This is a genomic window from Paraburkholderia lacunae, from assembly GCF_003353175.1.
In the GTDB taxonomy this organism is placed as follows: domain Bacteria; phylum Pseudomonadota; class Gammaproteobacteria; order Burkholderiales; family Burkholderiaceae; genus Paraburkholderia; species Paraburkholderia lacunae.
In genome coordinates this window covers 1-57,671 of record NZ_QHKS01000006.1, presented here as the reverse complement: position 1 = coordinate 57,671, position 57,671 = coordinate 1, and the positions used below count along the sequence as shown (strand labels likewise).

Sequence of the window (57,671 nt, the reverse complement as noted above, 5' to 3'; positions counted from 1 at the left end):
AAACGCGAAGCGTATCCGCGACTGCTCGCCGGCGTTGCTCCGCTGCTTGAGCTGAGTCGAGGTCATCTGGACGTATCGATCGACTACCGGGTTCAGTTCGCCAACAAGCCTGACGGGGCGGCGCCGTTGTATCTGAATGGTTTGTGCGAGTCGTCGCACGGTATGGGCGATTCCGGTTCATTCAGTCTGCTCGCGCTGCGTTCGGCGGCCATTGCTCAATCGCTCGCCGCGCAGCTCGCGCCCTCTCCCGCTTCTCGTGATCGGACTCAGGATGCCGACAGTGACCTCGTTAGCGACGCTGTTCGCTGAGCGGCCCTGCTGGGCACGCGGCGTGCCGGCTGAAGCGGACGCGAGTGCCTCGCCGGCGATCGAAGGCGAAGTGTACGACGTCGTGATCGTCGGTGCCGGCATCACCGGGCTGACTGCTGCGTTTCACGCAACGCGGCGCGGCTTGCGCGTCGCGGTGCTGGAAGCGGGCGAACCCGGCGCGGGGGCATCCGGCCGCAACTCGGGCTTCGTGATTCCGACACTCAGCCGCGTCGGCCCCGAGGACGTGGCGCGCGCTTGGGGCGCCGCGCGCGCGGCCCGTTTCAATGCCCAGTTGAGCAACGCGGCCAACGCGTTGTTCGAGTTCATCCATCTCGAAAGGATTGACTGCGATGCCCAGCAAAATGGCTGGCTTCAGCCAGACCAGTTCGAGGCCGGCGCCGCAGTCTGGCAGAACCGCCTGCGCAGCTTGCGCGAGTCGGGCGCCAAAGCGCGCCTCGTCGGGCCCGACGAATTTAAGGCGCTGACCGGCAGTGCGCGCTATCCGGCGGCGCTCTGTCTGATGGAAGGCGGACAGATCGACCCGCTCGCTTTCACGCGCGGGCTGGCGGCCGCCTTCGTGCGACTCGGTGGCACGCTGGTAAACGGGTGTCGTCTGCTCGTACCAGCCCGGCCGCAAACCCATCAACTGGTGCGGCTCGAGACTCCGTACGGCACGGTGTTCGCGCGCCGCGCCATCGTCGCGACCAACGCAAACGGCCACGACGGTGCGAAGAACCTCACTGCTGCAACCCTGCCGTTCGCGCTGTTGCTGGCCGCATACGATCTTCCGCCTGACGGCGCCGACCATGTGCTGTGCGGCAACCAGCCCTTCTCGGACGTCGGCCGCGATATGTGGTTCTTTCGCCGCCTGCAGGGCAACCGTCTCGTGACCGGCATCTTTCCGACGAGCACGTGGCTAACGCGTGAAGGGATCAATGCCGAACTGACTCAGCGCATCGAACGCGTGTTCGATGTCACGCCGGCGCGACTCACCGACTTGTGGGCTGGCCGCGTCGGTGTGACGCCGCGTGGTCTGCCGCAACTGCTGCAACTCGCGCCGAACGTGTTCGGCTGGACCGGCTGTAACGGGCGCGGTATCGCGCTGTCGTTCGTAATGGGTCAGTGGCTCGCGGAGCTGGCCGCGGACGCGCCCGTCGAGTCCGTGCCGATGCCGCTGCAGCCGCTCAAACCGGCCGGCGCCCCGCGCGTCGGTGTCTGGGTTGCACGCCGGCTCATCGCCGCCGAACGCCGCCGACGCACCCAACGTGACCGCTGCGCCGGACATCCGGCACGCGGCGAGGCCACTACGCCTGCCGACTAATTTCACACCACGACTGCCCGACAAAGCCATGATGCTGACCGAAGCCGAAGTCCCCGCCGTTGCGCCTGTGCCGTTTCACTACGATGCTTTTCGCTTCAATGATCCGGAACGTATCGACGCGCTCGTTGACAGCTTTCCGCTGGCGCTCGTCGTTAGTATCGACGGCCCGCAACCGCACGCAAATCACGTACCGCTGTTTCGCGTGGCCGGTTCCCGCGACCTGTTCGGCCACGTGGATGCAGCGAATCCGCAGTTCGCCGGCCTGCGCCGCATTCACGCGCGAATCGTGTTCATGGGACCGGACAGCTATATACCGCCCGAAGCTTATGTGACACGTCAGTTACCGACATGGAACTACGTGTCGGTGCACATGAGCGGCATCGTGGAAATCGTCAACGATCCGGCGCACAAGCTCGACGTACTGCGCGAAACGGCGCTCCGCTTGCAACCGGACGACGCGCCCTATCAGTTCGACCCGCACGACGAGCGCGTGAAGCGCTTTGCGCCGCATATTCTCGCGTTGAGGGTGCGGGTGGAACACGAGGAAGCGCGCATCAAGCTCTCGCAGGACAAGAGTCTCGCCGACCAGCACGCCGCGCTCGATCATCTGCTTGCGAGCCGCACGCGCAGTCCGCGGCCGTTGCTCGAAACGTTCTTGCCGCCTGCGGAGTTGCCGCGCCATGATTGACGAAGCTCAGGTCGTGTGCGCACTCGCGGCCCGCGCGATCGTGCCGGACACCAGCCAGCGCCGCGCGATCGCCGCGCTGGTCACCCTGCTCGGCGCACGCACGCGGCGCAACTGGTTCGGTCATGCGCAGACGGCGCGCGGCGTTCAGAGTGTCTATTGCTATGGCTTACCAGGGCGCGGCAAGAGCCTCGTCGTCGATACCGTGTTCGAACTCGCCGGCTGCGCGAAGCGGCGCATCCATTTCCACGAGTTCTTGCGCGAGATGAACCGGCGGCTCGTCGACGAAGCACGCGGCGACGACCGGCTCGGCTCAGTGTCGCGGCAGTGGCTCGCCGGTGTTGAGTTGCTGTGCTTCGACGAATTCCATGTGCACGATATCGCCGACGCGTTCCTGATCGGCCGCTTTCTCGACATTGCGCTCAAACTCGGCACGCGCGTCGTGCTGACCTCGAACTATGCCCCCCGGAGTTTGCTGCCAAATCCGGAATTCCATGAGCGTTTTCAGCCGACTATCGAGCGGATCGAGCAGCGCTTCACCGTGATTCATTTCGACGGCTCGCGCGACTATCGTTTCGGCGGCGAGCAGACAGAACGCCCACGTTTCTTTGCGCCGCTCGATAAGGCAAGCGGCGATGCGTTGCGGCGCATCTTCCTGCGGTACGAAGGCGAAGACACGTTGCGCCCGCGCACGCTCTGCGCATCGGGCCGGCCATTGAAGGCGCGAGCGGCCGGCAAGGCGCTAGCGTGGATAGATTTCGACGAACTCTGCATCGCGAGCCGCTCGCATCTCGACTATCTGGATCTGGCCGAACGCTGGCAAGGATTGATCGTCGATCGATTGATCACGCATTGGCTCGCGAGACCCCAGACGTTGCAGCGCTTCGCGTGGCTGGTCGATATTCTCTACGACCGCAAGCGGGCGCTGTTCATCGCATCCGACCAACCGATTGCTGCCGCCCTCGACGGTCTGGAGGGCGCGCACGACCTGTCGCGCACGCAGAGCCGGCTGGCCGAAATGCAAGCGCGCGCCTATCCGAATCCATTAGACAGCGCAGCGCTTTCTCCCGAGGTGACGACATGCCCATTGTGAAAATAGAAGAACGCGGTCCACGCAGCGCGGCGGACAAAACCCAACTCATCGGCGTGGTGTTCGAAGCATTGAAGGCGACGCTCGGCGTGAACGACGCCGAATTGCAGGCGCGTCACACCGGCCTCGACGCAGAGGACTTCGTTGCGCCGCTGGGCGCCACCGATTATCTGTCGATTGAAATCACACTCTTCGCCGGGCGCTCGCTCGACGCGAAACGCCGCCTGTATCGCCGTATTGCCCGCGACGTGGCGCAGTTGCGCGGAATCGACCCGTTGCACGTTCTGGTGTTGCTGCGCGAGGAGCCGTTCGACAACTGGGGCATGCGCGGTGGTCAAGCAGCCACCGACTTGCAGTTCGACTATGCGATCTCGATATGACGACCGTGACGCCAGCGCTCGAATGCGAGACGGAGGCGATGCAGTCGGCGATCGTGACCGGTATCGCGAGCATCGGCGGCGGGAGTCATTACCGCGAGCGCGGCGATGAAAGGCAGGTCGGCCGCAATGCCGCAACCCGCGATCCTGACCATCCGGTGGCGGCCCTGCACGACGCGCTGCCAGCTGCGGGCGTCGCGTTTTGGGCCAACGGCGAAGGCTACGTGATCGCGGCCGCCGACCCGGCACAACTCAGTTCGCCGACACTGTGGCGGCGGCTCGAAGCTGTCAAGCACGGTGACGGCGGCATGGGGCCGCCGCGCGTCTAGCTTTCGTTGCCTCGAGCGCGGTTGGGCTCGCTGCCCCCCGTGTTGCGCGGACGAACTCTCAGCTTGCTACGCTTATGAACATCATTGAAACAGACGACCTGATCCGACGTATCGGACACGCAATGCATGAACTTTGCGCATCGAACGGCTTCGCGCGCATCGGCGGCTGCAGCGTGTTCGCCACGCTCGGCATGGACGTGCAATGGGGCGGCGGCACGCTCGCACGGATCATCGAAGCCGGTGTGTTGCGGCAAACCGGCGAAGTACCGATTGAGATTTACTACAACGTCGTCCAGGGCAGCGGCATCGACTTGCGCATCGCGCTAACCGATGGCGATGCACCCGGCCGCGCGTTGCTGAAAATGCTCAACCCTTCGGACTCGATTGTCGATTGGGCGGTGCAAGCGGCCTCTACGTGGCATCGCGGCCAAGGCGTCGAGAGCGTGCTGGGTCTGGGCATCGGCGGCAATCCAGAACTCGCGATGCGTATGGCGCGCATGGCTTTGTTCGAGCCACACGACATCGCGCAAGTGATGGAGCGCGGCGCCCATGGCTGGCTCGAGCAATTGCGCGTCGAGCTGATGGCGGCATGCGCCGTGGCCGGCTATCCCGTGAAGGATGTGCTGATCGACGCCGCGCCGACGCATGCGGGCACCAAGCCGGTCGCACTGATGTGCGGCGACCTGGCCGCGAGCCGCTTTGCGCATGTGGTGCTGACCGGCAACCCGGTGCGCAGCGGAGCTGACGGTGCCCAACGTGTCACGGACCCATTTCCAGGCTGTGTCCGTGAGGACGGGTAATGTCGCGCAGCACCGAGTGGATCAGCCGCACTCGCTCAGTGCCGAAATCGCGCGGCTAGCCGCGCAGTGTTGCGATTTCAGCGCGAACCTGCTCGATCCGGGTCAACACTGGGCGACAGCGAGGGTCGCAAAACAGGCGAGCGATCAGTCGTCCGTGTCAGCGGCAAGCTCCTGACTGCGGGGCCGCGCCATTGAGAAACGCGGGCGTCACGTACTAGCCGGTCGTCAGCGGCATCCTTCCGTTGTGTTCCGTGGATTCCCTGTCGTTTTCCGAATCGGCGTTCGCCTGTGCGGCAAGCAGTACTGCCGACGCGACGACGCACAACTTGAATACGCGGTCGAGCGAATGATTCTTCATGATTGTTCCTCGAAGAAGACCGACTGTATTTTGCGGGCGCGAGACGATGAGGTGGTCGATGGCCGCAGCACGGGGTATTGGGGTGGCTCCTGGTTATTCGTCACCAGAAGTTACAAGGCCTACCGGAAGATAACGGCTGAGCGTGACGATGACGGGGCAAGAATGTGTCCCGGTTGTGGCGATTAGATGAATCTGATGAATACCGTCGCACGACTAACGTATCCATACTCGCCCACCGGGCGACAGGTAATGGTTTCGACGTTAGAACGACTGTCACCCAGGTGTCATACCCGCTGCCTACGCTGAGTCCTACCCTGCTCCGAGCGCCTCATCCCGATAGCCTCGACAAGGTGTTTTCCTGAAACATTCCACCGTGGTTACCAATATATGAAGGAGTCCGTACATGGAAACGATGAAGCCTTATTGGATTACGCCTGCCAGGATATTGGCGGCCATGCTAAGCGCTGGGCTTTTAGTCTCGACACCGGCCCGTTCGGACGGTGAATTTCCCACCAAGACCCCAATCAAACACATTGTTGTGATCTTTCAGGAGAACGTCTCGTTCGATCACTACTTCGGCACCTATCCGCACGCACAACCCAATAAGGACGGCTCGCGCTTCTTCAATAAACCGGCGGACGATACCCCCAGAGCCAACACGCTGTTGAGCGCGGGTTTGCTTAACCACAACCCCAACGGAGCAAATCCGTTTCGCATTGATCGCAGCGTGCCTGTGACATGCGATCAGGATCACGGTTACTCGGACGAACAGTTCGCGTTTCACGACGGACTCATGGACCGCTTCCTCGCGCACAGTTGCAAAGACACAAACATCGGACCGAACAGCACGCTCGGCTACTACGATGGCAACACCGTGACCGCGCTGTGGAATTACGCCCAGCACTATGCGATGAGTGACAACTCGTTCGGAACGAGCTTCGGTCCATCGACGCCCGGTCTTCTGAACCTTGTCGCCGGCACGACCTACATGGGAACGATCACCAACGGCCTATCGGCGACCGGCGATATTGCCAACGGAGCCAACAGTGGCGCGGTAATCGGCGATCCGGACCCGGCGGGCGACGTGTGCTCCAATCCCAAGCGCACCCAGATCACCATGTCAGGTGAAAACATCGGCGACCGCCTGAACGCCTCAGGCATCACCTGGGGCGCATTCATGGGGGGCTTTGACGACTGCAAGCTGGCCCATAACAATGTGTCGGGCAGTAGCGCGGGCGCCGACTACATACCGCACCACGCGTTCTTTCAGTACTGGAAGAGCACGCAGAATGCGCACCACCTGCCGCCGGGTTCGGATGCGGCGATCGGCAAAACCGACCAGGCCAACCATCAGTACGACTTGGGCCGCTTCCACACCGCGCTCGCCAATCACAATCTGCCGGCGGTGAGCTTCCTGAAAGCGCGAGCGTTTCAGGATGGACACGCCGGATATTCCGATCCGCTGGACGAGCAGACGTTTGTCGTGGGCGTGATCAACGATGTCATGCGCTCACCGGAGTGGCGTGAGACTGCGATCGTGATTGCCTACGATGATTCCGACGGATGGTACGACCATGTGATGGGACCGATCGTCTACCAGTCCAACACGGTCGATGATCAGCTGCTGGCCGCGGGGAGCTGCGGCCAACCCGGGTCGAACGATCCGGCAGGCGGCGCGCAAAACGGGCGCTGCGGCTACGGCCCGCGACTGCCGCTGCTGGTGATATCGCCTTGGGCGAAGAAAAACTATATCGACCACCAGGTGACCGATCAGTCCTCGATCATTCGCTTTATCGAAGACAACTGGGGGGTGAAGCGCATTGGCAACGGTTCAGCCGATGCGGTCGCCGGGTCGCTGAACGGACTCTTCGATTTTGATGGTGGTGCGCGCGCAGGCCGTCTGCTGCTCGATGAACGCTCGGGGGTCGTTGCAGCCTCCGATAATTGATCCGGGGCCGTGTGCACGGGTCACGTCCCGGCCTTGGCACACGGCTTTTTCCACCCGGGCCGGCGAACCATTCCCGCTGGCCCTCGTCTTGCACGCGTATGTCGGCGTCTATTCGCCGCGCCGTTGATCACAATGGGTCTGGACCGACGTAGCGGACCATGCCGCCTGCACTTCTGCAATCAGTGCTGCCGAGCGTCCTTCGTAACGCGGCGAAAAGTGGAACGGCACAACCGCCCGGGCGCCGATCCGGCGCGCGATCAGACCGGCCTGGCCGGCCGTCAGGTGATTCTTGCGCAGGCCATGCGCCTTGTCCTCGTCAAGAAATACACTCTCGATAAAAAGCAGATCCACGTCGTGCATCAACTCCGCCAGGGTCTCTACGTTCGATTCCGTATAGCGCAAGTCCGTCACGTAACCAATGCGCTGGCCAGGAACGATGTCGACGATCAGGTGACGCAGTTCGCCGACCTGGCGAGTCATGGCGTGCTCGCCATGCCGATCGCGCCACCGTACCTCAATTGGCGACTCGTCAGGGGCGCCGGTCAGCACCGCATGTTTCAGTTCGCGCAGCCACGCACCCGTCGACACCCCCAGCGCCGCGAGCCGGTCCTTCGCGACGTTGACGCGGGCCTTCTCCTCGAGCACGTACGCCACGCACGGGATGTCATGATCGACAAACCGGCCGCGCACGCGAAAGGTTGCTTCGTTATGCACCACGTCGTCAGATCGTTCGAAGGGTGGACCGGCTTCGCGGGCGAACCGTCTCCGACTTGAAAAGAGTGCGCGCTGGCCGCTACCGTCCACTCCGATTTCGCGCGCGTCGATCACCAGCTCGACCTCGTAGCGATGGACCACGTTCCAGGTATAGGCGCTCAGCTTGTGTTCGACTTGTTCGAGAAAGTTTGGACCGCCAAACATCACAATGCCAGCCTTGCGTCCGAGCATCACGCGCAGGAGATGATCGAAGCCGGAAAAATGGTCCATATGCGTATGGGTAACAAACACATGCGACAAACGCATCAGTTGGCCGGGCAGCAGCCTGGAGATATCGCCAAGATCGAAAAGGAGGGCACGCCGTTCGTCGCAAAAGTCCACGTAGAGGCCCGGGTCGCCAAACGCGTCATTGACAAGCCATGGTTTGAAGAGGGCGTGCATGATTCTGTCAGGGCTGCGGACGTATGGCTGTTGGCGTACCGGACCGGAGCGCCGGGAAGATCGAGGCACGGGCATCCGCCTCGATTTACCGACGTATGTGCGGCAGCGTCTATTAGAATAATTCCAAGTCTATCTGCATGTTCAGGCGAGTGTTCAGTAGATTTCGAGGAGCAGCGCCGCGTCGTTTATGTAGCTACTCCGCTACGGAGCCTGTTACTCGCCAGTCACGCGACAACTGCTCCCACACGGCCGATCCTTCAGGTACCAGCGGTACCTCACCCGGCGCATATCGCACCGTCTGCAACTCCGCATGCTGCGCTCCCAGGTGGGGCCCGTCACGACCCGAGCAGCTGACATAGAGGGCGCCCGACATGTGCGCCGCCGTGCCGCTTTCCAGTTCCACGCGGATTTCCGTCGCAACGCGTACCGGATCGTCCCGAGCGGCCTCAGGGTTGCGCGTGCAAAAGCCACCTGCATGGTGAGCTCGACCAGAAATGGCGGCCCTCATGTATCTCACCGGTGAATGCAACTGTGTTGGTAAGAGCAAAGGCACTGTACATGTCAAATGAAGCGCTTCGTCTTCAGAATGATGAATAGATGTATCGAACCCGAGCCGCATGATGACGCACGACGGAGTCGCCGCCAGCAGGTTATGGCGCGCCTGTCGTAGCGGCCTATCGGCTACCCGACAAACCTCGTCGCCCACTTTACCGAGGCAAAAACTCTCATGGCTCGCCCGCCGGCAGTTCCAACGCAGCAGGTATCGAATGAACGCGTGATCGTCACCGAGTGGCGATTTGCACCCGGTGCTGAGACCGGCTGGCATGTTCACGGGCATGACTATGTCGTGGTGCCGCAAACGGACGGCCAGCTTCTCCTCGAGACAGCGCAAGGCAATCGGGAGTCGCAACTGCGCGCCGGGCACAGTTACGCGGGGTTGAAGGGGGTGGAACACAACGTCGTCAACGCGACCGACCGTGAAGTGGTCTTTATCGAGGTGGAGATTCGCTGAGGCCGCTGTTGAGGAGGAGCACAGCCGAATGGCCACTCCACAAGAAATTCGAATGCTCCTTGCCGACCGAAGCGACTTTTAGATTTCTCGAAAGCAGTCGTTTGCTATTTAACGGGAAAGTCTCACATACCCGGCACCCAAGCGCGGCGTTTTTTGCACAGCCGCGCTAAAGACATATGAAAACTTGGTGCCGGTTCATGCTGAAGCGACGAGATAACAGCAATGAATATTGATGCGCTCGAGGCCTTTGCTGCGAGCGTATCATCGTCGTCCAGTCCAGCGCCGCGGGTGAATTATGCAATGTGAATTGCGATGAAAGTAATTCGTTAGAAAAGACATATGAAAACTTGGTGCCGGTTCATGCTGAAGCGACGAGATAACAGCAATGAACAATGATGCGCTCGCGGCCTTTGCTGCGAGCGTATCATCGTCGTCCAGTCCAGCGCCGCGGGTGAATTATGCAATGTGAATTGCGGTGAAAGTAATTCGTTAGAAAATTCACACGCCATCGACTTTTTTTTGTCCCGGCATTGTCATTGCCTCCCTATAATTTCTTCCCGTCGTAACGCTTTGTAAGAGAGGCAGCGTCTCCACGAAAGGAGCTGCCCGTTGTTTCCACACGCCACATTACCGCTTGCTCGTCCGAGTAACGTCATGGAGGCGTTCGTGAAAAAAATTGTCAATGTAATTAACACACCAACATTTAGAGGCGGCTTGCTTTGCGGCGCCGTTTCCGTCGCGCTTGCCGCGGCTATCTGCCCGGCTGTCGCGCAAAGCGAGCAGCAGGCCGCGCTAGCGGCTGCGGCAGTGAACACCGCGTCGCCGATCAAGCATGTCATCGTCGTGGTCGGCGAGAACCGCACGTTCGATCACGTATTCGGCGCTTACACACCGCGCCGGGGGCAGACGGTGGCGAACCTGCTGTCGAAGGGCATCATCACAGCCGACGGCAAACCGGGCCCGAACTTCGCGCTGGCCGCGCAATACACGGCCAGTGCCACGGACCCGAAGCGCTTCGACATGGCGCCTGGCGGCAAGCAGCCCTATACGGTGCTGCCGGCACCCAATACCGGCAATACGGCAAGCGCGCCGAGCGATACCAGTCCGCCGCCGTTCGCCACGCTCGCCGCGGCGCAGTCCGCTGAGGGCGCAATGATAGAGCCGTGGGACGTCGTGCACCTGACCACCGGTGCGACCGGTTTGCCCACTCATAGCGTCGATACGCGCTTCGGCTCGAACACGTATAACCTGCCGAACGGACCGTATCAGATCTCGCGCGTCGGTCCCGATTATGACCAGTACATCAACAGCCCGGTGCACCGCTTCTACCAGAATTGGCAACAGGCCGATTGCAACCTCGATCACGCCACGCTCGATAATCCGAGCGGTTGCCAGATGGATCTGTTCGCGTGGGTGGAGACGTCGGTGGGCGCCGGTTCGAACGGCAAGCCGCGGCCCGCGAACTTCAACGACGAGACGACCGGTGAAGGAGCGACCGCGCTCGGCTATTACAACGTGAATACCGGCGACATGCCGTACTTCACGCATCTTGCGCGCCAATTCACGATCAGCGACAACTATCACCAACCGGTGATGGGCGGCACAGGCGCGAACAGCATCATGATCGGCACCGCCGATGCGCTCTACTACACGGACGGCAACGGCAATGCCACGAAGCCGCCGGCGGATCAGATCGAGAATCCGCTGCCGCAGGCGAACACCAACAACTGGTACACGCAGGACGGCTATTCGGGCGGCACGTATACCAACTGCTCGGACAGTCATCAGCCCGGCGCCGGCACGCTGCGCCACTACCTGGACCGCCTGCCGTACAAGCCGGACGCGAAGTGCGCGCCGAACACGTATTACCTGCTGAACAACTACAACCCCGGCTACAACGGGGACGGCACGGTCAATACGAGTACGTTCACGATCCCGCCGTCGCCGGTGCGCACGATCGCCGATACGCTGATCGAGAAGAACATCTCGTGGAAGTACTACGGCGAAGGCTGGAATACGTTTGTGAAGACGCCGGACACGAGTGTCTACTGCAATATCTGCAACCCGTTCCTGTATGAAACCGCGATCATGACGAACCCCGCGCTCGTCAATGCGCACCTGAAGGACACAACCGATCTGTACGCGGACATTGCGAACGGCACGCTGCCGGCGGTTTCGTTCGTGAAGCCAGGCGGTCTGCTCGACGGGCACCCGGAGTCGTCGAAGTTCGGGCTCTTTGAATCGTTCGTGCATAAGCTGGTCGACAAGGTGCAGCGCGACCCGAACCTGTGGGCTTCGACTGCGATCCTGGTCACGACCGACGAAGGCGGCGGCTACTACGACTCAGGCTACATCCAGCCGCTCGATTTCTTCGGCGACGGGCCGCGCATTCCGATGATCGTCGTATCGCCATACTCGCGCGGTGGCCGTGTCGTGCACCAGTATGCGGATCACGCGTCGATCGTGAAGTTCATCGACCGCAACTGGCATCTGAAGCCGATCACGAACAGAAGCCGCGACAATCTGCCGAATCCGATCCAGTTGCAGACGCATCCGTATGTGCCGGTCAATGCGCCCGCCATCGACGATCTGTTCGACGCGTTCGAGTTTCCGCGCAAGCCGTAGCGGTGTGGCATGAAGGGCAGAGCCGAACCGGCTCTGCCGGTCTGGAGGATTGAACCGCGCGGCCGGCCTGGCGCGCGGTTTTTTTACGTCACCGGTATTTATACTTCGGCCGCTCGCCTGCCATCTGCCCGGTAACGCCCCGGGCTCTGTCCGGTCCATCGCTTGAACGCGATGCTGAAAGCTGTATCGGACAGGTACCCGATACGCGCGGCGATGTCGACCAACCGTTCTTCCGAGTGTCGCAATGCCGTGCGCGCAATTGTCATGCGCCATTGATTCAGATATTCGAGCGGCGCACGGCCGACTGAGCGGCGAAACCCAGTTGCAAGTGCGAGAAGAGGAATTCATTTCCCCAGGCCGGCGTTGAAGTCGCTGTGATCGGCGGATTCATTCTGCTTGCCGGCGACGACAAGGTGCTCGCCCCGGTGCGACATGTACAAGCGACGTTGACGGTCGACTCGTTGGAATCCGCCAACGCCTGGCTAGAAAGGCATGGTGCCGCGATTCTTGGCGCGCCACGCGACACGCCGGCGGGACCCAACCTGATCGCGAGCAATCCCGACGGTTTGATCGTGGAGTATTTCGAAACGGCGAAGAACAGAACCGGCGCAGCCGGTTGACGTACGCCGGGGCGACAGCAACGAGACCAGGGAGCGCCGCGTAGCGCTTGATTAACGCGGTGGCTAACACCACAATCAATCATTACGTCAGGTCGGGAACAAGCGCACAGAGTGACCCACTGACTTTGTCTTGATACGAGGGGGACCGAAAGCGACTCACTCTCCCGCAAATTTCGTCACGCAGAAGCGAATTGGCACTCCGACTGACGAAAGAACGTCTTGCCGCCCACACGGATCTGTCCCACAGGATTTGAGGCGAACCATGGTTACCATTCGGGGCAATTCCAGGTTTCGCCTCGTCCTGTACACCGGAATTGTTGCATTGGCGTATTACGCAGGTGCAAAGGCGGGACTTGCCTATGCGGTAGTGGGCGGCGCAGTCTCTCTAGTGTGGCCTTCCAGCGGCATCGCCCTTGTTGCGCTGCTTGCTCTGGGCTTCGCAGTTGCCCCGGGAATTGCCATTGGCTCCTTCCTGGCAAACGTATCAGGGGGCGTGCCCGTAGCCGTGGCCGCGGTGATTAGCACCGGCGCCATGGTTGCAGCCTTGACGGCAGCCCTATTGCTGAACCGCGCGGCCCGCTTCCAGTTCACCCTCGACCGCGTCAATGACGTGTTGGCCTTCATCGGCCTGGCTGCGGTGGTGAGCACGGCGGTCAGTGCGCTGATTGGCGCGACCGCCCTGCTTGGAGGGGGACTGGTGCCGGTCACCGAGTACGGCGAAGCCTTTCTGAAATGGTGGCTCGGCGACATGATGGGGGTCCTGGTCGTGGCCCCGCCGCTGTTCAGCTTCCTCACTTATTCGAATCCTGTCCGCTCCGCGGAGCAGACTGTCGAGGCGTGCGGACTCGCCGTTGCGACCTTCTGGGTGAGCCATCTCATCTTCGGCGCCCCGCAACTTGCCGGGCACGGCTACTATCCTGCCGCCTTGGCGATCTTTCCGTTTGTGATCTGGGCGGCTCTGCGCTTCAATCACCTGGGCACCAGCGTCGCGACCTTGGTGGTCTCAGCCGTGGCCATCTGGGGTACCACCCACGGCACGGGCCCCTTCGCCGCCGAAACTCCGGTGGACAGCCTCGTGAGGTGGTGCACCTTCGCGAACGTCGTGGCGATAACCGGACTGCTGCTGGTGGCGGCACGTGCTCAGGAGAAGCACGCGTATAGCCTGCTGCAGATATCGCACATCGAATTGGAACAGCGCGTCCGGGAGCGAACCGAAGACCTGGAGAAGACCAACAACGAACTCAAGGAGGAGATGGCGCAACGCCGTCTGCTGGAAGGAGAGCTGATCCAGATCGGCGATCAGCAGCAGAGACTCATCGGCCAGGAACTGCATGACGGACTTGGGCAGCACCTGACCAGCCTGGGTCTGTACTGCGCCGCCATGAATCAGAAACTGCAGGCGCAGGATCACCCGGCCTCCGCCGACGCCACTACCATCGTCGAATTGGTGAAGCAGGCGTCCTTGATGACCCGCAGGATTGCCCACGGCCTGGACCCGGTCGCGATGGAATACGGTGGCCTTGCAGCCGCACTGCATGGGCTGGCGGAGACGGCTCGCACACTCAATGGCGTGGATTGCGTGCTGCGGATCGCGCCGGATGTGGACTTGCTGGACCCGCTGATGCAGATCAACCTCTACCGTGCGGCACAGGAAGCAGTCAACAACGCGCTGAAATATAGCCACGGCCGGCGCATCTGGATCGACCTGGAGCAGGTCGACGGTATGCAGACGCTTTCAATCAGCGACGACGGGGTGGGCGTCGGCCAGGAAGAAATGGAGCGCGCCGCGGGACTGGGACTTCACAGCCTGCGTCACCGGGCAAGCCTTCTGGGCGGCGCCTGCACGGTGGCCCGCAATGCTTTCGGGGGCACCACGGTCGCCCTCAGCTATCCGCTACCGGAGGGACCGGGCCGTGCACGGAAAATCGTCTAACCCAGACCGGGCGACTCAAATCCTGATCGTGGACGACCACCCCATCATCCGGGACGGGATGACGCACTTGCTGAATCTGCAAGGGAATCTGCACGTCTGTGGTGCGGCCGGCAGCGCCGAAGAAGCGCTGGCGGCGATGGCGGCGATGGCCAGCCAGCCTGACATGGCCATTGTGGACATTAGTCTGAAATCGGATTCCGGCCTCGATCTCGTCAAGACGCTCCGCCACCGCTACCCGGATCTGGCAATCCTCGTCCTCAGCATGCATGACGAAAGCCTGTTCGCCGAACGCGCACTACGGTCCGGGGCCAACGGGTATCTAATGAAACTCGAGGCCACCGAGCATGTCGTGAACGCCATCCGCGAAGTGCTGGCAGGCAATATTTATTTGAGCGCCGCCATGCACGAAAAGCTGGCGCGGGGCCTTGCAGCCCCCCGAAAAAAACCGGAGGGCCCAATCGCGAGCCTTTCGGAACGGGAATTCGAGGTCCTGCACCTGATCGGACTCGGCTTCAGCACTCGCGAAATCGCCGAGAAACTGAATCGAAGCGTGAAGACCATCGAGGCGCATCAGGCCAACATCAAAGACAAGCTGCATATCCGTAGCGGCAAGGAGCTGATGCGCTTCGCCATCCAGTGGATCGAGAGCCAATAGGGCGGAGCCCGAACGCTGAATAGGGCAATCCCCTAGCCTCTTTTCCCAACGACGCCTTATTCATGCGCATTTGGTCAGCGCCTACAGTGCAGTCGTACCTGCCGGCGTGCCGCAGCCATTTGGCGGGGTGGGCAGGCGCAACCCAACAGCTCCGTGGGGGTCGCCGCCATGCACACCAAATTCCAGCGAACCGTTGTCGTTGTGTTCTCCGCACTCATTCCCGGAACGGCCCGCGACCTGTGGCCGGCGTTTCGGTGGATTGCGGTTACGTGCCTCGTCGCGTGCCATGCGGTGACAGCGCAGGCGGCAGGAGGTATCACGGGGGCCGGCTCGAGCTTCTTCGATCCCCTGGTGCAGAAGTGGGCCGCGACCTATTACGACAAAACCGGCCAGCAGGTGATTTTTCATGCCATTGGCTCCGGGAATGGCATTGATCAGTTGAAAGCGGCTACGGTGAGCTTTAGTGCCTCGGACATGCCGCTGAAATCAGACGAATTGCGCGCATCGGGACTCATCCAGTTTCCGGTGGCGGCCGGTGGCCTCGTGCCGGTGGTCCACCTCGAAGGCATTGCGCCGGGACAGCTTCGCTTGACGGGTGCGCTGCTGGCGGACATCTACCTGGGCAAGATCACCGAATGGAACGACCCGGCCATCAAGGCGGTCAATCCCGGGCTCGCGCTTCCTGATCTGAAAATCGTCGTGGTTCATCGCGGTGACCGGTCCGGGTCGACCTTCAACTGGACGAACTACCTGTGCGCCGTGAGTGCGCAATGGCGCGAGCAGGTGGGCAGCGGCCTGACGGTCAAATGGCCCGTGGGGCTCAACGCCACGGGTAGCCAGCTCGTCGCCACCTACGTCAAGCGGATCGCGGGCGCGATCGGCTATGTCGAACTGGCCTACACGGGCCCGGCGCCCGTCGCCTATGCGACCGTTCAGAATAAAACTGGCGCATTTGTCGAGCCATCGGCCGCGAGTTTCAAGGCTGCGGTGGAAACAGTGGCTTCGGACCGTGCGGATGATTTCTACCAGGTCGTCACCAATCCTCCGGGCGACCGGGCCTGGCCGATTCCCGGCGTCGTATTCATCTTGCTGAAAGCCGACAACAAGGCTGACTCGACCGCTGCGCTAGCGTTCTTCCAGTGGGCTCTCCATGAGGGCCGGGAAGAGGCAGCCGCTGAAAATTACGGCACCCCGCCGCCGGATCTGGTCGGGAAGATAGAAGCGTATTGGGTGCAGAACCTGCCCAACGGGCAAGTCAGCCAGGTCGCCACGGGCGGCTCGCCGAAGAGCGTGACAAGCATGGTCCGCGTAACCCGATCGCCGCCGCCGGGCTTTTGAGAGCCCTTCACGATTCGAGTAGACAGATGTGCTGTCGCTTTCAGATGTATGCTTCACGGATGGGGAATCGCATCGTTCGTGTTTTTCTATTCATGCCGCGATTACGCGAAGTGGCTTACGTTTGTGGATGCGCTGGTGGAACGTGTCTGCAGGTCGCACGGCGAGCCGGTCAAGGAGGAATGACGCAATTCTGACGGCGCCCCAGCGCCGCGCGCTTTGTCGCCGGTGCGTTTGCCGAAATCGTGCGACGGGAGCAACAGATGGGGACCCGTCGCGAACACGCGGGAGGAGCGACCATGCGCGCACTCGACATTATGACTACGTCCGTCATCACCGCCACACCGGACATGACGATACACGAGGCGGCACGACTGTTTGTCGACAACCGTATCAGCGGCATGCCGGTCGTCGATGCGAACGGACAGGTCGTTGGCATTGTCGGCGAGGGCGATCTGCTGCATCGCGTGGAGAACGGCACTGTCCATGGGAAGCGCCGGTGGTGGCTTGAATTTCTGCTGTCGTCGCCTCGCGAGCAAGCCGCGATGTATGTGAAGGAGCATGGGCAGGTCGTCGGCGACGTGATGTGCGACCAGGTGATTTCCATTTCCGAGGACATGCGGCTCGATCAGATCGCAGACCTCATGGAGCGCCGGCATCTCAAAAGCGTGCCGGTATTGAAGGACAGCAAGCTAGTCGGAATCGTCAGCCGTTCGAATCTGATCCGCGCACTCGCGAGCGTCGCTCCGGCCGTGGATTCGGTTTCGCACGATGATGCGAGCCTGCGCGACGCGATAGTCCTGAACATGCACGGGCAGCGCTGGGGGTTGCCGAAACAGGGCGTGCTCGTCAAGGACGGTGTCGCGCATCTGTGGGGCGTGATCGAATCCGAAGAGGAAAAGCGCGCCATCCACATTGCGGCCGAGGGCGTGCCGGGTGTCAAGCGCGTGGAGTCCCATCTTGAGCTTCCGAGCGTGATTCCGGCGCTGTAGTCCACGCATGGTCGCAAGACGCGGGCAAATGTGTCCGGGGTGAACGATGACTGCGATCGTGACGGTCACGTTCAACCCGGTGGTCGAGGGATCGACGGGGGTCGATCTGATCCGACGCCGTGCCGCTTCAGTCCACACTTCAACCGTCCGCCACCGCTACCCAAATTTCGCAATCCTTGTCGAACCGCCGTGTGCTGGCCCGTACGCGGGTTGACCACGGTGTTGCATATCCGAGATCCCGATATCCCGATGGCACGATTGCGCAGTAGCTAAGCCCTACGCGCTGGCTTCGGGGACACATCGGAGCAGACGCGCGACGATGGCCTACACTAGAAAAGCGTCTTTCGCGTGCTCGGGTGCTGCTTTGACGCAATGCAACGTCGCTGGCAGCCGATTGAAGCAGGCGAATGGCCATGGCACGGGCAACACGCCGTTACCTGCTGCCCGAATTCATCTGGAACTGATGTTCAAGAAAGGGGGCATCATGTTGCAAGCCAGCGAAATCCAAAAGCGCTTTACTCATCTGCAGCAAACCGTCAGCGAGGCATCACGGACCTGCCATGCCGTCGCGACGATTCCAAAGGACTTGATGAAGTGGGTGGACGAGCTCGATAACGAATGCAAATCGGCAAAGAAGGTCATGTCGTCCAGGGATGAGGGTCGAATCCGGCAATGGGTCGATGATCTCGAACGGATCGGTGATCGTGCAGAGCGCGCTTGCCAACAGGCCGGCGGTCTCGATGCCAGGATCACGAATGCAGTCAGTTCGATGCATTCGGAACTTTCTGACCTGAAGCGACAACTGCACTGACCTACCTGACGGCCCCGGTCCAACCCGCCGGGGCTATTTGCACTTCGGCGCCACCAAGACGCGCAGCAACACATCCGCTTGACACGCGGCCGTTTGCTTCGGCGTGACTGCCGTGCCCGCTTGCGGAGCAATTTTTTGCACGGAGGTATGTCATGGCTACGTACGTCATCCTCAGTCGTCTCGCTCCTGACGCGTTCAAGGATCCCGAGGACCTGAAGCAACTCGCCGCCACAGTGGCCGAGAAGATCAGGGCCGCATGCCCTGCCGTCACCTGGAAGGACAGCTATCTGACACTCGGGCGCTTCGACGTCGTGGACGTTGTTGAATCGAACGATCTGAAACAGCTCGAACTGGCGGCATTGATCATCCGAGGCTACGGACACGCCGCCACCGAGACCCTCCAAGCGACGCCGTGGAACGAGTTCATCGCGGCACTGTAGCGGAGATTGATGGATCGGGCTCGAGGCGATGAAATTCACCGGGTTGATGCTGCGTCTCACCGTCGCGTGTCTGACCGTGTTCGCAGGAGTCGCCATCTTGCAGGATCGTTTTATCTACTTCCCTGAGAAGGCCGCAATCGAGGACCTCGCGTCCGACGGACTTCGCGCCTGGCCGACACCTGAGGCGTTTCGGGGCCTCGTGGCCGAGCCGGCCGGATCTGCGCGCGCCACGGTCATTGTCTTTCATGGCAATGCGGGGCATGCCGGGCACCGTTCGTTCTACGCCGCAGCGCTCACCCGGCTCGGGCTGCGCGTGATCCTCGCCGAATATCCAGGCTACGGGCCGCGCGACGGCACACCGGGCGAAGAGAGTCTGGTCGCTGATGCCCAACAGACCATCGCTCTGGCGCATCGCCTCTATGGCGCGCCGCTGCTGCTCATCGGTGAATCGCTCGGGTCCGGCGTGGTGGCCTCGGCCGGCTCGCGTGAACGCGACAAGACCGCGGGCTTGCTGCTCATCACGCCATGGGATCGACTCGAGCACGTCGCCGCTTACTACTATCCGTGGCTGCCCGTGAAGTGGCTGCTGCGCGACCGATACGACAGCGTGAGCCACCTGGCGTCGTTCGGCCGCCCTGTTCTCGTCGTGATTGCGGAACGCGACAGCATAGTCCCCCCGCAGTTCGGCGAAGCGCTCTACAACTCGCTGGCCGCACCGAGACAACTGATGGTGGTGAAGGCGGCTGAACATAACGACTGGATTGGCCGCGTCGACGAAACCTGGTGGCAAGAGGCGATCGGCTTCCTGCTCGCGCCTTCCCATTGAAATATGAAATCCCGCACTGTCCCGCCTAGGCGGGAACAATTCTACGTCCTCGATGAGAAGAACAGGCCTGTCGAGGTGTTCGACAGCAGCGAGTGGTCGCGCTGGATGTCCGAGAACGAACTGATCTTCCGCCGCACATTGCTGGAAGAATTCGGTGTGACGGTCACGACCCGCTTCCGCGGCGTTTCCAAAACGAGTACCGGGGAGGCCCTGTTGTTCGTGACGCGCATCGCCGGAATGCAAGCGCGAGACAACAAGAGCTATGGAGCAGGTACGCTCGATGAGGCGCTTGAGCAGCATGAGCGTATCGTACAGAAAATCCTCCGGATGCTGACCGGGCGGTGATCGCCACAGCGCGACGATTCTCCCCGGCCGTCGCCACGCCTCGCGGATTTCAGCCTCGCCTTGTCCAGGAGTTGAAGTTCGTCCAGACGTCAGCCGATAATCGTGCTGATCTCATCGCCAACCTCACACAACTGACCTCTAACGAACCGCCATGCTCTACGACAGCAACAACCCGTTTGCAATAATGCTGCGCGGTCCCCGGTTCAAAGCCATGGGAGACGCAAATGCCAACTGCTATCGTCACGCCGATCAATGACGGCCCATACCGCATCCAGGGTGAATTTAGGATCACCACTCAGGGCGGTAAGCCTATCGAGGTGAGCAAGGATGAAGTCTGGCTATGCCGATGCGGTCACGCAAACAACAAACCGTTCTGCGACGGGTCGCACAAGAAGGCCGGGGTCGCGAGCAACCTTGACGAGAAACCTCAGGAAGGCTGACCGGCAGGAAGCCGACGGTCGCGAACGGTGTTGCGTGACGCGGTCAGCATGCGGAAGGGTTATAGAAACGGCTCGATTTCAGGTACATCGACGCGAAGGTCTTCCATCAGCACGGTTTCGATCAGTTCGCCGCGCCCGTCTGCGCTGATCACCTTGATCGGCAGACCAGTCATCACGTCGAGCCACAGCTGATAGCAGCCATCGCCGGCCGCGTCGTGCTCCGGCGCGCCCGAGATGACCAGATGTACGGCGTGGCGCGAGCCAACCGCCTCTTGGCCCGCGATTTGCGTCTCGCCATGGCGCTGAAGTTCACGGACATGCCCCAGCAGGGCGCCGATATCGGAGCGATCGATACGGTGAGCGTTCGGGCCTTGGATCAATGGATTGTCGGGTGCGAGCGCAAGCCGTGGGAACGTATGAAAGCCGAATGGCCAGAGCGTCACCTTGTCCGTCTCCGGATTGTAGGCGAGGACGGCGCCGGCATGCGGGCGGATGAAGTCCATCCGGATGAATCCCGGCTTGCGGTAGCAATAGCGAACTTCGACCGGAACGCCTGCGGACGGTGTCGACCGGACCGTCACCTCGTAATTCGTCAGCGCGTCGAATCGGGCTTGGGCATCCGCGATGAGATCGGGCGCCGCAAAGAGGCAATCTGTCATGGTGCGCGTCAATGAGTTGCCGACACGACCTGCCCGGTGATGTCTTCTTCCACGCACTTGCGAAACGCATGTGCGACGACCGACGCGCGCACGCCGTCATTCGGATTGCGCCCCATTGCCTCAAGCGTTTCGGCCACCCAGCCCGGACTCACGACATTCACGCGCAGCCTGTCTTTCAGTTCGAGCGCCGCAGCGTGGGCGAACGCTTCCACACCGGCATTGACGATGCTCACCACTGCGCTGCCCGCGATCGGGTGATGCGCGAGCACACCGCTCGTCAACGTGATCGAGCCGCCCTGTTTGATGCTCGATATGCCGCAGCGAACCAGATTCACCTGGCCCATCAGCTTGTTCGCGAGGCTGAACGCGAAGTCATCGTCTGCGAGCGTGTCGAGCGGCGCAAATCTTGCAGTGCCGGCGACGCACACCACCGCATCCAGCGGCTGCGCCTGCATGTACATCGCGACCACCGATTCCTTGCGCGAGATGTCGACGGCGATGGCCGACCCTTTGCGGCTCGCGCCGATCACGTCGTGATCGGACGACAGCAAACCGACGATTTCTTTACCGAGGAGCCCTGTCGCCCCGACCACCAGGATGCGCATACATCCTCCTGTATTCACAGGTGGAGAACGTCCATTCTGACGCTTCGCATGCGCGGATGCAACGCGGTTCTACCGCTGCAGTTCCTGAGTGACGAACGACCGATCAGTAGCCGATAACCGACACACCAGCCTGGATACTTGAATGACGGCTCCGGCCGACAGGCAACACCTCAACATTGCGAATCGAATGGCCGTTCCCTGAGTGGGACCGACGCCTGAATGTCTGGGCGACGGTGCGTGCGAATGACCCTTCATGCCCGGACCGAGCCGATCACAAGCCGCTACTCCCGAGCTCGCAGCAGACTTGGGGTAAAGTCCTCAAGCGAATCGCTTCGCGACCAAGTTCACTCACGCACGATCACAAAATGGCTTCCTTGCTCCCCCCTGCCGGTGCCGTCCTTTTGCTGGTGGATCTTCAGAAAGCGATCGACCATCCAAGCTGGGGGAAGAGAAACAACCCGCTTGCCGAAACGCAAATTGCACGTTTGCTCGCTCACTGGCGCAGTAACGGCTGGCCGGTGTGGCACATTCGGCACGATTCGACGGAACCCGGCTCGCATTACCGGCCGGGCCAAGCCGGACACGACTTCAAGTCGGAGGCCGCTCCGGCCGCCGGCGAGCCGGTCATCCCGAAACAGACCAACAATGCCTTTATAGGTACGAATCTGGAAGGGCGACTCCGCGTGCAAGGCCATGACACGCTGGTAGTCGTCGGCGTCATCACCAACAATTCCGTCGAGGCGACCGTTCGTATGGCCGGCAACCTTGGCTTCGCGACCTTCCTCGCGGCCGATTGTTGCTTCACGTTTGATCGAAAGGACTGGAACGGCAACCTGAGAAGCGCGGAAGACGTGCACGCGATGTCGCTTGCCAATCTGGACCCGGAATACTGTACCGTTATCACCGCCGAGGCGCTGCTGGATGTGGACAAGTAGACCGGCACGCTTTCGATGGTGCGCTGGTGAGTCGAACAGATTTTCGCCCGCACGTCATATTCGCCGAATCGATAGCCGATGAAAACATCAGCGATCCGGACGTTACCGGCATCAGAAAGTATTTCGAACTGGCCAGCTTCGATCCACGCCTCGATAGCACCGCAATACAACCCGTTGGCGCGAAAGGTTGGGACAGCTTTTCGATTACGTTGGTCACCGCTTGAATCAGCAGCGATCTCTACCGAGATACGCGGCGACCGCCTTTGTCAGCGCGATGCCATGCAATTCCTCCGGCGATGCCAGATGCGCGGCGATGATCTCACGATTATCAAGGCGCAGCTCGGGTATGCAATCGAGGTGCAATTCAAAGAAATGCACCCGGTCTCTTCGCCCGTCCCAGATGCCGCAGACGCTGCCCGCGGGGCGTAATGGGTACGACGAGAGACCAATCTCCTCCTCCATTTCGCGCTGCGCCGCCAAGTCAGGCGTCTCACCGGGCCGGATACTACCGCCGGGAAGACCCCACTCGGCCCGGTACGATGACTTCACCAGCAACAGCGCCCGCCCGACGTAGATCGCTACTAGCGCGCCCTCATGGCGAGGCCGTCGAAGGTGCCACCAGGCGCGAGCGAGCCGAAATCCGAGCCAAAGCACCATGCGCCAGACAGAGTCGATAAGCAGAGCCAGTCGCGCTCGCTCAACCCTTGGCATGAGGTCTCTCCTTTCGTTTCATGGGCAGGCGAACTTCCGGTCGCCGAGTTCGTGTGGCGCAGGCCATTCAACGTCTGTCACACCACTGCTTGGAAACCGTAGTTTAACCAGCGGCTGCTCCCGCTTGGGTCAGCGATTGTCAACAGTTTAAGGACGTATGTCGACCGGCCGCGTATGGCCGAGGGCGGGTGAAAACGCAAAAGCACTCGGTTCGAAGGTGTCGTCTTACCCTTCCCGGATCGCTTCCAAGACGTAAAGGTCATGCACGCGACGGTGTCCGCCGCCTGCACTCGGCCGTGGCCGATGCAAAAGACGCATGCCCGTCGTTTTCGCCCCTAACAAACGCCGTGATTCGCGAGTTTCGCGGCGCCCTTCAGCGAAAGTCAGCGCTCCTTGTCTCGCAGCCGAAGCCGCCCCATCAGAACCTCATCGCGATGAGTCGCCGGCTCCTGTATGGAGCGCGCCTGAACCTCCTCGTGGACGCCCTTGATGATGATCGCGCGCACGTCCGATGTCAGTTGCGGTGTGCCAAGCACATCAGTTCGCGAATGGCCGCGTTGTCATCAACCACGAGAACGTGGGGAGGACTGACGTCAGTCATAACAGCAATAGCGAGTTCAGGTGCGTAGTCATTCTTCGCCAACCAAGCATCAGTCTCGCCGCGCGTCCGACTAACGGGCACGTTTGTCTGCAACGTCGTGCCATGCGACCAGCAGGAATCCTCCCACCAGACCGAGATGCTCGAAAAAGGCATTGGCAGTCGGCATGCGATTGGGTGGCGCCATTTCCCAGAAACGGTTGACGAGGAACGTCGCCATCAGTGTGAAAGCAGCGAGCGCGAGCGCACCAAGCCAGCGATAACGGCCCGTGAGGATGGCGATTGGCGCCGCCAGCTCCAGCGCGATTGTCGCAATCGCCATCGGCGCGGCGGGCTCGAGTCCGGCATGAGCCATCTCCGCCACCGCGCCGCTGAAATCCATGGCTTTCGCGAGACCGCCCTGCAGATACGCCGAGCAAAGCCCGAGCAACGCGATCCATCTCACAGCGGGCGCGCTCATCAGCGAGCGCGCCCATTCGACGAAGGCCGAGCCCGAACGCCGTGTCTGTACCTCGTCGTCGCGCGCCATATCACACCGCCCAGCATGAACAACCGAGCGCACCCCAGAAGCTCTTCAGATCCGATGCCGGAATATTGCGCGACCACGCACGCCCGTGTGCATGGCCGTGCACGCTACACGCGCTCGCACAGCCGCACGACTGTGTTGCAGCGCGCTGCAGGGGCGCGCCATTGCTGCCTTGCGCCGCGCCCCAGCCGGCATAGCCGCCGTACTTGCGCACCGGCGACCAGTCGGGCATGGCAGGCGGTACCGGTGAGTCAAACTCGGCAAAGGGACCGGCAGCAAACACGATCTTGCCGCCCACCAGCGTCATCAGCGACGTCGTATCGGGGATGTCCGTCTCGGGGCACGACATGTAGTCGCGGTCCGGTACGATCAGGTCGGCGAACTGCCCGGCTTCGATTCGCCCCTTCCTGCCTTCCTCGTTCGAAAACCAGGTGACGTTCTCCGTCCACATGCGTAGGGCAGTTTCACGGTCAAGGCAGTTACGTTGCGGATAGAGCCGCATGCCTGCCACGGTCCGGCCCGTTACAAGCCAGGCGAGCGCTACCCACGGGTTGTATGAAGCAACACGCGTCGCATCGGTGCCGGCCGACACCTTCACACCCTTTTCGAGCATGCGCACGAATGGGGGCGTATCCTCTGCCGCCGGCATACCGTAACGTTCGACAAAGTATTCGCCCTGATAGGCCATGCGATGCTGGATGGCGATGCCGCCGCCAAGGGCGGCGATCCGATCGATCGAGCTGTCCGTGATGGTTTCCGCGTGATCGAAAAACCAGTTCAGACCCTTGAGCGGGATGTCACGGTTCACACGTTCGAATACGTCGAGCGCGCGGCTGATAGTTTCGCCGTAGGTGGCGTGCATACGCCACGGCCAGCGGTTCTGCGCGAGCAGGCGTACGACTTCTTCCAGTTCGCCTTCCATTTCAACGGGCATGTCCGGACGCGGCACGCGGAAGTCCTCGAAGTCGGCGGCCGAGAACACCAGCATCTCACCCGCACCGTTATGCCTGAAGTAATCGTTGCCCTGCTTGTAGGTCGACGTCTTCGTCCAGTTCAGGAAGTCTTCCTTTTCCCCCTTCGGTTTCTGTGTAAACAGGTTGTAGGCGAGCCGGATAGTGAGCTGCCCAGCATCGGACAGCTTCTGGATGACTGCATAGTCGTCGGGGTAATTCTGGAAGCCGCCGCCGGCGTCGATCGCGCCGGTCACGCCCAGACGGTTCAGCTCCCGCATGAAATGGCGCGTGGAATTGAGCTGGTACTCGAACGGAAGCTTCGGCCCCTTCGCAAGCGTGGCGTACAGAATCGCAGCGTTCGGTTTGGCGAGCAGCAGGCCCGTCGGGTTACCAGCCCGGTCGCGCACGATTTCGCCTCCCGTGGGCTCGGGTGTGTCCTTCGTGTAGCCCACCACGCGCAGTGCCGCAGCGTTGAGGATCGCGCGGTCGTACAAATGCAGAATGAACACCGGTGTGTCGGGTGCAATAGCGTTGATTTCGTCGATCGTGGGCAGGCGCTTTTCCGCGAACTGATGCTCCGTGAAGCCTCCCACCACCCGCACCCATTGCGGCGCAGGGGTGATCGCCACCTGGTGCTTCAGCATGGTCATCGCGTCGGCGAGCGAGCGCACGCCGTCCCAGCGCAGCTCCATGTTGTAATTCAGGCCGCCGCGGATGATGTGGAGATGGTTGTCGATGAGACCGGGTAGCACCCGCAGTCCTCGCAGGTCGATCACCTGGGTACTGCCGCCAGCGAGCGGCATGACGTCCGCCTCGCTGCCGACCGCGGTGAACACGCCTTGCCGTATTGCAACCGCGCTCGCCTGAGGATTGCTGCGGTCGAGCGTCGTCAGGCGGCCGTTATGAAGAATCAGATCGGGAATGTCCACTTGCTGGTTCATGAATGCTTCTCCGGTGATTTCGCCGTGGCCGCAAGCTTGGTATCGCCCGCCTGACGCCCAGGCAAGGTACCGAACATGTGCTGGTTGCACTTCGACTCACTCCACGCCGTGTGAAGACCCGATCCCGCGAGCATTTGCTTCGCGACGGGAACGATCTGCTCGCCGGCCAGAATGCCAAGCAGTCCGACCAGCGCGACGAGCGGCGGCGCCGGCGAGCGCACATGAAGCAGGCTGTAGATCACGCCGACCAGCAGACCGGCGAGCAGTGAAAAGAGATAGAGCTTCATCGGCTTGCCTCCTTGGCGATGCTCCTGTGAAGGGTTTGAAAATCAGGAGAAGGTGGCTGCCAGATGGACGCGGTGGTGGGCGCAACGCCATGACCCTGAGTCCGCAGCACGCCCCGTTAGCATGAACAAAAAGTAGTTCATTTGGGACGGTATCGCCAGCAGTTTGGGTTGTTTGCGGATGCGATATTTGTCTGCAGAAGGCTGCGAATCCCTGAGACGGCTCGATGCTGACGTGCGCTGGCAGCAGGCCGGACGAAGAGCGACATCACCTGCGCGATCCCGTCTTGATTTTTCACTGTCGGATTTCTAGGCTTCTTGGTAGTCGGGCCGTTCCGCCGACAGCATTCGCTCACGCCGATCCTGTCGACTCGATTCGCGCAGTGCAACATTCGTGGTTTCTCGCTAATGAGTTCATTACCCGTGGCACTTCATTCGAGGTGCCGTTCATGATCGGATGTCCGATCGTTTGAAGACGTCCGACTCACCGACTGACTGGATGGATCAAACCATGAGCAACTCCAAGCTTGAAGTGCTGACACCCGACAACTGTCAGCTCATATTTATCGACCAGCAACCGCAGATGGCGTTCGGCGTCCAGTCGATCGACCGCCAGGTGCTAAAGAACAATGTCGTAGGCCTTGCGAAGGCGGCCAAGGTCTTCAAGATCCCCACCATCATTACGACTGTGGAAAGCGAAAGCTTCTCCGGCTTCACCTATCCGGAGCTGCTCGATGTGTTCCCGGGGCAGAAGCTGCTCGAGCGCACGTCAATGAATTCGTGGGATGACCAGAAAGTACGTGACGCGCTGGCCGCGAACGGACGCAAGAAGGTCGTGGTCTCGGGCCTGTGGACTGAGGTCTGCAACATCACCTTCGCGTTGTGCGCAATGAACGAAGGCGGCTACGAAATCTATATGGTGGCCGACGCGTCCGGCGGTACCTCGAAAGAGGCACACGACTATGCGATGCAGCGCATGATCCAGGCGGGCGTCATACCGATGACGTGGCAGCCGGTGATGCTGGAATGGCAACGCGACTGGGCGCGCAGGGATACATACGACGCGGTGATGGACATCGTCAGGGAGCATTCCGGCGCGTACGGCATGGGCGTGGACTATGCGTACACGATGGTTCACAAGGCACCGCAGCGCGCCGCGGGGACGCATGAGGCACTTGCGCCCATGCCGGCCAAGTAGTCTGTCGTAAACGCGCCGCACCGTTTCTGGGTCAAGGCGGACAGCCGGCACCGTCTGTTCCGCCTTGGCTCGATCCCAAACGAGGCCGGTCCGTGGGCGGCCCCGGGAGGCGCGCGGTCTCGCCCGACGAGTTGCACAGCGCGTTTAGGAAATCACGCAAGCCGGAGTGAGCGGTCCACGCCTTCCTAACCTCGGAGGATGCGTTCTCGTTGTAGGCCAGGGTATATCCACGTTCGACACACGCATCACCGTACGAGAAGGGTTGTTTCGTTTTCGCATTGATGATCTTGCCTCCCTCTATTTCTTCTAACTGGCAGTTCCGGGTCGACTGTGCTTGGGGAAGTGGCATCGGTTGCTTCAGCGCTCGCCAATCAAACAAATGGCCCGCGTTTGGATATTTGAATATCTTTACCACTTGCCCTGACTCGGGCGACATATGCGCGACAAGCAGCGACGTAGTCATCGGCACTTCCCTCAAAGACACGAATAGGCTCGATTGCGCCACGTTGTGATTGCGCCGCTTTATCAACTCATGGACCCAACCTTGCGGCGCGCCCTTGCATCGTGATGAGAAGATCACCGAACGGGCGCAATTCGTTTGGCTAGTCGCAAGGCAAAGTTACTTCAGGTGAATGAGGACTGATCCCTCCGATACTTCCGGCGCGGCCGCGCCCGTGTTTCCGGCGTTTTTCGCGATCCAGTCCTTCGCCTTCTGCACGCTTTCATCGATGCCGGCCTTGTCCTGGCAAACAGTCACCGAGAATCCGCCATCGTCGCTGCGTGCGAGGGTGTAGCCGACAAAGCCTTTGACCGAACGCATCAGTTCTTCGACGTCAGCCGTGCGCTTCTCCAGCAGATCGAATAACTCCTTTGCACCCTTTCCGGAATATCTCCTTATAACAGTTTGCATGATTGGATCCTCCTGTTTAATGGACCAACGAGACAAGCACGCCGCGCAACCAATGTCTGCAGCTTCTAGCTGCTCTTTCCGACAGCGTGTAGTGCGTGCAACTAATTGAGAAGGCCGCGCACACCTGATATCCGCGACCCTTACCAAGTGTAGCAACTGTGCCGTCGTAGTAAACCTGGGAAGCGGTCCAAAATCCTGGTGCCGTCAGTCGCCGCCTGCAACAGCCGTCATTCAATCGCAGCGTCCACAAAATCGGTAGCAGCCTAGCGCCCGTAGAAAAGGAGCGAGGCAGGGAGTTCAATCTGCATTCGAACCCGGATGGCCGAGATCTCCCGCGGCTTGAATGCCGGGGGGACGACGTCCCTCCGTGATCAGGGTTTTTTCATCTTGTTACGCCGCCGTCGCCGTTACTAGAGTGAAGGAACTATCTACGCATCCCTCTTCGCATCCCCAATCCAGCGTCAGACGAAATCCCTCCGCCAAAAATGGTTCGCCGAAGAGGTAGCGGCTGCGACCAGAAATCACAACGCGGTTCGACCATTGCGACTGATGCCGTCTCCAGCGGTACCGTGGTTTATTGGAGGCATCTCATGAAGAACAAGTGCCTTGTCGTCGCCAGTGTCATCGCGATCCTTGCTGTCAGCCCCGCCCTTGGCCAGGAAGAAGAACATGCCCATGGAGAGCCGGGTACCGCGAAGCTCGGCACGGTGAAGTTCCCAACCTCTTGCAGTCCCGCTGCACAGGCCCAGTTCGACAAAGCCCTGGCGATGCTGCATTCGTTCTTTTATCCGGCGACGCTCAAAGCGTTCGAAGCCGTCACGCAGATCGATCCGCAGTGCGCCATCGCTTACTGGGGGCTAGCCATTGCCCAGCGCCCCAATCCACTGGTCAGTCCGTTCGACGAGGCGGCGCTTAAACGCGGTCTGGACGCGGTGCAAAAGGGCCTGGCCCTGGGTCCCAAGACCGAGCGGGAACGCGACTGGCTGCTGGCTGCCGAGGTGTTTTTTAAAGACTACGACACGGTCCCCCAGGACCAGCGCACCCTCGCCTACGAGCAGGCGATGGAACGATTGATGCAGAAGTACCCCGATGATTCGGAGGCGGCAATTTTCTATGCCCTCGCGCTCAACGAGGCCGCGCAGGCCAGCGACAAAACCTACGCCATGCAGCTCAAGGCCGCGGCGATTCTGGAGAAAATCTACCGGGAGCAGCCCGACCATCCGGGCGTCGCTCATTACCTGATCCACAGCTACGACTATGCGCCGCTCGCGCGGCGCGGATTACCGTTCGCCAATCTTTACGCCCAGATCGCACCCGCGGCGCCGCACGCGCTGCACATGCCCTCGCACATCTACTCGATGCTCGGCATGTGGGAGGACTCGGTCAAATCGAACCAGGCCGCACTGGCGGTGATGAAGGACGAAGCCGCCAGGAGCTGGCCGGGCGCAACCCACGCATCCGCACCCCATTCATGGGATTTCATGGAATACGCGTATTTGCAGATGGGCCAGGACGCGCATGCCAAACAGGTGCGCGATGAGGCCAATGCGGCCACGAAGTTTCCCTTCGACCGGCTGGGAACCGATACGGGCCTAGCCGCCATTCCGGCACGCTATGCGCTTGAGCGCGGCGCCTGGCAGGAGGCTGCCCAGCTAGAGCCACGCGCCAGCAGTTGGCCGCAAGCCCAGGCGATCACCTATTTCGCCCGTGCCCTGGGATCTGCGCGCAGCGATCAACCCGACATGGCTCAGCCCAACATCGACATGCTCACGCAATTGCGCACCAAGCTTGAGCAGGCCAGGCAGCCGTACTGGGCCGAACAGGTCCAGGTGCAGATCCTGGCCGCCTCGGCCTGGACGGCCCGCGCCCAGGGCAAGCATGAACAGGGACTGAAGCTCATGCGCGCCGCCGCAAACCTGGAGGACGGGAGCGAGAAGCACGTCGCCATGGAAAACCGGCTCTACCCGATGCGCGAACTGCTGGGTGACATGCTGCTCGAGATGAAGCGACCAGCCGAGGCACTGACAGCCTATGAGGCTGCCATGCAAGCGACCCCCAACCGCCTGCGCGGCCTCTATGGCGCAGCTAAAGCGGCGGCGATGGCGAAGGACCAGCAGAAAGCCAAGGCGTATTACGGGAAGCTGGTCGTGCTCACGCAAAACGCCGATACGGTGCGGCCGGAGGTACGGCAAGCGAAGATGTATCTGAGCCAACGCTGAGACGTCGTGGTGGTGCCGGTCATCGAATTTGAGGGCATGCCGCGAACGCCTCCTTCTGGCGGCCGACCTCAGAAGTGCGGTGAAGGACCGCGTTCGTTCCGAAGCGGCACTTCGAGTTGCCATGTACGAATCGGCCAGTTCCTGGCAACAACGGCCGTTCGCGCGGCCGGCGGCTTGAGCAAAGCCGTATCGCCACCTGGGGACAATTGCTGCGAAAACCTGGTCGCTTTGTTTGAAAGGCGGTCCAGCGAAGCGGACGCAGACCGCGCGGAGGTGCTGATTGTCCGCCTCACTCAAATGTTCGCTAGCGCATCGATCGTTGCATCCAGAAGTGCGCGCAGTCGCGCGACGCGACGTAAATCACGGTGATAGCCAAGCCAGACTTCGCGACCCGGCGGCGCTTCGCCTAAATCGACCCGTCGGATGCCCGGCGTCGCATCGCCAAGCGGACACGGCAGCACGGCGAAGCCAGATCCTTCAGCACACATGCGTGCCTGTACTCCACGATTATTGCTGCCGAACACGATCCTGGCCCGGGGCAGCATGCGCATGACCCACTCGACGTCGAGCAGCGAGCCGAACTCGCTGTCCATGCTAATCAGCGTGTAGCCGTCACCCTCCCCGCGTGACGGCGGGACGAGATCGACGTGCCCGTACAACGCATAGTCGATGCGCATCAGCTTGCGCTGGATGACGTCGGGTTCGCCGAACGGCGTGATGCGGAACAGCAGATCCGCCTCGCGCCGCGCGAGGTTGTAGAGGCGCGAATCCGTGACGAGTTCCAACGAGATGCCCGGGTGCTTCGCCAGAAAGCGCGCGAACACCGGCGTGAGTATGTGTATGCCGAACCAGTCCGACGACGAGACGCGCAGCAGACCCGTCAACTGGGTCTCTTTCCCGGTGAGCGCGCGCGTGAAGCCAAGCGCTTCCTCCTCCATTCGCTCGGCATAGGCGAGCACCGCCGCGCCGTCATCCGTCAGGACAAAGCCATCGCTCGTGCGCTGGAACAGCGTATGCCCGAGCGCTTCTTCGAGTGCACGCAACCTGCGCCCCATGGTGGGCTGGGTCTGGCCCACGCGCTTCGCTGCTGCCCCCAGCGTGCCGCAGCGGGCAATCGCCAGAAAGATCCGGACATCGCCCCAATCCAGGTAGGCGTCATTCATTCTTGTATGGCTCCCGTGCAGAAACATTGATTTACATGCGTTTTAGCATAAATCATGATGAACGCATTGACCCGTTCGTTCGACGGGAAAGCAACCCGATAGGAAACGATCATGACCATGCAGGCGCTCGTCCTCAATCGCTACAACGGCCCGCTCGAATTGACCGAAATCTCGATGCCCGAGCCCGCACACGGCCAGGTGCGCGTGCGCATTGCCGCAAGCGGTCTCAATCCGCTCGATACCAAGATCCGCGCTGGCAGCGCAACGCATGCGAAGCATCCGCTGCCGCTGGTGCTCGGCATCGATATGGCTGGTGTAGTCGATGCCGTCGGGCCCGGCGTGACCGCTTTCAATGTCGGCGACGAGGTCTACGGTATGACGGGCGGCGTCGGTGGCATTCAGGGCTCGCTGGCCCAGTATGCGGCGGTCGATGCCGACCTGCTAGCGATCAAGCCGGCCAATCTATCGATGCGTGAAGCCGCGGCGCTGCCCCTCGCGTTCATCACCTCCTATTCCGGCATCGTCGACCGGGCCCATCTGCAAGCGGGCCAAACTGTGCTGGTGCAAGGCGGAGCAGGCGGTGTCGGGCATGTCTCGGTGCAACTGGCGCGCGCACTCGGCGCCCAGGTCTTTGCAACAGCGAGTTCACGCGACCACGATCTCGTTACGCGGCTGGGCGCTACGCCCATCGACTACCGGTCGCAATCGGTCGAGCAGTATGTCGCATCGTTGACGCAGGACACAGGCTTCGACGTCGTGGTCGACACCGTCGGCGGCCCATCGCTCGATGCGTCGTTTGCGGCAGTCAAGCATTTTGGCCATGTCGTCAGCGCGTTGGGTTGGGGTACGCATGCGCTGGCTCCGCTGTCGTTTCGAGAAGCGACGTACTCTGGGGTCTTCACCCTCTATCCGCTCCTGACGGGCATGCATCGCGCGCATCACGGAGCGATGCTGCGCGAGGCCACACGGTTGATCGAAGCCGGCAAGCTCATGCCGAATCTCGATCCTCGCCGGTTCGACCTGCGGTCCGCGGAACTTGCCTACGACGCCATCACGAACGCCACTGCACGCGGGAAAATCGTAGTGGACGTCGCGTGAGATCGAACGTGCCAGTTTCGCTGTGTCGATTCACGACTGTCCGACGGAACAGGTGTAGGCGGCCTTCAATCTATGCAGAAGCAAAAGGTCGCTATTCGATGATTGTGTTGAAAAAGTCGCGTTTTGGTCGGATACAGAGGAGTTGGCAGCTCATTTTCGGGTTGTGGCGATCGGCGACGCAGCGAACTTGAACGAGGCAACGGTCCCCGTTGCTCGTCATGCAACTGCCTGGTTCATCTGCTTGGTTTCTGGCGTGAACCGCTTGGCCATTCTTCGCAGGTTTTGCGCAGTCGCTGCCATCAGGAATTCATCATGGGCACCGCTTGGACCCCGCAGGCGCAGACGGTCCAGCTTCAGGATGCGTTTGAGATGGGCAAAGAGCATTTCCACCTTTTTTCGCTCACGGCAAGATCGCTTGTATTCAGGCGTCTTCGCAATACGCCTCGTTTCGTCACGCGCAGCTTCATGGATGCTGCGGGCGATCTTGCGGAATGGTGTATTCGGACAGCAGCGATCCTTCATCGAACAGCTCTCGCAGTCGAACTGACTTGCGCGATAGATGATCGTGTCAGCCTTCGTGACGCGCGAGCGCGGATTCCTGAATTTGCGCCGATCACTGCGCAGTGTGTGCCCGGTGGGACAGCGATATTCATTGGCCAGTTCATCCCACTGGAACTCGCTGCTGGACAATGTATTGTCCTTGCGCGTCGTTTTATCCCAGACCGGAACATGTGGTGCAATTTCCTTCTCTTCGATCATCCAGGCAAGCATCGCTGCTGAGCCATACGCGGTGTCGCCTGCAAGACGTCGAGGTTTGAGATCATGCCGCCGCTCAACGCGGTCAATCATCGTCCTGATTGATTCCACTACGTGCGAGCGGTTCGCGGGCGTCGCCTCGACGTCAACGATGATCCCTGCCTGCAGGTCAATCAGATAATTGGTCGAGTAGGCGAAGAACGCTGGGCTACCCTTGGCGGCTGTCCAGCTCGCAGCGGGATCCGTCAGGGATATCCTCTTTGGCGGCGTCAATGTCTCTGTCGTATCCGCCGCTTCGGTGCCCGCTGGATTCGCTACTTCCAATGCTTCCAGATACTCGCGCACGGCACGGCTTTGTCCCTTGACGCATCCCCAGTCGATGGGATCAGAACCCGGAACACCGCGTGCAGAGCTCGCGTCGGCTCTGATGATGCTCGCGTCAATCGCGAATCCTTCACCCTTTACGAGCCCTTCGCTCATGCACCGGCACAAGACCGACTCGAACACATGGCGTAGCACATCGCTATCGCGGAAGCGACCGTGGCGGTTCTTTGAGAATGTCGAGTGTTCGGGTACGGCGTCCTCCAGACCCAGGCGGCAGAACCATCGATATGCCAGGTTCAGATGCACCTCTTCGCATAGCCTGCGCTCGGACCGGATGCCGAAACAGTAGCCCACAATCAACATGCGGATCATGAGCTCCGGATCAATCGATGGCCGTCCCATCGGGCTCTAGAACGGCGCGAGATGCTGGCGTAGATCATGCAGATCCGGGAAGTCATCGATGCCTCTCAACAGGTGCTCGCGAGGGACGTGATTATCGAGGTTGAACGAGTAGAAAAGCTTGTCCTGTCCGCTGCCCAGTTGACCCATCATGACGAATCACTCCCGCCGATCGACGTCTTCCAGGATACCCAACAATCCATACCACGGGCGACTTTTTCAACACAATCAGGGGGCTTCGGACATCGGTCTTCGCACAGGCTGCTCCTGCACTTCTTCTAGCAGCCGCCGATGCGACCATCGACCGATGGCGGCTATAGCCAGCTTTGCCGCCGTCAGATCCAGGAACGGTTTTGCACGGCAGTTCTGTTGCCGCTGGAAGGAAAGCAGGCGACTCTGAGCAGCGAATCGCCGTTACCGATTGCGTGCGCCCGCTGTGGGTTTGCGGATTCAATCCGTCCTGCCACATTCGTGTTTGTCGACGCCTTAACCGTCCTGTCGCCCAGGCAGCCGCGGTCTCGTGCGTTCGTGGCGATTCTTGTGGAGCTTCAGTCCCCGGCTGAGCGTACCGTCACGTCGCCGACGACCACTCCTCTCAGCCCCTCCCGTAACGCTGTGACATTTTCTACCCCGTTCAGTTGCTCGAACTCCCGCTGCGCCTGCCGCCAGAGCGGCGCCGCTCTTTCGTGCAGGCGCTGTCCTTCTTCGGTAAGCTCAACGAGGCGGCTTCGGCCGTCTGTGGGCGACGGCCTGATCGTGACGAAGCCGTCGCGTTCAAGGAAGCCGACCATCTTTCCCATCGCCGTCCGTTCGATATCGAGCCGTTCGGCAAGGGCGTTGACCGCTGCACTTCCCACCTCGTCCAATGCAGCCAGAGTGAGGAATTGCGTGATGCGCAGGCCCGCCGGTTCGAGATGACTATCGTAGAGGCGGGAAATCTGCCTGCTTGCCTTCCTCACTGCGAAGCAGTTGCATTGATCGATTCCAAGCGGCTGGTCGAACGGCAACATCTGGTTCCACTCCTTATTTCCTTTGATTGCCACAACGCTACGCGCACGCGCGAAGGTGCGGCGGTCTCTTTCAACAAAAAGCTGACGCCGAAAGCGCTGGTTTCAGTGTGATCTGCGCGCCTCGTCTCTGGCTCCTGAATCCAACTCTTGTGATCTGCACCGTTCAAAGCCCTGCTGGCGGAGTGATGTAGCCGGGTTCCTCAGCGGCAAGCGTGCTCTTCAGTATCGCTGTTCCCTTGTCGGCCATAATCTCGCTCTTGCCGGCGGTGAGTGCGTCATAGGTCTGTCGCACCACGTCCTCCGGGCTGGCTTTGGGTACGTCAATGCCGTTGGTCAGGTCGGTGTCCACGAACCCAACGTGCAGGCCGAGAACCTGAACTCCGCGCGCTTGCAGGTGAAAGCGAAGTTGATTCGTATAACTCCACGCTGCTGCCTTTGATGCAGCATACGGTGCCAGATAGGGCCGCGGAAGCCAGACGATGTCGGAAAGCACGTTAATGATCGCCGCATCCGGCTTGGCGGCCAATATCGGCTCGAAGGCCTTCGTGACGCGCACTACGCCATAGTAGTTGGTATCGAACATGCGAGCGGATTGCGCTTCGACGTCATCCGCCAGAGGCCCGTCGATCAGGGCGGCGATGCCCGCGTTGTTCACCAGCAGAGTCGTGTCTGCCGCCAGTTCCGCGGCCGTGGCGATCGACGCCGTATCCGTAACGTCGATCCTGACGGGCACGATACCCGGCTCTTCAAAGCCGCTCGTGTTACGCATGCCCGCGTATACCTTCGCCGCCCCGCGCCGCCGTGCCTCTCGTGCAAAAGCCAGGCCCAGGCCGCGATTGGCGCCGGTGATAAAGACAGTGGCGTTCTTGACATCCATGACATGTTCCTTTTTTAAAGCTGCGTGCCTCCGGTGAGGCAACATCCGCCGCGGACCGGCGGGCGCGTGGTTCAAAGAAAAAGGCTTTCCGGAAACTGCTTTGAAAGTGTCTCCCGCAGATGAGCGGCGAGAGTCAGCACGGCGCCAAGTGGACTCATCCGGACGCTCACGCGCGGCACCGATCCGTCGGCGTTGCGGTCGACTACAACGGCCGCGCTCAGGTTCTCGCCGTTGGTCAGAACGGCCTCGTACTCGAGAACGAGCCGCGAACCGTCCGTCTGGACAAACGTGGGCGTCTGCAAGGCGTAGAAGGTTCCGACGGCGTCGACGGCCACGCGGATTTCGTCACGTCCGATGACGGGGCCGCGCAATACCGAACTGACCAACTCCGCGTCAGCAGTCAGATCGTCCAGAAACGGATGACGCTCATCCTGAATGGGTGACATGTTCAAACCTCGACTCGTTTGAGGCCGCGCTCACGCGAATACGGCCCGGTTCTGCTCGACGAACTGCTGGACCGAGAGGGGCGGCTTTCCGGTAATTTTCTCGATGACGTCGTTGGTGCCCGAGAAGACGCCGTCACGGTAGTTCTGAGCGACCTCGACCAGATGCTGCGTGAGGAACGGCGGGAATCTGTAAACGTTTTCCATCTTGATCTGGAACTCTTCGATGGAAGTCGGCGCGTATTCGATCCGGGCTCCGAGAACCTCGCTCATCGCTTCGGCGATCTCGGTATGGTTCATCTCGACGGGGCCATGGAGTGCGTAGGTCTTGCCCCCGTGGCCTTCGGGGTTGGCCAGGACATGGGCGATAACCCGCCCCTGATCATCAGCGGCGATGGGTGCGTGACGGCCGTTGCCGAAGGGAAACTCAATCTTCTTCGTGGCCCAGATTTCCTTCGCAAAATGCGGATAGACGAGCCAGTCGGCAAAGAAGGTTGGACGGAGATGCGTCGTGGGAACGCCTGACCAATCAAAGACCCGCTCCGAAACCCAGTGATCCTGGGCCGCGTGGCTCTTCGACTCCCGGCGCGCGGAAATCTGCGACATGTTGACGATCGCCGTGACGCCCGCTTCCTTCGCGGCCTGCGCGAAATAGGCGGCAGCTCCGATGATTCCCGGCGCGATCGGATGAAGAAAATAGGCCGATCGGATTCCTTCCATGGCTGCGCGGATGTCATTGATGTCGGTGAAGTCCCCGACGGCGATATCGACTCCGCGCTGCCTCAGGGCGGCTGCCCGATCGTCGTCTGTGCGCACATATGCCCGCACGCGTCTGCCCATCTTGAGCAATTCGTCAATAGCGATACCTCCGGTCCGTCCGGTTGCACCGCTCACAAGTATTTCGGCCTGGTTCATAGCTTTGCTCCATTTGAATGTGAGAGCATATGCTCTCTTATAGCTAAGATAGGAGCATGTGCTCTTATTGTCAAGGCATTCTTGTCCGCGCAGGATTCGGTGCCGCGCACCTGGGAACGTTATGCTTTATTCGCCGGCGACATTGGCAGCGATGGATCGATGGCTGTCCGGACAGCCTGATCGTGCGCAACCTGTCTTCGACCGGGAGAGATCACGTCGACGTAGGTGCCAGGGATGGGTCGTTTCGAAGTTCGGTGGCGATGAGGTCGACGAAAGCACGCGCTGCCGATCGGGTCGGTGGCGAAGCAACCAGAACCCTGTGCATCGTTCCGATCAGTTTCGCGGTCCTTGACGCATCCGGTAGATGGCCTACCCTGATGCCCACGTCGACGGCATCACGAACCAGGTCTTGCCATGTGTCGTCGAGTAGCAGTTCGATATGGAGCAGGGGATGTAGCTTCGTGAAGGCCGTCAGGCGGGGCATGATGATGCGCATACCCATTACTGCAGGCATGCCGATGCGCAGTAGCCCGCGCAGTTCACCCGTTTCGCGCACACTATTTTCGGCATCCTCGATCGCTGGGAGAGCCGGCTCGACGCGCGCGAGAAACTCGAGTCCCGCCTCAGTCGGAACCACGCGCCGGGTAGTGCGCGAAAGCAACCGGACACCCAGGCTCGCCTCCAGTTCCGCGATCACTCGCGAAACCTGCGACTGAACAAGGCCACATTCACGCGCCGCAGCGGAGAAGCTGCCGAGCCGGGCGACGCGCGTACAGAGCTTTAACGTAAGGGTGTCTTTCAAGGCTCGCCCGTCTCCGATTAATGCTGCACGGAGATTGATCTTATCTGAATTGACCGGCTACCGACGATCCGCGAGTAGCCGCATTATCCATCCAACGCCGCGCCCACCCTAGTTCAACCAGTTCGCAGAAGCGTGATCTGTCGAATTTAAGTCGAACAGAAACGCTGAATGAGATCAGTTGTGAGCATGTCATTTCTCTTTTCGAAGGATCTACCGTCATGTCAAAGAAAGTACTGATTACAGGAGCCACCGGAGATACGGGCCGTGCCGCCTTCCGCAAGGCGATCGCTCTCGGGCTCAATGTTCGCGCGATGGTGCGCAAGCTCGACGAACGTTCGGCAGCCATTGCGGCGCAGGGCGCCGAGGTGGTGATCGGTGATCTGTCCGATGTCAACTCGATCCGCTCCGCACTGGAAGGTGCCGATGCAGCCTACTTCGTCTACCCCGTTGCGCCAGGGCTTATCACGGCCACGGTCAACTTCGCGCAGGCAACCAGGGAAGCCGGGACCAAAGCGGTGATCAACCTGTCGCAACGTTCCGCTAATCGCCACTCCTCCAGCGACTCCTGTCGCGACACGTTCATCGCCGAGGAGGTGTTCAACTGGTCGGGCGTACCGGTGATTCATCTGCGGCCGACGTTGTTCCTCGAATGGCTGCTCTATCCGTTCCAACTGCCGTATCTGCAACATGGCCTTCTGCGCTTGCCGGCCGGCAAGGGACGCCATTCGCCCATCGCGACCGATGATCAGGGGCGTGCCATCGCCGCGTTGTTGCAAAACCCGGAAGGCCATATTGGCACTACGATCAACCTCTCGGGCCCCGTCGAACTGGACCACGAGCAAATGGCCGCTGAACTGAGCGACGCACTAGGGCGCAAGATCGTGTTCCAGTATCTGCCGATCGAGGAATACACAGCCTCGCTTACGGAGATGGGGGTGCCGGACTACGTCGTCCAGCATTTCGGCGGCGCAATGCTTGACTATCAAAACGGCTACATGGCGGGTGCCGACAACAACGTCGAGATGCTCACCGGCCGGCGCTCAATGAGCGTCGGCGAGTTTGCGAAGCTTCATGCCGACAAACTTAACGCCAGCTAACCGCATGGGCCGGCCATGCGCTGGCCGTTTCCACGAAAAGGACCATGATCATGGAGATTGCCAACTCTGTCGTTCTCGTTACGGGCGCCAATGGCGGGATGGGACGGGCATTCGTTGCAGACCTGTTGAAACGGGGTGCTGCGAAGATCTACATTGCAGCACGTGACACCACCACGCTCAGCGCGTTGCTGGCCGATGGCGGCAGCCACCTCGTGCCGCTGCAACTCGACGTGACCCGAGCCGACCAGGTCGTTGCTGCCGCCCGTATAGCCACGGATGCGACGCTGCTCATCAACAACGCTGGTATTTCCACTTTCGAAGGCGCGATTGCTGCGTCTGATATGGACCCTGCGCGCCTCGAGATGGAGGTTAACTATTTCGGTATGCTGGCGATGACGCGCGCTTTCGCACCGATCCTTGCGGCTGCGGGTGGCGGCACGGTGGTCAACATGCTGTCGATGCTCTCGCTGGTGAGCCTGCCGAGGGCGGCAACTTATTCGGCGTCCAAGGCAGCCGGCCTGTCGCTTACGCGCAGCATTCGCGCTGAACTCGGTGCACAGGGCACGCGGGTTATCGGCGTGCTTGCAGTGCAGACCGAAACGGCTATGGGTGCCAAAATGCCGGAACCGCGCATGACGCCGCAGGAACTCGTCTCCGACGTGCTCGATGCCGTACAGGCCGGCACGAACGACGAAATTGTCGCCGGCGCGCAGTCGCGCAGTGTCTATCAGTCGTTTGTTGACGACCCCAAAGCCGTGCAGGCGATGATGTCGACCCGGCTTCCTCAGCAGGCTGACGCCTTCCTGTCTCAACCAACGGAGGAATCGTGGACTATCTCGGTACCCTCATGCGCGGTAACGATGAGTTCGCCCACGACGGCTTCAATCCCAATCGGCGAATGATGCCGTCAGGAAAGACGCTGATTATCGGCTGCGTTGATCCCCGTGTCGATCCAGTGAACATATTCAAGCTGGCGTCCGGTGAGGCCGCGATTTTCCGGAACGACCCGGGTGGATCGCCTGCGCGTCATGAAGCATGATACGGCGGTGTTTGAGCAGCGCGTGGGGCTAGACCCGAAGGGAAATAGCGGACCTCAGGTGAAATTTACGCGTGTCGACGGTTCGCGTGGATTGAACCCCGTCCGCTGGAGAGGAAGCCAACCCTGAATTGACCTATGCTGGTTGGGTGCGAGGGCGAGCACCTATCGTTACAGAACGCCGTCACAGCCGACATCCCAAGGAACCGAAGCTCAGGCTGGTATGGGTGAGCATGCTTCCCAAGGACGAGAGATATGTCAGGCCACGCCAACACATGTGCGAGTGCACCGTTCGAAAGCCAGCGCTCATTCACCAATAGCCAGTTCCAAGAGGAGAGAACGCCATGAACGAATCATCCATCAAGGTGGGAGTAGTCACGGACCAGACGGGTGCACTCTCGTTCATGGGTATCGCCAACGCAAATGTGGCCAGGATGGTAATTAACGACATCAATGCAACGGGTGGCTTGTTGGGGCGGCAGATAGATCTGTACCTTGAGGACAGCGCAACTACAGATAGCGTAGCGGAAGCCAAAGCCGCCAAGCTCGTCCTGCAAGATCAAGTCGATGTGATCTTCGGTGGCATTTATAGCTCCACGAGGCAGGCCATCAAGCGGTCCGCTGTAGTGAACGGCAAGAAGCTTTACATTTACCCAGAGCAATACGAGGGACAGGAATGTGACCCGCTCATCTTCTGTACCGGCCCGGTGCCAGCGCAGCAGGTTGAACCTTTCATGCCGTGGTTGATGCAAGAAACGGGTGCGAAGAAATTCTACTTGCCGTCGGCTGACTATATTTGGCCACACACGATGAATAGGAAGGTTCGTCAAGTTGTCACCGCCAACGGTGGCGCGATAGTCGGAGAGGAGTACTTTCCCCTCGATCACACTGACTACAACAAGACTATTGACAAGATCACGTCCAGCGGTGCGCAGGTGGTATTCAATACGATCGTGCCTCCTGGGCTCACGCCATTCCTCGAGCAGCTTTACGACTCTGGCTTTACGAAGCGAGGTGGATGCATAGTCTGCACGTATTTCGACGAGAACTTCCTGAACCTGGTGCCAGCCGCACACGTGGAGGGTCTGTACAGTTGCCTCGATTACTACCAAAACGTCAGCGATTCCTTCAGTAGGACATTGATCGATCAGTACGACAAGCTCTATCTAGGCAATGCCAAGTTCACTGCTGGCAGTGCGTGTTCAGGCATGTACCGAGGCCTGAGGCTCTGGGAGGCTGCTGTGAATGACGCAGGCTCGCTAAGGCAGGAAGATGTCCTTAAGGCACTAGACCACGCAAAGATCGCTGAGGGCCCAGGTGGTCCAGCTGAAATGGTTCCCGGCCAGCATCACGTTCGAATGAATATGTACATTGCCCAGGCAAAAAATGGTAGTTTCAGGATCGTCAAGAGCCTTGGGGTCATTGATCCGAAGGAGTGCATGCAAGGCATAGATTAGGCAATTCAAAAGGGCTACTGAGAATTGATCGGGTGACTGGAAGGCGTCGCGTCCATTTTAGGAAATGATTCACGCGGCGACCGCAGGATCAGACCGGGCAAGACGCCCACGCCACCGGTATTGGGCGCGAGGAACTTTAGCGCGGCGGGAACGACCGCTGCCTAAGTGCACCCGACGTTTGAATGTCCGTCTGAGCACCTAGGCGAATGGCAGGAGATGGCCGAATTGAGCCCGATGATGACCGGCTCAGGACGACCCCACAAGAGACGCTCGACTTGCTCCATAACGGACTTTGGCGAGTTGCCCTTGCCGACTTAATGGCCCTGGCCGAGCAGCGACCAATCCGAATGGCATAAACCGGACAGCCGTTCCCGACCAACGCAAGCGGACGCTCAGTCGCGGCGACGCGGGCTGGTCCGGCATCGAGAGCGTCAGCCGCGTCGAGCCGCTTCGACCGCAGCTATGTCGATCTGTCCCATCCCCATCATGGCATCGAACGCGCGCTTGGCTACCGCTCGATCGGGATCGGCGATCGCGGCCGTCAGGGCGCGTGGAGTGATCTGCCACGACAGTCCCCACTTGTCTTTGCACCAGCCGCATGCACTTTCCTGGCCGCCGTTTCCGACAATCGCGTTCCATAAGCGGTCCGTTTCGGCCTGGTCATCGGTCGCAACCTGGAACGAGAATGCCTCGTTGTGCTTGAACGCCGGGCCTCCGTTCAGGCCGAGACAAGGGATACCCATCACCGTGAACTCGACCGTCAAGACATCGCCCTGCTTGCCCGCGGGATAGTCGCCAGGCGCGCGATGGACGGCTCGCACCGCGCTGTCCGGGAACGTCTCGGCGTAGAACTTCGCGGCGTCCAACGCGGCGCCGTCGTACCAGAGACAAATCGTGTTCTTGCTGACCATCTTGATTCTCCTAAATTTGGACAGATACGCGCGTTCAAGCCGCGACGACACGACAACTATTCTGACGCCGGGGGATGCCGCTGTTACTGGACTTTGCTAGCCGCTGCGATGATCGCGTCGGCAACCGCCTTCGGTTGACTCAACATCGGGACGTGACTCGAATCGACATGTGTCGTCGTTGCGCCGATCTGCTTGGCCATCGCTTCCTCGGCGTGCGGATCGATCATCCTATCCTCGTTGGCGACCAGGTACCATGACGGCTTCTTGTGCCACGCCGCAGTGCCCACCTTGTCGTCCAGGGCGCCCGCGAACCAGGGGCCCTGTGTCGCGGCGAGGATGCGTGCTTGCGCCGGCGGAAGATCCTGGGCGAAATCGTTCACCACCCCGTTGGTGGACAACGTCAGGAAGTTCGCGGAATCTTTCTTAATCTCGCGCGCCCCGGGCGTCGCCGGCATGCCTTTGAACAAGTCGTTGACCGATTCGCCGCTATCCGGGACGAGAGCGGCGACGTACACGAGAGCCTTGACCCTGTCGCCGTTGCCGGCCTGGGTGATCACGGCGCCGCCCCACGAATGGCCTACGAGCACGACCGGACCGGTTTGCTGGTCGATTGCGCGCTGGGTGGCCGCCGTGTCATCCGCAAGCGAGCTGAGCGGGTTCTGAACCGAAACCACATGAAGACCGCGCGCTTCGAGCAACGGAATCACCTTGTCCCAGCTCGATCCGTCGGCGAAAGCGCCGTGCACCAAGACGACGTTCGTTCCTTTCAGATCCTGCGGCGAGGCGGCATGGGCGGCGTTGAGCGAAAATGCGCTGCCGAGCAATAGCGCCGATGCGAGACATCTCTTCAACTGACGGTTCATGATGGGTTTTTCCTCAAAGGTGTTGGGTGAGCCTATAGTGTCGCGAGCAGCCTGTCCGGACGGTATCGGTCAAATGACCGACCCCGACGCAAGCCGGCGATGGGCATCGTGCCCATCCTGGATGGACGCCATTTGGAGCAGATTAGAGGAGGCATAGCCAGAGGTGCAGGACGACGGTTTCGCAATTCGTGTTTTCGACGCGGTCAAGGCGCTCGCCTTCATCGGCGACCTCAGCATGGGCCAGCCGACCGACCACTCGTTGCGCACGGCGTGGCTCGCGGCCCGGCTGGCGCACGCGTCCGGTTTGGACGAATCCGGCCGCGCCGCGGTGGTGGAGGCTTCGCTGTTGCGCTGGTCCGGTTGCACCGCGAATGCGTCGGGATTCGCCGATGTGCTCGGCGACGATGTCGCGGGGCGAGAGGCCATGCTGGCGGTGCGACCCGACTGGGCAAGACCGCTCGAAACGCTCGGCGGGGTGAGTGCCGCGCTGACGCCCCTGACGCAGATTCATTGCGAGGTGTCCAGCGAAGTCGCTCGGATCATGGGGCTTGAGCGCGAGACCGAGGCCGCCCTGTGGCACATGTTCGAGAAGTGGGACGGCAGCGGCATGCCGGACCGGCTGGCCGGCGCCGCGGTTCCGGATGCCGTATTCGTGGTGTGGCTGGCAGGCGACCTGGAAATATTCAGCCGTGTCTACGGACTCGAGCGTGCGCTCAAATCGATCGCCCACCACGCCGACGCGCGCTATCCGGAGCGTTTGGCGACGATCGTCATCGCGCAGGGGGCGCAATGGCTGGATGCGCTGGAGCGTACTCAAGCGGCTCAGGCCGACAACGAGCTGATGACGCTGCAGATGCGCCAGACGACGTCGGCCGAGCTCATCGCCGACGTCATCGATCTCAAGCTGCCTTGGATGACGGGATTCTCGCGCGCAGTCGCGGCGACCGCTGCCACGTGCTGCGAACGGCTCGCGCTCGACTCGCCAGCACAGGACCGCCTCTACTGCGCAGGCCTGATTCACGGCATAGGGCGCGCCGCGGTGCCGAATTCGCTGTGGCAATTGACGGGACGCCTATCCGCATCCGCTTGGGAGAAGGTACGGCTCGTGCCCTATTGGACTTCGCGCGCGGGCAAGCAAAGCGGGGCGCTCGCGCACGTGGCCGAGCTTGCTTCTTACGCGTACGAACGCCTCGATGGCTCTGGGTATTTTCGGGGCGCGAGCCGCGAAGCGCTGACGCTCGAGGCGCGTATTCTCGCGGCGTCGGTGGCATGGGTCGCCTTGCGCTCCCCGCGGCCTTGGCGCGATGCAATGTCGGCGGACGAAGCGGAGAAGGTGTTGCGCGCGGAAGCGGACCAAGGACGATTCGACAGCGATGTCGTCGACGCGTTGATCGTTTCCAAGCCTAAGCCGCGTAGGGGCATCCGCTCACGGCAGCAGGCGGTGAGTCTGTCGGCGCGCGAAACGGACGTATTGCGTGCGATCAGCCACGGTGCGAGCAACAAGGAGATCGCGCGCGAACTGGCGCTGAGTCCGAGCACGGTGCGCACCCATGTCGAAAGCGTGTTTCGCAAGCTCGGGTGCTCCACGCGCGCGGCGGCGACACTGAAAGGCTCGACCATGGGGCTGCTGTGAGCGGGCTGACGGCCGTTCAGCTATTTCGCCAAAATGCCTGCCGATACACGCCGTGCTTGCTTAGAGGCCAGTTCAAAAAAGCTGCTCGGTACGCCTGAAGATGTTCAACTAGACGAGGGCGCAGCCGAGTTTCAAGAACGCTTCGTGAATGTCAGCTCGACGATCGAAGCGTATCAACTCAATTCGCCTTCTTTCCACCCGGCGTCCGGCTTGCGACGCAGCATGTCGAGAAGGCCTTTTAGTGCGTCGCTTTTCCCCGCAACGCGAAGTACCGCGAGATTCATACTGCATTCCTTTAGGTGGTTTCGCGATCTGATTGAACGATTTGGGCACCGAGGTTGAAGGACCGCTTTTGGCCGCGTGCTGCCTTATACGATAGGCATATGCGACCGAAGTCACCCCAAGCTGCAATCGGCTGCACGCGACCCTCAACCGCCGTTTGAGCCGGCACTGCACCAACGGCGGCTTCTGAGGGCCAAGCGTCATCTGCGAGTTGTCGGCTGTCGACACGTTCTCGGCCAATCTGGACCTTACCGTCCGCGCCAGACCTGCCGTCCCGAACGTCTGCTTCCGAACCTGAATAGATGTGGCGGGTCATGGACAACTACGACCACGCGGGACACGGCGATGAGTGTAAGCCGGACGGCAACGCTGCGGCTTCTCCTGGTTGCGGGCGTGTCGACGTATCTTTCGTTTGCATCCGGTGCCGCGAAAAACGGACCGAAGATCAATTTGCGTTCGATATTGATCGAGGAATTTGCAAAGAGGCATCAACAACCGGGCTGCTCGACTGCGGGTAGATTCAACAAGCCGCATGAATTCTTTCGGACTGAAAGAATTCTGCTTCCCCTTCTCGCGAAGCGCCCCGGTCGCGCCGGTGTATCCCCCATTGCAACTATTTTTTTCCCATGAAACACTGCCAACCATCTGTTGTGTTGGACGTACGTCCGATATATCAGACGATCGAACGCCAGCTCGCGATGCCGTCGATCGACGCATGCCCGCGAAGGCCATGCTAATCACCGCTTCCGTCCACGCACGGACTTCTCACACCAGATCGGGACTGAAAAATGAAATTTGTCAGGGAAAGCGCAAAATTCACTTGTTTGTTCGCCTTAGCCGGTCTGTTGATGCTCGCCGGCTGCACAAAGGTCGCCCCGCCAGAACAGGGTGCTGCGATTGATTCGACGCTGAAGCAGGTTCTGCAGCGCGGTACGCTGCGGGTAGGCGACTGTTTGACCTTTGCACCGTTCGGCTTCTACGACAAGGGCGGCCAGCCCGAAGGTTACGACGTCGACCTGGCAAAAGAACTGGCGAAGCAGATGGGCGTCAAGCTCGAAGTCGTCAACACGACGAGCGCGAACCGCATTCCGAATCTGCAAACCAGCAAGGTTGACGTGGTGTTCTGCAACTTCACCCGCAACCTCGAGCGAGCGAAGGAAATCGCGTTCACGAATCCGTACGTGGTCGCGAGTGAAGCGCTGCTGGTCAAGAAGAGCAGCGGCATCAAATCCATCAATGACATGTCGAATCGCACAATTGCAACCGTCAAGGGCTCGACGAATGGCGACGAAGTGCGCTCGCTGAACATGCAGGTCAAGATCCAGGAGTTCGACAGCTCGCAGGCTGCAATCCTCGCCGTCAAGCAGGGGCAGGCCGATGCGATGATCGAGGACAACAACTTTCTCGCTTACCAGGCATCGCTCGATCCGGATCTGACTGTCACCAATGAAGCACTGGTTCCGCTCGAATACAACGCGTTCGGTGTGAAGGCAGGAGATCAGGTCTGGCTCAACTACCTGAACCTGTTCCTGTTCAACGTCAACGCATCGAAGCAGAACGCGCAGCTATACAAGAAGTGGTTTGGTGCCGAGCCGCGCTTTCCACTGAATCCGCAGTACTGAAACCCCGCTAGCGCCGCACTGCTCGACCGACGGAGGAACCATGAGCTATGAATGGGTGACCCTTGCAGGTTATTGGAGCGATTTCGTTCGCGCATCGTGGCTGACGCTCCAGATCACGCTGCTGGCCTTCGTCCTCGCGATGCTGCTCGGCTTGCTCACCGCACTCGCGAATGCATCGCGCGTCGGGCTGCTGCGGGCGATCGCGCGAGTGTATATCGAAGCGATCCGCAATACGCCGGTGCTGCTGCAGATCTTCATCGTGTTCTTCGGGTTGCCATCGCTCGGCCTAACCCTCAATGCCTACACGGCAGGTGTCATCGCGTTAGGGGTGAATGTCGGCGCATATCTGGCGGAAGTGTTTCGTGCCGGTATCCAGTCGGTGCCACGCGGTCAGCTTGAAGCGGCCTCCATCCTCGGTCTGGAACGTTCGCAGATCTTCATCGAGGTGGTTCTGCCGCAGGCGGCGCGCGCCGTCTATCCTGCGATCGTCAACAATCTGATTCAGCTGTTGCTAGGCACGTCGCTCCTCTCGGCGATCGCGCTGCCGGAGTTGAGTGGAACGGCGACGGTGATCAACGCGCGCACGCTGCTCTATATCCAGACCTTCTCTATCACCCTGATTGCCTACCTGTTCCTGAGCAACCTGCTGTCGTGGCTGGCGAGCCAGATCGGCGTGCGTGTCTTTCATCCACCGCTCGTCATGAAGAAACGCACGCGCCAGTGGTTCCTTGTCGCACGACAGGCCGATCGCACCTGAGCCCTCAACCGGAGACCGGCCATGTCGCAAGAATTGTTAATGACCAGCCTGGCGATCCTGTTTCAGGGACTGCTGGCGACACTGCTTCTGTCCGCAGCGTCGATCGTTGGTGGAACGCTGATCGGACTGCTGGCGGCGGTATTGCGCTCATTCGGGCCATCGGGTACGCCGCGCATCGCCAGGCTCTATACCGAGCTGTTTCGCGGTACGCCAGTGCTGATCACTCTGATGTTTATTTATTTCGGCGTGTCGTACTTTGGCTACGCGATCGATGTGTTCGCAGCGGGTGTCGTGGGCTTGAGCATCTATCAGGGCGCCTATATCTCCGAGGTCTTCCGCTCAGGCATTGAAGCGGTACCGAAAGGCCAGTGGGAGGTGTCGCAGATCCTCGGGCTTAGCAAGATCCAGGCGTTCTTTTCCGTGATCTTGCCGCAGACCGGAAAGATCGTGATGCCGCCGCTCGTCGGCCAGTATTTATCGCTTATCAAGGACACGTCGATCGTCAGCATGATCGGCATGTCGGAATTGATGCATGGTGGCCAGGCTATCGTCGACCGGGTTGGCAAACCGGTGGAAATCTATGGACTCGTTGCTGTGCTTTATTTCATCGTGTGCTTTCCACTGTCGCAGTGGGTGCGGCACCATGACCGAAGAAGGAGCCTGCTGTCATGACCACTGTCACTACGTCGAAGCCCGTGATCAACCTCACTGGCGTCAGCAAGTCGTTCGGCGCTACACAGGTCCTCAAGGAGATCAACCTCGATGTGCACTCGGGTGAAGTACTCGTGCTGATCGGAGCGTCGGGCTCTGGCAAGAGCACGGTGCTGCGCATCATGAGCGGTCTGGAAACAGCCGACACAGGCGAAGTCTGGGTCAACGAAGTGCCGATGCACGACGCGCGCCGGGCGAAGGAAATCCGAGGTCATGTCGGCATGGTGTTCCAGCAATTCAATCTGTTTCCGCACAAGAGCGCGCTTGGCAATGTGACGCTCGCTCTGATCAAGGCACGCAAGATGAGCGCCGCAGACGCACGCAAGCGTGCGATGGACGCGCTCGACCGGGTGGGTCTTGCCGATCGGGCCGAGCACTACCCCAGCCAGCTCTCCGGCGGCCAACAGCAGCGTGTCGCGATCGCAAGAGCGTTGGCCGTCGAGCCAGGCATCATGTTCTTCGACGAAGCCACGTCTGCCCTCGATCCGGAACTCGTCGGCGAAGTGACCGAAGTCATGCGCGGACTGGCGCGCGACGGGATGACCATGGTCGTTGTCACACACGAGATGGGCTTCGCGCGCAAGACCGCCGATCGCGTCGTGTTCATGGACAAGGGTGTAATCGCGGAACAGGGCGCCCCCGAGCACATTTTCGTGAAGCCGCAAAACGAACGCACGCAGCAGTTCCTGCAACGTGTGCTCGACCATTAAGCACCCATGAAGCGCGTCAGGCGTCTGCGGGGCGCATGATGGCAAAGCATCGCCCTTTACGCGCTAAACTCGCGTCACACAAAAGATAAACTGCGATCTCTATCGCCGACGGAGTTGAAGGGATGTCTGCACCAGAATCATTGAGGGCCAGGGGGGTTGACCGCGTTATCGGCATTCTCAAGCAGTTGCATGTCGCGCGCCGTCCGATGACGATGCGCGAACTGATCGAAGCGACCGGCGCACCACGCTCGAGCATTTACGAACTGGTCGCCATGCTAACTGAAGCCGGATGGCTCGAGACAAATGCGGACGGGAGCGTGTTTTTCGGCCGCGAGATGCATTACTACGGCTCCGACTACGCCCTCCATAACGATCTGATCAGTCGCGCCCACCCGGCGATCCTCGCGCTCGTCCGGACACACGACGAAACCGCGCAGTTGTGCATGCTCGAAGGCAACAAGTACACCGTGGTCCTGTCGGAGAACAGCTCGCGACCATTCAACATTAGTTCTGACATTGGCGTGAAGGTGCCGATTCCGTGGACTGCATCAGGCCGTCTGCTGCTCGCCCATATGCGGGCGGAGGAAATTCGCAGCTTGATCCCGGACGAAGACTTTGTCCTCGACAACGGCAGACGCGTTGAATTCGAGGACTTTCTTTGCGATGTCCAACGTGCTGCGGACCAGGGGTATTGTTGCACCGAGGGTCTGTCCCACACTTTTCGACTCTGCATGGCGGCGCCTATACGCGACCGCACGGGTCTACCCGTCGCAGCGCTCTGCTTCATGACAAGCCGCGATACGGAGCCGGAAAAGCGGGCAATGATGCTGGAAGACCTTATCAGGTCCTCGAAAGCGTTGTCGCAACCTTATACCCGCTTGTAGATGCCGAAATGGGCCGCGTCTTATTGTTCGCGTCTGGCATGGTCCGCTCTGACCTGGCTGACGCCCCACAAGGGACACTCACCACCCTCTCCATTGCTGCACAAGCAACCGCAACGGCCGAAAAAACAACGGTCAACTTCGCGACTCGAATGACCGATTGCTGGGCGAAGCCGACGGGTCTCCATGCGCTGCACTCTGTACCGCAAGTTATGGAGGGCTTGCCGCACTCCTGGGAGCGTTCGTAGAAGACGGCTCGTCGTTCGCTGCCATGAGCCCGTGATGAGGGCGGTCAACGCGCACGTTGACCGCCTCGTGCGAATCTCGATGCGCGATGCCGCCGATTCGCGGATGATTTCGGACGCAGCCAACAGGAGGACCATATCGCACGGCGCCAGCGAAATTGCTAGCGGCCTTCCTCACTGAGCGCCGAGCAACGGACTGCGCGTTAGTCTGGTAACGCAGACGGCCAAGATTTCGTATCCGGGGTCGGCGTGCTCGTTCGCCGCTTTTTCCGCTTCCTCATACGAAAGAAAGGACATGGCATTTTCAATCGCCGGTGCCATGCCGACGTCGCCGTCCTCGCCGGTGGAGAGGAACTGCTCACCGGTCTTCACCACGTAGATGGACATCATGCCTCCTCCATGGGTTGCATGGGTAGCTTCCAGTCTAGCAGTCCGGAAGGGCAGCGGGCGGTTCGCTGAGTCCTTTCCGCGATGTCCCCGCCGGAGGCGTTCCCGCCTCGCTTGTCCGTGCTCGTTCCGCGATTCCGTACGCGACCCGGTAGTTAAATTGATCTGCTGCCGCATGCCTGCGACCAACGTCGGTCAGGCCGGTTCCGCGATAACAGGATTGCCCTTGATGATGACGGACTCTGTCGGCGGGACGCACGATCAGGCCTGCCGGCGTCGCGGGAGAATCGCGACAGCTGCTTTCGTCGGCTCAAACGATGTCTGTCCCCTTCTTCCCCAGCGGCAACGTCACGCGAAAAACTGTTTCGGCCGGACGTGAGCAGGCTTCGATCGTACCGCCATGCCGGTTGACCACGATACGATAGGCGACGTGCAGCCCCATCCCCAGGCTATGCCCCTGCACCTGACTGGCCTGCTTCGACGTAAAGAACGGCTCGAACAGGTGCGGCACGACTTCCCGCGGAATACCGGGCCCAGTGTCGATGATCTCGACCATCGCATGGTCCGCATGGCGGCGCGTGCGAACAGTCAGTTCGCCGTGCCCGTTCATCGCCTCGACGGCATTTTCGATGATCCGGGTCCACACCTGGTTGAGTTCGCTGCCATACACCGGAAGACGCGGCAGGCTGCGGTCGTAGTCGCGCACAATCACAATGCCCGGGTTGAGTTCATGCGCCATCACGGTCAGGGTATCTTCGATGCCGTCGTGAATGTCGACTTCCTGCCGCGGTCCCTGATCCATGTACGAGTAGGACTTCACGGCCTTCACAATATCGGAGATCCGGGCTGCGCCGCGCATCGCCTCGTGCATCACCGAGCGAAGCTCCAGGACCTGGGCGATCCACGAAACGGCCGCATCGAGTTGCTCCGCGTTCAGGCGGGCAGCCAGTTGCCCGAGCGCATCGGATGTGATCCCATGCGCGACAAGGCAGGGAGCCGCCAGCCACGGCTTTGCGACGCCATGGGTAGCAAGCCAGTCACCGAGCAGCGACTCCGCTTCGCCTTGCCGCAGCGCATCCGCGGCACTCACGCCGGCCTGCGTTGCGCTGCGCGCGACCAGGGCTCTCAGTTCATCGACGGCCTCGCGAGGGACTGCGCGCAAGCCAAGCGCCAGAGCTGAATCCTCGATCGCTGCAAGTCCGCCAAGCATGTGGTCGAGTGCCCGCGTCATGGCTGACGCGGGATTGTTCAGCTCGTGCGCGAGCCCGGCCGAGAGCTTTCCCAGGGCGGCCAGTTTCTCGCGATTGCGTCCAGCCGTTTCGAGCGCGGTAAGCCAGTCGGTCATCACGCGGGCGACGACGCGCGTGAAGGAACCGCACGACACGAACAAATCGCGGAAGGCCACTTCCGGAAGCCGCGCAATCCGGCAATCGGTCGCAGCCCTGAGAGTTGCCGGATAGGGGATTGAAGCAACCAGGCATGGTGTCCCGAAGATTTCGGGTGCGACGTAGCGTTCGGTGGAAAGCTCGCCTTCGGCACGTCTCATCGTCCTGACCTCACCTTCAAGCAGAAGGAGCAGACTGGTGCTCATCTCACTTTCCTCGAGGAGCACGTCCCCCGCCTTGGCGGCGAATTCGGTCAGGTTGTCGCACAGCCATTGCAGACGCTCACGCGGGAGGTCCGCAAAGACCGGCATCCTGCCAAGCTCGTCGAGTTCGATCATGATTCGCTCCCGCCTCGCGAGTAAATACCGGCGAGGAAGCGGTGCCGTCACCCGGTCGCTTTTCCCGCGAGCGCACGGCCGACGCGTCCAGCCTGGACGACATCTGCCCGGTCAGCCCCATTGACTGCGCATCGCGGCGAAACAGCAGGCGAATGTTCCCGTGTATCGTTCCCATTATTGGGTTGGAAGCCACCCGCCTATACCTATCATATGCATTCTGGGTGATGCCAGATATTCGGTTGACATGAGACGTCGTTCGATCCGGCGAGCGCTGGCAGGCCTTGGATTGATGCGGGTCTCGGCGGTGTGCAGTGCATCAATCAATCGCTGCATCTTCAAATACTTGCTGTTCGCTTCCGAATCGGGCGGAAAAGCGCGCCGCAAAAGACCGATCTGGCAACCCCGGACCAAAGTGCTAGGCTTGTAGAGTCATATGTGCACTGCGGCCGGCCGCATGAGATCGGCCGTTTCCCGGCCGACCCCGCGTTCGATCATGTCCAGTCCGTTGGCCGGCGCCGCTATCGAGTCCGCAAACAACATGGACAAGCCCGTCATCATCGCGGTCGACGACGACCCGGAAGTGGTTGACGCAGTCGCGCGCGACCTGCGGCTCGGATACGGCGAGCACTATCTGATCGTGCGTGCCGGATCGGGGCAGGCAGCGCTCGAAGCGGCTCATCAGCTGCGCTTGCAGAACCGCTCGGTCGCCCTGTTCCTCGTCGACCAGCGCATGCCGCAAATGAGCGGCGTCGAGTTCCTCGAGCAGGCGATCGCGCTGTTTCCCGAAGCCAAGCGGGTGCTGCTGACGGCGTACGCCGACACCGACGTCGCGATCCGCGCGATCAACAAGGTTCGGCTCGACTATTACCTGCTGAAGCCCTGGCATCCGCCGGAGCTCACTTTCTACCCGGTGCTCGACGATCTGCTCGAAGCCTGGCAGACCACGTGGCGTGGCACTTTCAAGGGGATCCGCCTGATCGACCATCGCTGGTCGCCGCAGGGCCACCAGCTGCGCGACTTCATGGCGCGCAACCATATTCCATACAAATGGCTGGACGTGGCGAGCGGCGGCGAGGCTGACGTCTTGCTGAGTTCACTCGAGGCCGCCGCGAGCCAGCTTCCGGTGCTGATTTTCGAGGACGGCTCGGCGCTGAGCCGCCCGACGATTGCGCAGATCGCCGACATGGTCGGACTCGTCACCCATTCGACCATGCCCTTTTACGACATGCTGATCGTGGGCGGCGGACCGGCGGGGCTGGCGGCTGCCGTGTACGGTGCGTCGGAGGGCTTGAGGTCGGCCATCATCGAGCACGAAGCGCCGGGCGGACAGGCGGGTACCAGTTCCCGCATCGAGAACTACCTCGGGTTCCCCGCCGGCGTGAGCGGCGCGGAGCTGTCGCGGCGCGCGCTCACCCAGGCGAAGCGATTCGGCGCCGAGATCATCCTGACCCAGCGGGCGGTCGGCACAAGGGTGGAGGGTCCCTACAAGTTCGTCACCCTTTCCGACGGCTCGGAGGTGAGTTGCCACGCGCTCGTGGTGGCGAGCGGCGTGTCGTACCGGAAGCTCGACGCACCCGGCGTGGAGCGTCTCACGGGAGCGGGCGTTTACTACGGCGCGGCGATGACCGAAGCGGTCTGCTGCGCGAATCAGGACATCTATGTGGTTGGCGCGAGCAATTCGGCCGGCCAGGCCGCGATGTTCCTCTGCAAGTACGCGCGCAATGTGGTGATCGTGTGCCGTGGCCCGTCGCTCAGTGCCGGGGTCTCGCGCTACCTGATCGACGAGATCGACGAGACGCAGAACGTCAGCGTGCGCCCTCATACCCTGGTGGCCAGCGTCGACGGACAAGGCCATCTATCGGAAATTGCGTTGCGCGATGTCAATACCAGCGCGATCGAAGTCGTCCCGGCCGGCGCCCTGTTCATCTGCATCGGTGCCGAGCCTTGCACCGAATGGCTCGGCAATGTCGTGGAGCGCGACGACTACGGCTTCGTGGTGACCGGGCGCGCGCTGCTTACGGACGGCAAGCGTCCGCGGGGCTGGCCGCTGGCTCGCGACCCCTTCCTGCTGGAGACGAGCGTGCCCGGCATCTTTGCCGCGGGTGACGTGCGCGCCGGCTCGATCAAGCGCGTCGCGGCAGCCGTGGGCGAAGGCTCGATCACCGTGCATCTGGTTCATCAATACCTGGCCACCCTATGATCGACCTTGCAAAACTGCGCGCAGTGCCGCCCTTCGCGGATCTGTCGGACGAACAGTTGCGGTGGCTGGGCGAACACCTGACGGAAGTCGACGTAAAAGCGGGGGCGGTTCTCGCACGTGAAGGCGAAACGAAGCCCGTCTTTTTCGTCGTGCTCGAAGGAGAGTGCCAGGCCACGAAGTTTTCCGGGGCGACGCAGATTCCCACTAACCGGTTCATCGCGCCAAGCTTCTTTGGGGGCGTATCCCTGCTCGCGGGTACGCCTTCTCCGGGCACGGTCGCCGCCGCGACCGACGGCCACCTGGCGCTGCTTCCGGAACGCGCATTCAAGGAACTGATTGTGGCCTCCGAGGCCTTCAGCCGGTCGATTTTCCGTAGCTCCCTCGATCGCCTCACCGCCCTGGAGGCGAGCGTGCGCAACCGGGAGAAACTGGCCGCATTAGGCACCCTCGCGGCCGGGCTCGCCCATGAGCTGAACAATCCGTCGGCGGCGGTGGCGCGCACGGCGGATTGCGCGGTCGAAACACTCGCGATGCTGAAGGATGCGGCGGTCGCGCTCAGTCACAGCGCCATTCCGCCGGACGCGATGAGCGCGCTCGACAGCCTCGGCGTGCGCAAGGGACCGGGGAACGGCCCCGCCGCCGACGCGCTGCAGCAGAGCGAGGCCGAGGACGCGCTTCTCGACTGGCTGGCGAAGCTCGGCATCGCGAGGCCATGGCTGATGGCGCCGTGCCTCGCGCGAATCGGGATCAGGCCCGCGGACCTCGAACCGCTTGCGGCCCGCCTGAACGAGGAACAGTTTGCGGCCGGCATCCGGTGGCTCGCGGCAACCCTGGAGCTGCGTTCGCTGGTGGAGGAAACGCGGCGCGGCGCGGTGCGCATCTCTGAGATCGTCAAAGCGATGAAGTCCTACTCGTACATGGACCAGGCACCGCAGCAGGCGGTCGATCTCCACGACGGCATCGAAGATACGCTCACCATCATGCACCACCGGCTCAAGCAAGGGGTCACCGTGCGCAGGGAATACGACCGCAGCCTGCCGCAGCTGGTGGTGTATGGCAGCGAGCTGAACCAGGTATGGACCAACCTGATCGACAACGCCATCGACGCGATGGAGGGCAAGGGAGAGATCGTCATCCGCACTGGCCGCGACGCGAACGATGCCGTGATCGAAATCACCGACAACGGGCCCGGCATCGCGCCGGAAGTGATGCCGCACCTGTTCGAGCCGTTTTTCACGACCAAGCCGTTGGGCCAGGGCACGGGGCTGGGTCTCGACATCTCGTACCAGACAGTGGTCCAGCGGCACGGTGGGGAGATCCGCGTCGATTCGCGTCCGGGCCACACGACGTTCCAGGTCCGCCTGCCGCTTGCGCCGCGAGGCGAGGCGAGCAAATAGAAGAGGAACGCCAGTGCGCCGTGCGATGTTCTTCGGCGACCGCGCCCAGCGATTCAACTTCGTGCAATAGTTCGCCAACGAACCGCAAAGACAGCGCAGCGCGGTGCATCGTCACGATCGCAGCGACCGCAACGTCAGGGCATCCAGCGCAACGACGTACAACGGCTGTTGTTGAACGTTGACAGAGCCAAATCCGTTCACCCAATACCGTTTGCCATGTTGATCAAGCTTGACGCCGCAGCAGCAGCCATTGCTTAGGAACGGCGGTTTTGTGGGTGGACTGGACGTCCGAAGGTCTCAGTTAGGGTACGTGCCGAACGACGCCTCATGGCCGATTCCGGCTGAATCAGTTGCGCAGCGGTGTTGGTCAGGCAACCGCCTCAAAACGTTCGCCACGCCTCATTGCCAACGAATTCATACGGCTGCTCCGCAGCGACCGCGTCCAGGACTACCGGCCATTCGATGCGAGGGTGGTATATATAGCTGGGCAAGACGAAATACCGACCAAGCCTAACGTCGACAATTGTCGTCAATCGTTCGAATCTCCGCTCCATCCAACTGAACGCTATAAAGTTCGAGCACGCTGACATCGTGAATATGCAACCCCACGCAAAGCCTGGCAATCGTCGGTCGCCCAGACTGAGCATATGATACGAATCGCCATGCGGCGGCTCCCCTTCATACCGCAGGACGATCTCGTAACTGCGATCCGGAGGGATCAAAACATAGTCTCCCATCCCAGCCCAGTGGCTCAGTTCGTCCTGCGTAAATTGAATCAGGTGCGGTGCCATACAGGTTGCTCAACACTAATCTACAGGTCGTTTTTAGAAATTGTCGACGATTCTAATCCCAACCTCGAATGAACGGTTGTGGCCGGACTTAGACGGATGGCGACTGTCCCAGTTCGGTAGAGTCGAGATGTGGCGCGGTAGCGGTAGGTTCGGTTTGTCTGTTGCCGCCCCTTTCGTCTGGCGGTGCCCGAGTAACCTCACCCTAACCCCGTTTCCACACCCCGCTCATCGAACCG

General features: G+C 61.0%; 55 protein-coding genes and 1 pseudogene (1 of these 56 running past the window's edge). 35 read left to right on the top strand and 21 right to left on the bottom strand.

All coding sequences use genetic code 11. The annotated features are described in order from the left end of the window. The 7 genes from DLM46_RS10430 to DLM46_RS10400 all read left to right on the top strand — a co-directional run. A protein-coding gene (locus DLM46_RS10430; protein ID WP_244306057.1) for a SidA/IucD/PvdA family monooxygenase crosses the window boundary here: on the top strand, positions 1-309 show its 3' portion. It extends 1,080 nt beyond the left edge of the window; 309 of the gene's 1,389 nt are visible here — the last part of the coding sequence; the start codon falls outside the window, past its left edge; it ends in the stop codon at positions 307-309. After that, entirely contained in the window at positions 281-1,630 is a 1,350-nt protein-coding gene (locus tag DLM46_RS10425; protein ID WP_165847946.1) for an NAD(P)/FAD-dependent oxidoreductase, read from the top strand. The genes DLM46_RS10430 and DLM46_RS10425 overlap by 29 nt, the downstream gene beginning before the upstream one ends. A 28-nt stretch (positions 1,631-1,658) precedes the next feature. Beyond that, entirely contained in the window at positions 1,659-2,318 is a 660-nt protein-coding gene (locus DLM46_RS10420; protein WP_115100694.1) for an FMN-binding negative transcriptional regulator, read from the top strand. Then, positions 2,311-3,408, top strand: coding sequence for a cell division protein ZapE (gene zapE / locus DLM46_RS10415; protein WP_115100693.1), 1,098 nt, complete (start codon positions 2,311-2,313; stop codon positions 3,406-3,408). The genes DLM46_RS10420 and zapE overlap by 8 nt, the downstream gene beginning before the upstream one ends. Further along, positions 3,396-3,785, top strand: a complete 390-nt coding sequence (locus DLM46_RS10410; protein WP_115100692.1) for a tautomerase family protein — start codon at positions 3,396-3,398, stop codon at positions 3,783-3,785. Before zapE ends, DLM46_RS10410 begins: the two co-directional genes overlap by 13 nt. Continuing rightward, positions 3,782-4,111 (top strand): hypothetical protein, encoded by a 330-nt coding sequence (locus DLM46_RS10405; RefSeq protein WP_115100691.1) that lies wholly within the window; start codon positions 3,782-3,784, stop codon positions 4,109-4,111. Before DLM46_RS10410 ends, DLM46_RS10405 begins: the two co-directional genes overlap by 4 nt. A gap of 122 nt (positions 4,112-4,233) precedes the next feature. After that, complete coding sequence (locus DLM46_RS10400) at positions 4,234-4,911, top strand: fumarate hydratase (RefSeq protein WP_165847945.1); 678 nt, start codon at positions 4,234-4,236, stop codon at positions 4,909-4,911. Positions 4,912-5,125: 214 nt separating this feature from the next. Here DLM46_RS10400 and DLM46_RS39355 read toward each other — a convergent pair whose 3' ends face one another. Further along, positions 5,126-5,269: a hypothetical protein gene (locus DLM46_RS39355; protein ID WP_165847944.1), complete on the bottom strand. Its 144-nt coding sequence runs from the start codon at positions 5,267-5,269 to the stop codon at positions 5,126-5,128. A 403-nt stretch (positions 5,270-5,672) separates the two neighbouring features. Between DLM46_RS39355 and DLM46_RS10390 the strand changes: the two genes are divergently transcribed. Beyond that, entirely contained in the window at positions 5,673-7,217 is a 1,545-nt protein-coding gene (locus DLM46_RS10390; RefSeq protein ID WP_115100689.1) for a phospholipase C, read from the top strand. 108 nt (positions 7,218-7,325) lie between these two features. On the opposite strand, the gene DLM46_RS10385 is transcribed toward DLM46_RS10390, so the two are convergent. Further along, positions 7,326-8,372: a ribonuclease Z gene (locus tag DLM46_RS10385; protein ID WP_115100688.1), complete on the bottom strand. Its 1,047-nt coding sequence runs from the start codon at positions 8,370-8,372 to the stop codon at positions 7,326-7,328. A gap of 727 nt (positions 8,373-9,099) precedes the next feature. Here DLM46_RS10385 and DLM46_RS10375 point away from each other — a divergent pair. Both DLM46_RS10375 and DLM46_RS10370 read left to right on the top strand, forming a co-directional pair. After that, the gene (locus tag DLM46_RS10375; protein WP_115100687.1) at positions 9,100-9,384 is read left to right on the top strand and encodes a cupin domain-containing protein; all 285 of its coding nucleotides are present in this window, start codon (positions 9,100-9,102) and stop codon (positions 9,382-9,384) included. A gap of 654 nt (positions 9,385-10,038) precedes the next feature. After that, complete coding sequence (locus DLM46_RS10370) at positions 10,039-12,009, top strand: alkaline phosphatase family protein (RefSeq protein ID WP_115100686.1); 1,971 nt, start codon at positions 10,039-10,041, stop codon at positions 12,007-12,009. 98 nt (positions 12,010-12,107) lie between these two features. Here DLM46_RS10370 and DLM46_RS10365 read toward each other — a convergent pair whose 3' ends face one another. Then, positions 12,108-12,353 (bottom strand): helix-turn-helix transcriptional regulator, encoded by a 246-nt coding sequence (locus DLM46_RS10365; RefSeq protein WP_115100685.1) that lies wholly within the window; start codon positions 12,351-12,353, stop codon positions 12,108-12,110. 30 nt (positions 12,354-12,383) lie between these two features. On the opposite strand from DLM46_RS10365, the gene DLM46_RS10360 reads away from it, so the two are divergent. The 10 genes from DLM46_RS10360 (at position 12,384) to DLM46_RS10315 (ending at position 20,406) form a co-directional block, all read left to right on the top strand. Further along, positions 12,384-12,629, top strand: a complete 246-nt coding sequence (locus DLM46_RS10360; protein WP_115100684.1) for a VOC family protein — start codon at positions 12,384-12,386, stop codon at positions 12,627-12,629. A 262-nt stretch (positions 12,630-12,891) separates the two neighbouring features. Continuing rightward, complete coding sequence (locus DLM46_RS10355; protein WP_115100683.1) at positions 12,892-14,562, top strand: MASE1 domain-containing protein; 1,671 nt, start codon at positions 12,892-12,894, stop codon at positions 14,560-14,562. 28 nt (positions 14,563-14,590) lie between these two features. Next, complete coding sequence (locus tag DLM46_RS10350; RefSeq protein ID WP_244306056.1) at positions 14,591-15,217, top strand: response regulator; 627 nt, start codon at positions 14,591-14,593, stop codon at positions 15,215-15,217. 153 nt (positions 15,218-15,370) lie between these two features. Next, on the top strand, positions 15,371-16,555 hold the full coding sequence (gene pstS / locus DLM46_RS10345; RefSeq protein ID WP_244306055.1) for a phosphate ABC transporter substrate-binding protein PstS: 1,185 nt from the start codon (positions 15,371-15,373) through the stop codon (positions 16,553-16,555). A 296-nt stretch (positions 16,556-16,851) separates the two neighbouring features. Beyond that, positions 16,852-17,544 (top strand): CBS domain-containing protein, encoded by a 693-nt coding sequence (locus tag DLM46_RS10340; protein WP_115100680.1) that lies wholly within the window; start codon positions 16,852-16,854, stop codon positions 17,542-17,544. Between the two features lie 484 nt (positions 17,545-18,028). After that, positions 18,029-18,355: a hypothetical protein gene (locus DLM46_RS10335; protein WP_115100929.1), complete on the top strand. Its 327-nt coding sequence runs from the start codon at positions 18,029-18,031 to the stop codon at positions 18,353-18,355. 152 nt (positions 18,356-18,507) lie between these two features. Further along, positions 18,508-18,795, top strand: coding sequence for a GYD domain-containing protein (locus DLM46_RS10330; protein WP_115100679.1), 288 nt, complete (start codon positions 18,508-18,510; stop codon positions 18,793-18,795). Between the two features lie 28 nt (positions 18,796-18,823). Further along, positions 18,824-19,621 carry an alpha/beta hydrolase gene (locus DLM46_RS10325; RefSeq protein ID WP_115100678.1) on the top strand — a complete coding sequence of 266 codons (798 nt, stop codon included), beginning with the start codon at positions 18,824-18,826 and terminating at the stop codon, positions 19,619-19,621. A gap of 3 nt (positions 19,622-19,624) precedes the next feature. Next, positions 19,625-19,966: a hypothetical protein gene (locus DLM46_RS10320; RefSeq protein ID WP_115100677.1), complete on the top strand. Its 342-nt coding sequence runs from the start codon at positions 19,625-19,627 to the stop codon at positions 19,964-19,966. Positions 19,967-20,190: 224 nt separating this feature from the next. Next, on the top strand, positions 20,191-20,406 hold the full coding sequence (locus DLM46_RS10315; RefSeq protein ID WP_115100676.1) for a CDGSH iron-sulfur domain-containing protein: 216 nt from the start codon (positions 20,191-20,193) through the stop codon (positions 20,404-20,406). Between the two features lie 59 nt (positions 20,407-20,465). On the opposite strand, the gene DLM46_RS10310 is transcribed toward DLM46_RS10315, so the two are convergent. Further along, positions 20,466-21,077 carry a sigma-E factor regulatory protein RseB domain-containing protein gene (locus tag DLM46_RS10310; RefSeq protein WP_244306054.1) on the bottom strand — a complete coding sequence of 204 codons (612 nt, stop codon included), beginning with the start codon at positions 21,075-21,077 and terminating at the stop codon, positions 20,466-20,468. After that, complete coding sequence (locus tag DLM46_RS10305; RefSeq protein WP_115100674.1) at positions 21,074-21,670, bottom strand: short chain dehydrogenase; 597 nt, start codon at positions 21,668-21,670, stop codon at positions 21,074-21,076. Before DLM46_RS10305 ends, DLM46_RS10310 begins: the two co-directional genes overlap by 4 nt. 365 nt (positions 21,671-22,035) lie before the next feature. Here DLM46_RS10305 and DLM46_RS10300 point away from each other — a divergent pair, with 365 nt between their 5' ends. After that, entirely contained in the window at positions 22,036-22,605 is a 570-nt protein-coding gene (locus DLM46_RS10300; RefSeq protein ID WP_115100673.1) for a cysteine hydrolase family protein, read from the top strand. Between the two features lie 225 nt (positions 22,606-22,830). Here the strand turns inward: DLM46_RS10300 and DLM46_RS10290 are convergent, their stop codons facing one another. From DLM46_RS10290 to DLM46_RS10270, 4 genes are all read right to left on the bottom strand, one after another. Next, complete coding sequence (locus DLM46_RS10290; protein WP_115100671.1) at positions 22,831-23,316, bottom strand: NUDIX domain-containing protein; 486 nt, start codon at positions 23,314-23,316, stop codon at positions 22,831-22,833. A gap of 671 nt (positions 23,317-23,987) precedes the next feature. Further along, positions 23,988-24,374: a DoxX family protein gene (locus DLM46_RS10280; RefSeq protein WP_115100928.1), complete on the bottom strand. Its 387-nt coding sequence runs from the start codon at positions 24,372-24,374 to the stop codon at positions 23,988-23,990. A 70-nt stretch (positions 24,375-24,444) separates the two neighbouring features. Next, a complete protein-coding gene (locus DLM46_RS10275) occupies positions 24,445-26,334 on the bottom strand; it encodes an amidohydrolase (protein WP_115100670.1) in 1,890 nt (629 codons plus the stop codon). After that, positions 26,331-26,621: a XapX domain-containing protein gene (locus DLM46_RS10270; protein WP_115100669.1), complete on the bottom strand. Its 291-nt coding sequence runs from the start codon at positions 26,619-26,621 to the stop codon at positions 26,331-26,333. Before DLM46_RS10270 ends, DLM46_RS10275 begins: the two co-directional genes overlap by 4 nt. Positions 26,622-27,129: 508 nt before the next feature. Between DLM46_RS10270 and DLM46_RS10265 the strand changes: the two genes are divergently transcribed. Continuing rightward, positions 27,130-27,816 (top strand): hydrolase, encoded by a 687-nt coding sequence (locus DLM46_RS10265; RefSeq protein ID WP_115100927.1) that lies wholly within the window; start codon positions 27,130-27,132, stop codon positions 27,814-27,816. A 619-nt stretch (positions 27,817-28,435) separates the two neighbouring features. Here the strand turns inward: DLM46_RS10265 and DLM46_RS10255 are convergent. Then, positions 28,436-28,726, bottom strand: coding sequence for a hypothetical protein (locus DLM46_RS10255; protein ID WP_115100668.1), 291 nt, complete (start codon positions 28,724-28,726; stop codon positions 28,436-28,438). Between the two features lie 590 nt (positions 28,727-29,316). Between DLM46_RS10255 and DLM46_RS10245 the strand changes: the two genes are divergently transcribed. Continuing rightward, positions 29,317-30,945 (top strand): tetratricopeptide repeat protein, encoded by a 1,629-nt coding sequence (locus DLM46_RS10245; RefSeq protein WP_244306053.1) that lies wholly within the window; start codon positions 29,317-29,319, stop codon positions 30,943-30,945. 293 nt (positions 30,946-31,238) lie between these two features. On the opposite strand, the gene DLM46_RS10240 is transcribed toward DLM46_RS10245, so the two are convergent. Continuing rightward, on the bottom strand, positions 31,239-32,108 hold the full coding sequence (locus tag DLM46_RS10240) for a LysR family transcriptional regulator (RefSeq protein ID WP_115100665.1): 870 nt from the start codon (positions 32,106-32,108) through the stop codon (positions 31,239-31,241). A 111-nt stretch (positions 32,109-32,219) separates the two neighbouring features. Between DLM46_RS10240 and DLM46_RS10235 the strand changes: the two genes are divergently transcribed. Continuing rightward, positions 32,220-33,206 (top strand): zinc-dependent alcohol dehydrogenase family protein, encoded by a 987-nt coding sequence (locus tag DLM46_RS10235; RefSeq protein WP_115100664.1) that lies wholly within the window; start codon positions 32,220-32,222, stop codon positions 33,204-33,206. Between the two features lie 216 nt (positions 33,207-33,422). Here DLM46_RS10235 and DLM46_RS10230 read toward each other — a convergent pair. The 6 genes and pseudogenes from DLM46_RS10230 to DLM46_RS10205 form a co-directional block, all read right to left on the bottom strand. Further along, a pseudogene (locus tag DLM46_RS10230) lies at positions 33,423-34,838 on the bottom strand (transposase). Positions 34,839-35,233: 395 nt separating this feature from the next. Next, positions 35,234-35,695, bottom strand: coding sequence for a MarR family winged helix-turn-helix transcriptional regulator (locus tag DLM46_RS10225; protein ID WP_115100663.1), 462 nt, complete (start codon positions 35,693-35,695; stop codon positions 35,234-35,236). Positions 35,696-35,858: 163 nt separating this feature from the next. Further along, entirely contained in the window at positions 35,859-36,572 is a 714-nt protein-coding gene (locus DLM46_RS10220; RefSeq protein WP_115100662.1) for an SDR family oxidoreductase, read from the bottom strand. A gap of 71 nt (positions 36,573-36,643) precedes the next feature. Next, entirely contained in the window at positions 36,644-37,018 is a 375-nt protein-coding gene (locus DLM46_RS10215) for a hypothetical protein (RefSeq protein WP_115100661.1), read from the bottom strand. A 30-nt stretch (positions 37,019-37,048) separates the two neighbouring features. Then, positions 37,049-37,930: an NmrA family NAD(P)-binding protein gene (locus tag DLM46_RS10210; protein ID WP_115100660.1), complete on the bottom strand. Its 882-nt coding sequence runs from the start codon at positions 37,928-37,930 to the stop codon at positions 37,049-37,051. Positions 37,931-38,141: 211 nt separating this feature from the next. Next, positions 38,142-38,732 (bottom strand): LysR family transcriptional regulator, encoded by a 591-nt coding sequence (locus tag DLM46_RS10205; RefSeq protein ID WP_115100659.1) that lies wholly within the window; start codon positions 38,730-38,732, stop codon positions 38,142-38,144. 218 nt (positions 38,733-38,950) lie between these two features. Here DLM46_RS10205 and DLM46_RS10200 point away from each other — a divergent pair, with 218 nt between their 5' ends. From DLM46_RS10200 to DLM46_RS10190, 3 genes are all read left to right on the top strand, one after another. Continuing rightward, positions 38,951-39,829, top strand: coding sequence for an NmrA family NAD(P)-binding protein (locus tag DLM46_RS10200; RefSeq protein WP_115100658.1), 879 nt, complete (start codon positions 38,951-38,953; stop codon positions 39,827-39,829). Positions 39,830-39,873: 44 nt separating this feature from the next. Further along, positions 39,874-40,731, top strand: coding sequence for an SDR family NAD(P)-dependent oxidoreductase (locus DLM46_RS10195; protein WP_341868583.1), 858 nt, complete (start codon positions 39,874-39,876; stop codon positions 40,729-40,731). Between the two features lie 478 nt (positions 40,732-41,209). Further along, positions 41,210-42,322 (top strand): substrate-binding protein, encoded by a 1,113-nt coding sequence (locus tag DLM46_RS10190; protein ID WP_115100657.1) that lies wholly within the window; start codon positions 41,210-41,212, stop codon positions 42,320-42,322. Between the two features lie 431 nt (positions 42,323-42,753). On the opposite strand, the gene DLM46_RS10185 is transcribed toward DLM46_RS10190, so the two are convergent. Then, a complete protein-coding gene (locus DLM46_RS10185; RefSeq protein WP_115100656.1) occupies positions 42,754-43,233 on the bottom strand; it encodes a VOC family protein in 480 nt (159 codons plus the stop codon). Between the two features lie 83 nt (positions 43,234-43,316). After that, on the bottom strand, positions 43,317-44,096 hold the full coding sequence (locus DLM46_RS10180) for an alpha/beta fold hydrolase (protein ID WP_115100655.1): 780 nt from the start codon (positions 44,094-44,096) through the stop codon (positions 43,317-43,319). A 163-nt stretch (positions 44,097-44,259) separates the two neighbouring features. Between DLM46_RS10180 and DLM46_RS10175 the strand changes: the two genes are divergently transcribed. From DLM46_RS10175 to DLM46_RS10150, 6 genes are all read left to right on the top strand, one after another. Beyond that, positions 44,260-45,729, top strand: coding sequence for an HD domain-containing phosphohydrolase (locus DLM46_RS10175; protein WP_115100654.1), 1,470 nt, complete (start codon positions 44,260-44,262; stop codon positions 45,727-45,729). A 1,070-nt stretch (positions 45,730-46,799) separates the two neighbouring features. Further along, entirely contained in the window at positions 46,800-47,633 is an 834-nt protein-coding gene (locus DLM46_RS10170; RefSeq protein ID WP_115100653.1) for an ABC transporter substrate-binding protein, read from the top strand. A gap of 40 nt (positions 47,634-47,673) precedes the next feature. Then, complete coding sequence (locus DLM46_RS10165; RefSeq protein ID WP_115100652.1) at positions 47,674-48,390, top strand: amino acid ABC transporter permease; 717 nt, start codon at positions 47,674-47,676, stop codon at positions 48,388-48,390. 21 nt (positions 48,391-48,411) lie between these two features. After that, positions 48,412-49,062, top strand: a complete 651-nt coding sequence (locus tag DLM46_RS10160; protein WP_115100651.1) for an amino acid ABC transporter permease — start codon at positions 48,412-48,414, stop codon at positions 49,060-49,062. Continuing rightward, complete coding sequence (locus tag DLM46_RS10155; RefSeq protein ID WP_115100650.1) at positions 49,059-49,811, top strand: amino acid ABC transporter ATP-binding protein; 753 nt, start codon at positions 49,059-49,061, stop codon at positions 49,809-49,811. Before DLM46_RS10160 ends, DLM46_RS10155 begins: the two co-directional genes overlap by 4 nt. A 122-nt stretch (positions 49,812-49,933) precedes the next feature. Then, positions 49,934-50,695, top strand: coding sequence for an IclR family transcriptional regulator (locus DLM46_RS10150; protein ID WP_115100649.1), 762 nt, complete (start codon positions 49,934-49,936; stop codon positions 50,693-50,695). A 416-nt stretch (positions 50,696-51,111) separates the two neighbouring features. Here DLM46_RS10150 and DLM46_RS10140 read toward each other — a convergent pair whose 3' ends face one another. Beyond that, the gene (locus DLM46_RS10140) at positions 51,112-51,327 is read right to left on the bottom strand and encodes a hypothetical protein (RefSeq protein WP_115100647.1); all 216 of its coding nucleotides are present in this window, start codon (positions 51,325-51,327) and stop codon (positions 51,112-51,114) included. 307 nt (positions 51,328-51,634) lie between these two features. Beyond that, positions 51,635-53,047: an ATP-binding protein gene (locus DLM46_RS10135; protein WP_115100646.1), complete on the bottom strand. Its 1,413-nt coding sequence runs from the start codon at positions 53,045-53,047 to the stop codon at positions 51,635-51,637. Between the two features lie 493 nt (positions 53,048-53,540). Here DLM46_RS10135 and DLM46_RS10130 point away from each other — a divergent pair, with 493 nt between their 5' ends. Both DLM46_RS10130 and DLM46_RS10125 read left to right on the top strand, forming a co-directional pair. Further along, positions 53,541-55,247, top strand: a complete 1,707-nt coding sequence (locus tag DLM46_RS10130; protein WP_244306052.1) for an NAD(P)/FAD-dependent oxidoreductase — start codon at positions 53,541-53,543, stop codon at positions 55,245-55,247. Next, positions 55,244-56,644 (top strand): ATP-binding protein, encoded by a 1,401-nt coding sequence (locus DLM46_RS10125; protein WP_115100644.1) that lies wholly within the window; start codon positions 55,244-55,246, stop codon positions 56,642-56,644. The genes DLM46_RS10130 and DLM46_RS10125 overlap by 4 nt, the downstream gene beginning before the upstream one ends. The last annotated feature ends 1,027 nt before the right edge of the window (positions 56,645-57,671 follow it).

Coding starts and splice junctions, on each gene's coding strand:
- DLM46_RS10420 (WP_115100694.1), top strand. CDS start 1,659: ATGATGCTGACCGAAGCCGAAGTCCCCGCCGTTGCGCCTGTGCCGTTT.
- zapE (WP_115100693.1), top strand. CDS start 2,311: ATGATTGACGAAGCTCAGGTCGTGTGCGCACTCGCGGCCCGCGCGATC.
- DLM46_RS10410 (WP_115100692.1), top strand. CDS start 3,396: ATGCCCATTGTGAAAATAGAAGAACGCGGTCCACGCAGCGCGGCGGAC.
- DLM46_RS10405 (WP_115100691.1), top strand. CDS start 3,782: ATGACGACCGTGACGCCAGCGCTCGAATGCGAGACGGAGGCGATGCAG.
- DLM46_RS10400 (WP_165847945.1), top strand. CDS start 4,234: ATGCATGAACTTTGCGCATCGAACGGCTTCGCGCGCATCGGCGGCTGC.
- DLM46_RS39355 (WP_165847944.1), bottom strand. CDS start 5,269: ATGAAGAATCATTCGCTCGACCGCGTATTCAAGTTGTGCGTCGTCGCG.
- DLM46_RS10390 (WP_115100689.1), top strand. CDS start 5,673: ATGGAAACGATGAAGCCTTATTGGATTACGCCTGCCAGGATATTGGCG.
- DLM46_RS10385 (WP_115100688.1), bottom strand. CDS start 8,372: ATGCACGCCCTCTTCAAACCATGGCTTGTCAATGACGCGTTTGGCGAC.
- DLM46_RS10375 (WP_115100687.1), top strand. CDS start 9,100: ATGGCTCGCCCGCCGGCAGTTCCAACGCAGCAGGTATCGAATGAACGC.
- DLM46_RS10370 (WP_115100686.1), top strand. CDS start 10,039: ATGGAGGCGTTCGTGAAAAAAATTGTCAATGTAATTAACACACCAACA.
- DLM46_RS10355 (WP_115100683.1), top strand. CDS start 12,892: ATGGTTACCATTCGGGGCAATTCCAGGTTTCGCCTCGTCCTGTACACC.
- DLM46_RS10340 (WP_115100680.1), top strand. CDS start 16,852: ATGCGCGCACTCGACATTATGACTACGTCCGTCATCACCGCCACACCG.
- DLM46_RS10335 (WP_115100929.1), top strand. CDS start 18,029: ATGTTGCAAGCCAGCGAAATCCAAAAGCGCTTTACTCATCTGCAGCAA.
- DLM46_RS10330 (WP_115100679.1), top strand. CDS start 18,508: ATGGCTACGTACGTCATCCTCAGTCGTCTCGCTCCTGACGCGTTCAAG.
- DLM46_RS10325 (WP_115100678.1), top strand. CDS start 18,824: ATGAAATTCACCGGGTTGATGCTGCGTCTCACCGTCGCGTGTCTGACC.
- DLM46_RS10320 (WP_115100677.1), top strand. CDS start 19,625: ATGAAATCCCGCACTGTCCCGCCTAGGCGGGAACAATTCTACGTCCTC.
- DLM46_RS10315 (WP_115100676.1), top strand. CDS start 20,191: ATGCCAACTGCTATCGTCACGCCGATCAATGACGGCCCATACCGCATC.
- DLM46_RS10305 (WP_115100674.1), bottom strand. CDS start 21,670: ATGCGCATCCTGGTGGTCGGGGCGACAGGGCTCCTCGGTAAAGAAATC.
- DLM46_RS10300 (WP_115100673.1), top strand. CDS start 22,036: ATGGCTTCCTTGCTCCCCCCTGCCGGTGCCGTCCTTTTGCTGGTGGAT.
- DLM46_RS10290 (WP_115100671.1), bottom strand. CDS start 23,316: ATGCCAAGGGTTGAGCGAGCGCGACTGGCTCTGCTTATCGACTCTGTC.
- DLM46_RS10280 (WP_115100928.1), bottom strand. CDS start 24,374: ATGAGCGCGCCCGCTGTGAGATGGATCGCGTTGCTCGGGCTTTGCTCG.
- DLM46_RS10275 (WP_115100670.1), bottom strand. CDS start 26,334: ATGAACCAGCAAGTGGACATTCCCGATCTGATTCTTCATAACGGCCGC.
- DLM46_RS10270 (WP_115100669.1), bottom strand. CDS start 26,621: ATGAAGCTCTATCTCTTTTCACTGCTCGCCGGTCTGCTGGTCGGCGTG.
- DLM46_RS10265 (WP_115100927.1), top strand. CDS start 27,130: ATGAGCAACTCCAAGCTTGAAGTGCTGACACCCGACAACTGTCAGCTC.
- DLM46_RS10255 (WP_115100668.1), bottom strand. CDS start 28,726: ATGCAAACTGTTATAAGGAGATATTCCGGAAAGGGTGCAAAGGAGTTA.
- DLM46_RS10245 (WP_244306053.1), top strand. CDS start 29,317: ATGAAGAACAAGTGCCTTGTCGTCGCCAGTGTCATCGCGATCCTTGCT.
- DLM46_RS10240 (WP_115100665.1), bottom strand. CDS start 32,108: ATGAATGACGCCTACCTGGATTGGGGCGATGTCCGGATCTTTCTGGCG.
- DLM46_RS10235 (WP_115100664.1), top strand. CDS start 32,220: ATGACCATGCAGGCGCTCGTCCTCAATCGCTACAACGGCCCGCTCGAA.
- DLM46_RS10225 (WP_115100663.1), bottom strand. CDS start 35,695: ATGTTGCCGTTCGACCAGCCGCTTGGAATCGATCAATGCAACTGCTTC.
- DLM46_RS10220 (WP_115100662.1), bottom strand. CDS start 36,572: ATGGATGTCAAGAACGCCACTGTCTTTATCACCGGCGCCAATCGCGGC.
- DLM46_RS10215 (WP_115100661.1), bottom strand. CDS start 37,018: ATGTCACCCATTCAGGATGAGCGTCATCCGTTTCTGGACGATCTGACT.
- DLM46_RS10210 (WP_115100660.1), bottom strand. CDS start 37,930: ATGAACCAGGCCGAAATACTTGTGAGCGGTGCAACCGGACGGACCGGA.
- DLM46_RS10200 (WP_115100658.1), top strand. CDS start 38,951: ATGTCAAAGAAAGTACTGATTACAGGAGCCACCGGAGATACGGGCCGT.
- DLM46_RS10195 (WP_341868583.1), top strand. CDS start 39,874: ATGATCATGGAGATTGCCAACTCTGTCGTTCTCGTTACGGGCGCCAAT.
- DLM46_RS10190 (WP_115100657.1), top strand. CDS start 41,210: ATGAACGAATCATCCATCAAGGTGGGAGTAGTCACGGACCAGACGGGT.
- DLM46_RS10185 (WP_115100656.1), bottom strand. CDS start 43,233: ATGGTCAGCAAGAACACGATTTGTCTCTGGTACGACGGCGCCGCGTTG.
- DLM46_RS10180 (WP_115100655.1), bottom strand. CDS start 44,096: ATGAACCGTCAGTTGAAGAGATGTCTCGCATCGGCGCTATTGCTCGGC.
- DLM46_RS10170 (WP_115100653.1), top strand. CDS start 46,800: ATGAAATTTGTCAGGGAAAGCGCAAAATTCACTTGTTTGTTCGCCTTA.
- DLM46_RS10165 (WP_115100652.1), top strand. CDS start 47,674: ATGAGCTATGAATGGGTGACCCTTGCAGGTTATTGGAGCGATTTCGTT.
- DLM46_RS10160 (WP_115100651.1), top strand. CDS start 48,412: ATGTCGCAAGAATTGTTAATGACCAGCCTGGCGATCCTGTTTCAGGGA.
- DLM46_RS10155 (WP_115100650.1), top strand. CDS start 49,059: ATGACCACTGTCACTACGTCGAAGCCCGTGATCAACCTCACTGGCGTC.
- DLM46_RS10150 (WP_115100649.1), top strand. CDS start 49,934: ATGTCTGCACCAGAATCATTGAGGGCCAGGGGGGTTGACCGCGTTATC.
- DLM46_RS10140 (WP_115100647.1), bottom strand. CDS start 51,327: ATGATGTCCATCTACGTGGTGAAGACCGGTGAGCAGTTCCTCTCCACC.
- DLM46_RS10135 (WP_115100646.1), bottom strand. CDS start 53,047: ATGATCGAACTCGACGAGCTTGGCAGGATGCCGGTCTTTGCGGACCTC.
- DLM46_RS10130 (WP_244306052.1), top strand. CDS start 53,541: ATGTCCAGTCCGTTGGCCGGCGCCGCTATCGAGTCCGCAAACAACATG.
- DLM46_RS10125 (WP_115100644.1), top strand. CDS start 55,244: ATGATCGACCTTGCAAAACTGCGCGCAGTGCCGCCCTTCGCGGATCTG.